The 57,671-nt window shown below is 58.8% G+C and carries 41 protein-coding genes and 2 pseudogenes; 34 read left to right on the plus strand and 9 right to left on the minus strand.

The genetic code is table 11. From position 1 onward, the window contains the following. Positions 1–39: 39 nt before the first annotated feature. Together ACK59Z_RS15800 and ACK59Z_RS15805 are read right to left on the minus strand one after the other, a co-directional pair. Positions 40–5,148 carry an RHS repeat-associated core domain-containing protein gene (locus tag ACK59Z_RS15800; protein WP_108190457.1) on the minus strand — a complete coding sequence of 1,703 codons (5,109 nt, stop codon included), beginning with the start codon at positions 5,146–5,148 and terminating at the stop codon, positions 40–42. A gap of 11 nt (positions 5,149–5,159) precedes the next feature. Next, on the minus strand, positions 5,160–5,603 hold the full coding sequence (locus ACK59Z_RS15805; protein ID WP_146174555.1) for a hypothetical protein: 444 nt from the start codon (positions 5,601–5,603) through the stop codon (positions 5,160–5,162). Between the two features lie 263 nt (positions 5,604–5,866). On the opposite strand from ACK59Z_RS15805, the gene ACK59Z_RS15810 reads away from it, so the two are divergent. From ACK59Z_RS15810 to ACK59Z_RS15840, 7 genes are all read left to right on the plus strand, one after another. After that, positions 5,867–7,651, plus strand: a complete 1,785-nt coding sequence (locus tag ACK59Z_RS15810; protein WP_108190455.1) for a hypothetical protein — start codon at positions 5,867–5,869, stop codon at positions 7,649–7,651. Between the two features lie 361 nt (positions 7,652–8,012). Continuing rightward, the gene (locus tag ACK59Z_RS15815) at positions 8,013–10,178 is read left to right on the plus strand and encodes a hypothetical protein (RefSeq protein ID WP_146174554.1); all 2,166 of its coding nucleotides are present in this window, start codon (positions 8,013–8,015) and stop codon (positions 10,176–10,178) included. A 2-nt stretch (positions 10,179–10,180) separates the two neighbouring features. Further along, positions 10,181–12,985: a hypothetical protein gene (locus tag ACK59Z_RS15820; RefSeq protein ID WP_108190453.1), complete on the plus strand. Its 2,805-nt coding sequence runs from the start codon at positions 10,181–10,183 to the stop codon at positions 12,983–12,985. A 36-nt stretch (positions 12,986–13,021) separates the two neighbouring features. After that, positions 13,022–16,720 carry an RHS repeat domain-containing protein gene (locus ACK59Z_RS15825; RefSeq protein WP_108190452.1) on the plus strand — a complete coding sequence of 1,233 codons (3,699 nt, stop codon included), beginning with the start codon at positions 13,022–13,024 and terminating at the stop codon, positions 16,718–16,720. 440 nt (positions 16,721–17,160) lie between these two features. Next, on the plus strand, positions 17,161–19,194 hold the full coding sequence (locus tag ACK59Z_RS15830) for a hypothetical protein (RefSeq protein WP_409293423.1): 2,034 nt from the start codon (positions 17,161–17,163) through the stop codon (positions 19,192–19,194). Positions 19,195–19,372: 178 nt separating this feature from the next. Continuing rightward, positions 19,373–21,565 carry an autotransporter outer membrane beta-barrel domain-containing protein gene (locus ACK59Z_RS15835; protein ID WP_108190450.1) on the plus strand — a complete coding sequence of 731 codons (2,193 nt, stop codon included), beginning with the start codon at positions 19,373–19,375 and terminating at the stop codon, positions 21,563–21,565. A gap of 48 nt (positions 21,566–21,613) precedes the next feature. Beyond that, a complete protein-coding gene (locus tag ACK59Z_RS15840; protein ID WP_108190449.1) occupies positions 21,614–23,071 on the plus strand; it encodes a hypothetical protein in 1,458 nt (485 codons plus the stop codon). A 7-nt stretch (positions 23,072–23,078) separates the two neighbouring features. Here ACK59Z_RS15840 and ACK59Z_RS15845 read toward each other — a convergent pair whose 3' ends face one another. From ACK59Z_RS15845 to ACK59Z_RS15855, 3 genes are all read right to left on the minus strand, one after another. After that, positions 23,079–23,810, minus strand: coding sequence for a molecular chaperone (locus ACK59Z_RS15845; protein ID WP_108190448.1), 732 nt, complete (start codon positions 23,808–23,810; stop codon positions 23,079–23,081). A gap of 62 nt (positions 23,811–23,872) precedes the next feature. Next, complete coding sequence (locus ACK59Z_RS15850; RefSeq protein ID WP_181318743.1) at positions 23,873–24,409, minus strand: fimbrial protein; 537 nt, start codon at positions 24,407–24,409, stop codon at positions 23,873–23,875. A 168-nt stretch (positions 24,410–24,577) separates the two neighbouring features. Continuing rightward, positions 24,578–24,979 carry a PA2817 family protein gene (locus ACK59Z_RS15855; RefSeq protein ID WP_409293426.1) on the minus strand — a complete coding sequence of 134 codons (402 nt, stop codon included), beginning with the start codon at positions 24,977–24,979 and terminating at the stop codon, positions 24,578–24,580. A 157-nt stretch (positions 24,980–25,136) separates the two neighbouring features. Between ACK59Z_RS15855 and ACK59Z_RS15860 the strand changes: the two genes are divergently transcribed. Continuing rightward, positions 25,137–26,654 (plus strand): hypothetical protein, encoded by a 1,518-nt coding sequence (locus ACK59Z_RS15860; RefSeq protein WP_409293428.1) that lies wholly within the window; start codon positions 25,137–25,139, stop codon positions 26,652–26,654. Positions 26,655–26,742: 88 nt separating this feature from the next. Here ACK59Z_RS15860 and ACK59Z_RS15865 read toward each other — a convergent pair whose 3' ends face one another. Then, a complete protein-coding gene (locus ACK59Z_RS15865; protein WP_409293430.1) occupies positions 26,743–29,190 on the minus strand; it encodes an acyl-CoA dehydrogenase in 2,448 nt (815 codons plus the stop codon). 404 nt (positions 29,191–29,594) lie between these two features. Between ACK59Z_RS15865 and ACK59Z_RS15870 the strand changes: the two genes are divergently transcribed. The 3 genes from ACK59Z_RS15870 (at position 29,595) to ACK59Z_RS15880 (ending at position 32,060) form a co-directional block, all read left to right on the plus strand. After that, on the plus strand, positions 29,595–30,218 hold the full coding sequence (locus ACK59Z_RS15870; protein WP_409293432.1) for a glutathione S-transferase: 624 nt from the start codon (positions 29,595–29,597) through the stop codon (positions 30,216–30,218). Positions 30,219–30,351: 133 nt separating this feature from the next. Next, the gene (locus ACK59Z_RS15875) at positions 30,352–31,284 is read left to right on the plus strand and encodes an ABC transporter ATP-binding protein (RefSeq protein WP_014754076.1); all 933 of its coding nucleotides are present in this window, start codon (positions 30,352–30,354) and stop codon (positions 31,282–31,284) included. Beyond that, entirely contained in the window at positions 31,281–32,060 is a 780-nt protein-coding gene (locus ACK59Z_RS15880) for an ABC transporter permease (protein WP_003247128.1), read from the plus strand. The genes ACK59Z_RS15875 and ACK59Z_RS15880 overlap by 4 nt, the downstream gene beginning before the upstream one ends. A 9-nt stretch (positions 32,061–32,069) precedes the next feature. On the opposite strand, the pseudogene ACK59Z_RS15885 reads toward ACK59Z_RS15880, so the two are convergent. After that, positions 32,070–32,576, minus strand: a pseudogene (locus tag ACK59Z_RS15885) (DUF2062 domain-containing protein); the annotation flags it as partial. 142 nt (positions 32,577–32,718) lie between these two features. On the opposite strand from ACK59Z_RS15885, the gene ACK59Z_RS15890 reads away from it, so the two are divergent. The 8 genes from ACK59Z_RS15890 (at position 32,719) to murB (ending at position 39,581) form a co-directional block, all read left to right on the plus strand. Next, on the plus strand, positions 32,719–34,932 hold the full coding sequence (locus ACK59Z_RS15890; protein WP_409293435.1) for a DNA internalization-related competence protein ComEC/Rec2: 2,214 nt from the start codon (positions 32,719–32,721) through the stop codon (positions 34,930–34,932). Between the two features lie 110 nt (positions 34,933–35,042). Then, on the plus strand, positions 35,043–35,678 hold the full coding sequence (locus tag ACK59Z_RS15895; RefSeq protein WP_026031862.1) for a MotA/TolQ/ExbB proton channel family protein: 636 nt from the start codon (positions 35,043–35,045) through the stop codon (positions 35,676–35,678). Further along, positions 35,675–36,109 carry a biopolymer transporter ExbD gene (locus ACK59Z_RS15900; protein ID WP_014859651.1) on the plus strand — a complete coding sequence of 145 codons (435 nt, stop codon included), beginning with the start codon at positions 35,675–35,677 and terminating at the stop codon, positions 36,107–36,109. Before ACK59Z_RS15895 ends, ACK59Z_RS15900 begins: the two co-directional genes overlap by 4 nt. Next, complete coding sequence (lpxK, locus tag ACK59Z_RS15905; protein WP_014591936.1) at positions 36,109–37,110, plus strand: tetraacyldisaccharide 4'-kinase; 1,002 nt, start codon at positions 36,109–36,111, stop codon at positions 37,108–37,110. The genes ACK59Z_RS15900 and lpxK overlap by 1 nt, the downstream gene beginning before the upstream one ends. A 44-nt stretch (positions 37,111–37,154) precedes the next feature. Then, complete coding sequence (locus ACK59Z_RS15910; protein WP_003247142.1) at positions 37,155–37,340, plus strand: Trm112 family protein; 186 nt, start codon at positions 37,155–37,157, stop codon at positions 37,338–37,340. Continuing rightward, positions 37,337–38,101 carry a 3-deoxy-manno-octulosonate cytidylyltransferase gene (gene kdsB / locus ACK59Z_RS15915; RefSeq protein WP_003247143.1) on the plus strand — a complete coding sequence of 255 codons (765 nt, stop codon included), beginning with the start codon at positions 37,337–37,339 and terminating at the stop codon, positions 38,099–38,101. Before ACK59Z_RS15910 ends, kdsB begins: the two co-directional genes overlap by 4 nt. Next, positions 38,101–38,565 carry a low molecular weight protein-tyrosine-phosphatase gene (locus tag ACK59Z_RS15920; RefSeq protein ID WP_064491353.1) on the plus strand — a complete coding sequence of 155 codons (465 nt, stop codon included), beginning with the start codon at positions 38,101–38,103 and terminating at the stop codon, positions 38,563–38,565. The genes kdsB and ACK59Z_RS15920 overlap by 1 nt, the downstream gene beginning before the upstream one ends. Next, entirely contained in the window at positions 38,562–39,581 is a 1,020-nt protein-coding gene (gene murB, locus ACK59Z_RS15925) for a UDP-N-acetylmuramate dehydrogenase (protein ID WP_409293437.1), read from the plus strand. The genes ACK59Z_RS15920 and murB overlap by 4 nt, the downstream gene beginning before the upstream one ends. Positions 39,582–39,998: 417 nt before the next feature. On the opposite strand, the gene rne is transcribed toward murB, so the two are convergent. Next, entirely contained in the window at positions 39,999–43,235 is a 3,237-nt protein-coding gene (rne, locus tag ACK59Z_RS15930; RefSeq protein ID WP_409293439.1) for a ribonuclease E, read from the minus strand. Positions 43,236–44,032: 797 nt separating this feature from the next. Here rne and rluC point away from each other — a divergent pair. From rluC to ACK59Z_RS15945, 3 genes are read left to right on the plus strand one after another with little or no spacing between them, the layout of a single operon-like run. Beyond that, complete coding sequence (rluC, locus tag ACK59Z_RS15935; RefSeq protein ID WP_003247149.1) at positions 44,033–44,989, plus strand: 23S rRNA pseudouridine(955/2504/2580) synthase RluC; 957 nt, start codon at positions 44,033–44,035, stop codon at positions 44,987–44,989. A gap of 3 nt (positions 44,990–44,992) precedes the next feature. Then, positions 44,993–45,667, plus strand: coding sequence for an HAD family hydrolase (locus ACK59Z_RS15940; RefSeq protein WP_409293441.1), 675 nt, complete (start codon positions 44,993–44,995; stop codon positions 45,665–45,667). Positions 45,668–45,673: 6 nt separating this feature from the next. After that, positions 45,674–46,663: a S49 family peptidase gene (locus tag ACK59Z_RS15945; protein ID WP_108190440.1), complete on the plus strand. Its 990-nt coding sequence runs from the start codon at positions 45,674–45,676 to the stop codon at positions 46,661–46,663. Positions 46,664–46,985: 322 nt separating this feature from the next. Here the strand turns inward: ACK59Z_RS15945 and ACK59Z_RS15950 are convergent, their stop codons facing one another. Continuing rightward, the gene (locus tag ACK59Z_RS15950; protein WP_108190439.1) at positions 46,986–47,564 is read right to left on the minus strand and encodes a nucleoside triphosphate pyrophosphatase; all 579 of its coding nucleotides are present in this window, start codon (positions 47,562–47,564) and stop codon (positions 46,986–46,988) included. 96 nt (positions 47,565–47,660) lie between these two features. Here ACK59Z_RS15950 and ACK59Z_RS15955 point away from each other — a divergent pair, with 96 nt between their 5' ends. From ACK59Z_RS15955 to ACK59Z_RS16010, 12 genes and pseudogenes are all read left to right on the plus strand, one after another. After that, a complete protein-coding gene (locus tag ACK59Z_RS15955; protein ID WP_003247153.1) occupies positions 47,661–48,188 on the plus strand; it encodes a YceD family protein in 528 nt (175 codons plus the stop codon). A 13-nt stretch (positions 48,189–48,201) separates the two neighbouring features. Next, the gene (gene rpmF, locus ACK59Z_RS15960) at positions 48,202–48,384 is read left to right on the plus strand and encodes a 50S ribosomal protein L32 (protein ID WP_003247154.1); all 183 of its coding nucleotides are present in this window, start codon (positions 48,202–48,204) and stop codon (positions 48,382–48,384) included. Between the two features lie 3 nt (positions 48,385–48,387). Then, entirely contained in the window at positions 48,388–49,398 is a 1,011-nt protein-coding gene (gene plsX / locus ACK59Z_RS15965) for a phosphate acyltransferase PlsX (protein WP_080634975.1), read from the plus strand. A gap of 127 nt (positions 49,399–49,525) precedes the next feature. Continuing rightward, positions 49,526–50,464 carry an ACP S-malonyltransferase gene (gene fabD, locus ACK59Z_RS15970; protein ID WP_012053294.1) on the plus strand — a complete coding sequence of 313 codons (939 nt, stop codon included), beginning with the start codon at positions 49,526–49,528 and terminating at the stop codon, positions 50,462–50,464. Between the two features lie 15 nt (positions 50,465–50,479). Continuing rightward, positions 50,480–51,220 (plus strand): 3-oxoacyl-ACP reductase FabG, encoded by a 741-nt coding sequence (gene fabG / locus ACK59Z_RS15975; protein WP_003247160.1) that lies wholly within the window; start codon positions 50,480–50,482, stop codon positions 51,218–51,220. A 203-nt stretch (positions 51,221–51,423) separates the two neighbouring features. Then, entirely contained in the window at positions 51,424–51,660 is a 237-nt protein-coding gene (acpP, locus tag ACK59Z_RS15980) for an acyl carrier protein (RefSeq protein WP_012053292.1), read from the plus strand. A 188-nt stretch (positions 51,661–51,848) separates the two neighbouring features. After that, positions 51,849–53,093, plus strand: a complete 1,245-nt coding sequence (gene fabF / locus ACK59Z_RS15985) for a beta-ketoacyl-ACP synthase II (protein ID WP_003247162.1) — start codon at positions 51,849–51,851, stop codon at positions 53,091–53,093. Continuing rightward, on the plus strand, positions 53,093–53,908 hold the full coding sequence (gene pabC, locus ACK59Z_RS15990) for an aminodeoxychorismate lyase (protein WP_108190437.1): 816 nt from the start codon (positions 53,093–53,095) through the stop codon (positions 53,906–53,908). The genes fabF and pabC overlap by 1 nt, the downstream gene beginning before the upstream one ends. Before the next feature lie 4 nt (positions 53,909–53,912). Then, a complete protein-coding gene (mltG, locus tag ACK59Z_RS15995; protein ID WP_104962282.1) occupies positions 53,913–55,148 on the plus strand; it encodes an endolytic transglycosylase MltG in 1,236 nt (411 codons plus the stop codon). A 9-nt stretch (positions 55,149–55,157) separates the two neighbouring features. After that, positions 55,158–55,790 (plus strand): dTMP kinase, encoded by a 633-nt coding sequence (gene tmk, locus ACK59Z_RS16000; RefSeq protein ID WP_012053289.1) that lies wholly within the window; start codon positions 55,158–55,160, stop codon positions 55,788–55,790. Next, on the plus strand, positions 55,783–56,769 hold the full coding sequence (locus ACK59Z_RS16005) for a DNA polymerase III subunit delta' (RefSeq protein ID WP_003247167.1): 987 nt from the start codon (positions 55,783–55,785) through the stop codon (positions 56,767–56,769). Before tmk ends, ACK59Z_RS16005 begins: the two co-directional genes overlap by 8 nt. 30 nt (positions 56,770–56,799) lie before the next feature. After that, a pseudogene (locus tag ACK59Z_RS16010) lies at positions 56,800–57,573 on the plus strand (TatD family hydrolase); the annotation flags it as partial. Between the last annotated feature and the right edge of the window lie 98 nt (positions 57,574–57,671).

Genomic DNA, 57,671 nt, shown 5'->3' on the forward strand with positions numbered 1-57,671 from the left:
AGCGACACCCCAGCGCATGCTTATCTCGAGTTATTATGGTTAAGTTCTGATGTTCCAAGGGTCAGTAACTTTTCTTCCATCCCCGCTCCATTGAGGTCTAGGGGGCGTTTGCCCTGATGTATGCACTTCCACTTCCACTTGCACTTGCGCTGATGGATTTACGGTGTTTGCCGAGGGAACTTCTTCACTGATTATGTTGGTGGTTGTCGAGCTGTCGCTGGTAGGTTTAACGGGTTGGGTAGGCGAACTATCATTACCCGGCGCTCCCCCTGCACTCGCACGCCTACTCGATTGTGCAGGGTTCACTGGTCTTGCGTTATTTAGACTTGCGCGGGGGATATTCGTTGAGCTGGCGGGTAAATTCGATGCCACGTCGTCCGCCTGGTTAAGGAGGCTAGTAGTGGACGTTATGGAAGATCTGGCCGATGTGGAAGCAGTTTTAATTACTATACTGACCCGTCTGGCGGCGGTGAAAGTACGGAACATTGAGATTAGTGCTCCAGTACCGACAAGGCCTGTAACCGCCGAAACCCCGAACCCAAAATACTGCAGAAGGTTCGCAGTCTCTGGGTCTTTGGAAGCAGCCGAAAAACCTTGCAGAGTTGTGGCAATCCCTTGCCCGATAACTGCGACCCCCGCTTTGATTAATGTGCTGGTCGCCACGGCCGCGCCCGATAGTAGAGGCGCTACAAATAATCCGACTGCTAGCGTAAAGATAAGCGCTGACACGGTGAACATTAGCCATGGCATATCCGACCCCTTGGGTGTGGGTGGCGGATCCACGAATTCCGGTGGTTGGTCTCCCGCTGATATCGAGGCGGCTCGGTGGCCGGTAGGGTCTCTCCATCTCACCGGGTTCCCCAGTGCATACACATAAGGATTGGGGCCTGATACTTCAGGGGGCATCGAGTCCGGGCTGTGGAAGCGCATCAGGTTGGGGTTGTAGGCACGATAACCGCTGCCAAGCAAGTACCAGCCCAGCCCCACTTCGCGCACTTCACCATTGAATGCCAGTAGGCTGCGCATGCCATTATCAGTGGGCTGTTCACCGTACGCGCTGTAGCTGGCATGACGGGTGCCATCGGCGTCTACTTCCGCAACGACACTGCCGGCAGGGTCGGTGAGCAGCAACTGGTTGGTGTCCTGGTTCGTTCGTTGTATGCCCACTGCCTGGCCGTTGCTATAAAGGTACTGGGTGAGCACATCATTTTCCCGTGTACAGTCCAAGCTGTTGCCCAGATAGCGCCGCTGCACTTGGGTCTTGCCAGCCGCTACGGTGGCGAGCAGTTGGTCATGACCGTCGTACAAGTACTTCATCAACTCAACGTCATTGGCCTCGAGCACACGGTGCAAGCGGCCATGGGAATCATATTCCAGCTTACGCCCTTGTTCGTCGTTGAGCATGTTGCCTCGCGCGTCGTAGGCGAATGTCTGCTCTTCACGATAATCCTCGAGCAAGGTGTGGTTCACCTTGGTCAGCTGGAAACTGCCGTCATCGGCATAGGAGAATCTTGCGATGTCCCTGTTTTTATCGGCGAAATCGGTTCTGCAGCGTTGCAGGTTGTCCAGCGCATCGAATTCGAATGTTTGCGAAATGATCGAGCGGCCCGCTGCATTTCGCGGTAATGCTTGCCTGCGTTCGCCGTCTTCCTCTTCATTATCCCAGTCGCCTTCGAAGTCGTGGATGACCAGGCGATCCAGGTCGTCATAGTCGAACCATTCCCTGCGGATGAACGCGTTCTCATCCTCATCACTGTTACGGTACAAGGTTCGCGAATCAAGGTGGGTGCCATCTCGCCATTGCAGCACCAGCACCCAGATTTCTCCGTTGGCATCGAGAATGCGCCGATGTTGTCGGCCTAGTGCGTCGTACGTCTGGGTTGTGCGTACGTAGCGTTTTGAATCGCGGGTGGTCGTGTGCTCCAGTAGCCCTTCGCTATTGTACTCCAGCGTGCATTGCAGCTCGCCTTGGGTGACGGTGCGCAGCCGCCCCTGCGCGTCATAGCCGTAGTGGCAGGCACTACCATCGCTGTGCTTACGGAAAGTCACCAGGCCTTGCAGCGAGTACATATTCTCGATGCCGTAATTGGGCTGCCCCTGCACTTCCCAGTGCTCTTCGGCCAGGTAACCTTGGTCGGTATAATGGTAAGTTCGCTTGCCGTTGCTGTTGGCAGCCGAGGCAATTTTCGCGTCTTCTGAGAAATAGCCAAAATCCGCCTCATCCGGCGCATGAGGCTGCGATGTATTTTCGAACGTCGCTATTACCCGGGTGGGTTCGATGGTGAGGTTTGGCGTGTGCTCGTAGTGGGTGACATGCGTACGTTTGTCCGCACTTGCGCTATTACTGACGGAGCGCTTTACGATCAGTTGCGTCAGCCCCCGGTACTCGTATGTTTCAACTCGAGGGCCTACTTCCATGCGAGTCAGGCGATCAAGCCCATCATAGTTTCGCTTGCACACGGCCTGCGCTGGCTCGTTATTGGTATCAAGCACTTCCAGCAGGGTAGTCAATTCGGTGATGCTGTGCGCTGCAAAGGTGCGCCGGAGTTTGCTACCGCCTGGCCGAACGGTTTCGCACATGCGTCCCCAGTGATCATAGGTGTACTCGGTGACCAACGCTTTCTGCTTGCGCGCTTGCGTAGGGGTGAAGGACTCTTTTATGCAGCGGGCCAGCCCATCGTATGTATAATCGGTGCGGTCGATTTGAACCCAAGAGATGAGCTTTGTCTTTTTGTCTTTTACCGGCAACAGTTTGTATTGATACAGCGGTTTGCCGGCGCGGTTAGTCTCCTCGACGCGGAGCAGTTGTTTATCGTCGGGTTTCTCGGGGCTCACCAGCCACGTCGTCGTCTTGTTACCCTCTGTACCGAAAGGCGAGAACTCCGTGATTTCTTGTACGTTGTCCGGGTGAGTGACACAGCAGCGCTGTCCCCAGGCATCGTATGCGTAACGCTTGGTCAGTTCGATGACCGTCTCGGTAGGGGTGTGGCCATCGGCAGGCGCAGGGGCAGGGAGGTAATCGAAGCGTGTTTCACTTTCTACTCGTCCGATGGAGTCATACCAAACTTCGGCCGTTTTGCGGGTGACTGTCTTGTCAGGGGCGTTCAGGTCTTTCAGTATGCGCTCTTCTCGGATGGGGCGGTCGAGCCCGTCGTAATAGATGCGGCTGACGACTTGCTTAGCGTTGGTGACTTGGGTGTAGCAGAGCAAGCGGTTGTCTTCAGTGACGCTGCCATATTGATAAACAAGCGTAGCTGGATTGTCTTCCGGCGATACAGTCTGTTCCAGCAGGCGGTTGAGGGAGTCATAGCGGTAGCGGGTGACCACGCCGTTAGCATCTTCATCTTCGATGATGCTGTTACGAAGCGAAGAGTGAATACAGGTCGATGTCTTTTCGATCGTACCGCCGTGGGGGGTAAACGTGGCAGTGGTCTTTTGGTAGGTTGACTTTCCCTGTTCATCCTGGACTTTCTCATAGTGCCAGCGGGTCGTAGCCGTGCAGGCACCGAGCGTGCTCATCCTCGCGTTGGAGCGCCCATGCAGGAAAACATTGCCAGGCACGTTCAGGTAGCTCATCTCGAGGTGGTGCAACCGTTGCTCGGTTTCATTGCCTGCGTCATCCAAGGTGACGACCAGTTTATCTTCACTTCCTGCGACTAACCAATGACTTGCCTGTTGCAGCGAGGCTGTTGCGCTTAGCAACGGCATCTCTTTGTAGGTGTATCGGGTACGAATGATTGGCGCGGGTTTATCGGTCGTGGCATCGTTGGCTGGATAAATGGTAAGGCTTTCGAGGTTGCGCTTGAAACCTTCCGGGTCCGCTGGACAGCCGACGCCCCCACTCGGGAGATAGTAGGTACGCACCATCCGTCTGCCATCGGGGTGCAATTCTTCTAAAAGGTTGCCTGCCTTGTCGTAAATAGTGGTGAGGGTCTCGTCACGACGATCAACGGGGTTGCCTTTGACGGTCCAGGTCTTGGTGACCTTGCGGGGTAACTGCAGGCGTTCATCCTGGGATGCAAAATTGCCAGTGCTATCGTGATACTCGTTTGTCAACGTTTCGGTGCAGCCGGACTCTTCGGTAACCTGCTTGGTCAGCAGATGGAAGCGGTTGAATGTGCGTGTGACGGTGCGTAGCACTTCTTCGTTGTAGAGGTGCTTGACGGTGGAGGTGTAGTTGAACTCGCTGCCGGTAAACTTGTACAACTGGTCCTGATTATAGTCCTCCTCCCAGGCGACACCCGCTGCGCCATTGCCCAAGAAGTTATTACTGCTGAAACTGTATTCGGACGTTATGAATGTTGTTTTATCCAGCGGGTTGGGCTTTGCGGTATGGTGGGTTGCACAAGGAACGAAGAGGTTTACGCCAGGTAGTTTGTGCCCCTGTTCCTTATAAGTGACGGTTTCTTCGCCGCCACGCGGATTAACCAGCTTCTCCAGGCAGCGCAAGGAGCCGTAGGTAACATAATTAAACGTCCAGCTTGTTTGCTCTGTGGAGGGCATGGTCAGCGTACGCAGTTCTTCACCCTCGAATCCCATTTTTATAGAAGCATGGGCTTCAGTGTCAGGATGAAGGTCCAGCACGGTCTGATGGTCACCGTTGGGCGTTACCGTGAGGAGTTTTTGCCCGTTGTCGTCATGGATAGATTCAAGTTCGCCGGTGCTTTCGTTGTAGCCTAATGTAATGCCGTGGCCAGAGGGTGCCATAACACGTGTGGGCAGATACGACCGGGGGTCGGCTTTAAGCGGCTCAAGGATCTCGACCAAGCCTGCCTTATGAGCTATCCGGTAGCGTTTGCGTTTATCGTCGCTGATATTTTCAATATGAAAATTCTTTATTTTTTGCTCATGCACCACGATAGGTTGATTCGCGCCATTGTCAGCGATCGCGTAGCTTTCCCCTGTGTGCAGGTCCAATACATCGCTGTCCAGGTTGTATCGACTTAGTTTCAGAGACCAGCCGATGCCAAATCCCGCGTTCAACTCACTCAGCGGGTTGAAAGTCAATTTCAAGGGGAGTTCTGGGCCCTGCAGATCATTGGCGTTCAAGGGCGGAATTTCAATAGAAAACGTGTAGAGTCCTGTGCGTGGGTCGACACTGCCTTGGGTATAGCTCATAAAATTGGTGGCGTTGGACTGAATGGCCATGAAAGGTGTCCTTATTTAGCGGTGGGGCGGCGGCCGGCGGATGTTTTTACGATAATTCGGCCCAACGAGTCACGAGCGGCTGGGGTTGTCGACTTGTCGACAACGAGCATGCCAAGTGCTGTGATTATGAAGTCGTCCTTGGCGTAACGGTTTACATATTGATCGATATCGTACAGTTGGAGGTCGGAGGGTGCATGCGTTGTTTTTAGTTTCATCCACCACACCGGCACATCGCCATTCATGTCTTTTGATTGCAATTCTATAGTGGTGGCTGATGGAATATTGACCATGTGAATTTTCCTGGCTTTGATGCCACTGATAGTAAGGTGATAAGGTTCATCACTTCCCTCGCCACCAATTGTCCATGATCTGTAGTCACCGCCGCCCCCATCACCAGTTGTTGCTGAATGGACGGTAATGATGCCACCTTGAGTGGGTGAGTATTCGTGAGACATGGTCGTAACTCCTGGTTAATTAACTGACTATCAGCCTATCAACGTAAGCGATGCAGGGTGCTCAGGCAGGGTAAAGCGAGCGGCCGCGTCAGGCACCTAGCAGAAATGATAGGTGCATGGTGGGACGGGCCGGTTGTGCGCCGAGTACGTGCGGCGACCTAGTATTTTTGCTAGTTGTCCGAGTTTGGCTTCAGGCCTATAAACGGTAAGCAATTGTTGCTCGCTGAGCGTAGCGGGTAATCCAAGAGTGAGGCCGATATTGTATGAAAGACAATAAACAGGGGCTGGAAAAGCCCCGCATTCAAGGATTGAACGCTGATAATGAGATCGACCTGGATCAATTGGGTACCAGCCATCTGGTAACCTATATAAGGTACCCGGGTATGACGTCCACCGACCTGGTAAGCCCGAATTGGCTAGGTGCCAATGCGGTTGGGGATGCTTTTGACGATGTCGGTGCTACTTATCTTGTTGGGGATGTTGACCCCGCGGTAGGTCTGAAGGTCGAAATACTCAATTCTGTGGTTCGAGGTGCTGAAGGGGGGGAGGCGTTTTATTCCTATACAGTGAATGGAAGTGCGAACTCATTGCGCACTTTCTGCTTCGTCGGCGTCAGGCCAAAAGCACCCAGCGAAGGGTTATCGGCCATTCTTGCCGTGCAGTCGCATAGCCTGATAATCAAGCCTGATGAGTTGGAAAGCGTCGGCGTCATGTTCATTGTAATGCCCTATCAGGCCATGCAACTCGACGATGAGATTACCTTCACATTTCAGGGGTTTGATGAGGACGGTTTTGCCGATCCGCCTGAGATCGAAAAATTAACGGTAACCAAAGAGCACTTCGGTAACAAACCGTTAATGTTCACGGTGGGTAAGAATATCTTTCGCTTCATCGATCCGGGCACTGCCCAAGTCTCCTACAGTGTCACTTTCGCAGACGGTAAATCCTTGGACTCTCCTGTCCAGAACTTTGTCATCGACTCAGATGCCACGCTGCCAGCCCCTCTGGCTGCTCCGCGCATTGCGGGGCATACCCCAGGAGAGCCATTGGACCCTGGGAAGTTTCGGGATGGATTGGCAGTCCATATTGACGGCTACCCAGGTATGTCGATTTCCGATCACGTAACTTTGTATTGGCGCAGTCCAGTACGCGACGTGTTTACCCCCGTTCGTGTCGACGCTAGCACGCACACCGTAGGCGCCATTGTGCTGCATGTGCCTGTGGACCTCGTGCTGGAAAATCAAGCATTGAACGTCAGTCTTTCCTATATGTTCAGCCGAGAAGGCGCAAGTTTGCAGTCGCAGTCGCTGGCGGTCGCTATTGATACCACGCGTGTGCTGTCCGTGCCTCTGATCAAAATCGCAGACCCTGACGAAGATCAGGTCCACCACGGCACCATGACTGCTTCAAGCGGTCAGGGTGGTGTTCGGGTTGAGGTGCCAGATGTGCTGCTGCCAGGTGAAAGCGTGGAAGTTCATTGGCGTGGCTGGCCGGGATTGGGTGAGTACGTTGCCAAAGTACCCGACGGGGCCAATTCGCTTGTTGTGCCTGAAGAATTTGTACCGGCAAACATGGGGCGCGGCATGCGCGACCAAAGCAGGCGCTTTGAAGTGGCGTACCGTGTGCTTGGCAAGGACACCTCGTTGGACTCTGTCCCTTACCATTTAAGGATTACCCCACTCGATAGCGCTGTATATCCGCAGATCCAATGTGAAGGTGTAAGTGAAGGGCGTTTGTCACGATCACAGGTACCGCCTGGCGGGGCTGAGCTCACGCTGGGTACCTGGTCGTTCGGCCGGGCTGGACAGCTTCTTAATATCTGGGTCACCGGGGTGGGACCCGCTGGAGATCTCTCTGAATACATACGTACAGCCTCTGCACCCGTCACGGTAGACGAAGCAGATGCAGGGGTCAGTGCAAAGTTGTCAAAGGAATTCCTTAATAAGTTAACAGAGGGTGAACAGTTTACGTTACATGTTGCTTTGAGCTTCGATGGTGGGGCGTTTTATAGAACATTCCCAATAATGAGCATAACGCTGGATTCGTGAAAATCAGCTGGTCTTTGGGTGTTCTAGGGTTTCAGTACTAATAGTATTTTTATGTTTATACTTTCTGTGGAGAAAAATGGATATGCCTAGGCCAACGTTTAGTAAGTATCTGAGCCACCTCCGAGCGAAGCCGGCATCTCAAGGTTGGGGGGCCCTGCTTGTCTATGATCGCTTCAGGGCCAATAGGCTTCTGGCGCAGGAGCATATCCAGCGTTTGGATAACAGTGGGTGGTTGCCACGTATTAGTTTCAAGAAAGATTCTGAAGACAATTCCTGGACCGAGGGTTTCGATTTGGTACTGGATAAGCCTCTGCTTTCGTTCGTCAACTCCACTATATCAGGATCCAAGGCTCTGTTGAGCATGAACGTCATTAGTGGAGTGCTCACTCAATTGCGACAGGGGAGTGGCGGTGGACAGCCTGAAGTAATAGCTTACTCCGTAGTGAACCCTTTGAATGGGCCGGCGGTGCGGATTGAAATACTCCTGAATGATACAGATGGTGGCAATATCGATACAGAAGGCCGTGTGACGCTTGATCTTTCAAAAGGCCTTGGCTACACCTTTGAAGTTGACGGTTGGGGGGAGCTGAACATGAAGCTCGGTGAAGCAATCAAACTTGAGTTTGAAAAATGGGACGAAGCGGATAGGGTCTGGGAGCTCAATGTTATCAAGCGTATCGAGGGGGAGGTTAATCCGATAAGGTTCGCTGTTCGGACTCATTCGATGAAAAACGCCAAGGACATAAATGCCGTCAGTGAAGAAGAACAGGGTGAGGGTGCCGTTCTAGTGGGGGTTGCGTTCGATGAGGATACAGTCGGGACGTGGCCATCGGCGGATGGTGATATGCCGTACTTATTACCTTCGCCGGAGAATACAGACGAAGATCCGTATACCATGAGTATTATTTTTCATAATGAGCTCTGGGTCAGGAGTGGTTTTTGGAATATGGTGGCTACCATTCCTGGGGTGTCAAATATTCTTGTGGAAAAGGATCAGCACGATTTTTACTCTACTTTAAAATCGGATGTTCAGCTTCATTCGCCTGGCTACACTGATCATACGATTAGACGTTATGGGGATTATAATTTTACCACCTATAGGTGGCCGGATCTGGATTTTTCTGGAAACTTTAGAATTGTGCACACGGATGATGTGTTCAGTATTGACTGGACAGTGATCAGTGATACGAAAGAAATGGTTGTTATTTTTAATGGTCCGAGTGGGGATCGCCGGCATGATCCAGACTTTAACATTACTATTTCGGTGAGAACCAAACTTAAGATTTCGATCGTTGGGAGTGGGGATCGGTTTGGTGAGGTTGAGGTTCAGCCGGGCCCGGTGGAGGTGGAGTATGAGATGTCGGCTTGGGGGGGGGAGAGCTCCTATATTAATAATCATGTCATCACCGCATTTGATGACTACATAAAGCCTCATGTGCAGAGCGCAGTGGATGAGCTCTCAACTAAAATTGCAGGGATCGCAGCGGCGGTCAAGCCGGTCAATGTGCTACGTCTTAACAGCCTTTTGTTCCGTAGCGATGATATCGCTACCCCAAGGGTGTTGGTAACGCCTGGGGATCTTGCGATGCTAGGAGACCTTGCACCCAGGTTGACGTCCTTCGCTGTGGAGCCGCTCGAAGCGAAAGTGAGCGCGGCCCCGGGTAAGACGGTTACTTTCCATGTCGAACCCGCTGTTGTTGGCGAAGTAGCCTGGAGCGTGCAAGGTTTGCCCGGTGACTCGGGTAATGTTGGCAGTATTACGCAAGGGGTCTACACGCCACCTGATATCGGATCGCTGACCGACGGCTACAAGCGGGTCATCGTGACCGCCACTGCAAATGGCAATTCAAGCAGCGCAGTGGTAACCGTCGTGGCGGATAGCGTTGCGGTATACCCTTTGTATAAAGTTGCACAGTTTAGCCAAGATCAAACTTCCCGCCGTTACGTTTTGACGGGTGGTGATATCGCAGGTGAGCTGAGATGGGAAATGACCAGTGGAAGCAAAGGTACCATCCGTGAGGCTGAGGACGGTGATTCGGACCTGGTCATTCCAGTAGACAAGAATGTGCGGATCTATGTATCGCCACCCAGGTTGCCCGGAGCGGGGCCGATTGCCTCACGTGTCCATGTGGATGGCGTAGAGGTTTCGGCAGGTGGGCAGAAACAAACCATCGATATCATCCTCCCTTGGACAACCACTTCAGGGATGATCAAAACCACTAAGCAACGCGAATTAGCCTTCAAGTTGGTGCTGGCCTATTACGATTCGGATGCGCAGGAAGAGATTGAATTGACCCCGGCAGAGACCACCTGGGAAGTGCTCAAAGGCACCGGCACGCTCGACCCTGCCACTGGCATCTACACGGCTGGGCCGGATGAAGGTCCCTACATCATCGTTGCCGCTTGTGAAAATCCAGCACCTCGTCTAGCAATCTGGAGTTTCTCGGCTATCCCGGTTTCGCGCTTTGACGACTATCAGGCGTTTGTCGAACATGTTCGTATTCATAGTGGCCAGAGGAAAGACTGATCATGACTTCTAATTCTAAAAGTGCGTTATTGGAAATACTGGGCAAAGGTGATGCGATGCACGGTTGGGGGGCGATACTTGCACTTGGCCGTGATAAGGTCAACCAACTGATCGAGGCGCAGTTCATCGAGAATTTCAACCATCAAGACTTCATCAAGCCCATCACTGATCAATATTACAGCGATAGCAACTATAGCGAGCTTGTTGTGTTGGATGGCGTGATGCTTGGGCCGCCGACACTGTCTTTCGAGCAGTCATCAGGCCGCACCAGCACGGTTACGGTGGCCATGGAGTTGATCGCCGGCCGTTGCAGCGCGCAGGAGACTTCACCCGGTAATGCCAGCCGGCTTCGTAGAAGCCATGAGTTGGCCAAAGGGATGGGGTACACGCTGCAGATGCAGGCAAAACTTGTGGTGGTGCCTGTGCCAGGTAGCAAGCAACAGCAACTGGCGATTGATTTTGGCCAGGCTACCGATCCGGTGTGCAACCTTGCCTTTGCCGGTGATGCAGCGCGCAAAATGGGCGAATTCTTCCTTAAGCAGTTGCGCCAACAGCCGGACTTCAAACAAATATTCGGTTTCATCAACATTGCCCCAATTAGCAATGATGTACTGACGATTGACAGGATTGACCCCATTGCACAAAAGGCCCCAGAAGGCGCAGGGCAGGGCAGCCAGCCAGGGGCAGATGGCGCTGTACTGCTGCTGATGCAGTTACGGGGTGATGCCAATCCGGGTGTGATTCCGGATGCGTTTACGTATTTGCTGCCACTCAAGGACGAACCGGGGGACGGGAATTTCAGTGCCACGCTATTGTTGGGCAAGATCAGGGCAACGTTCAGCACAGACCTCGGATCTGGTTTGCTCTCACAACTGATCATGCCAGAGGGCTATGTAGTTAGCATTCGGGAAGAGCACGACCCGCATGACAAAGTTTTGTTCGGCGACGTTTGGCCCAGTACTAGTATCTGCCAGCTCTTGCCTCCTATCAGTCACCTTGGCGCAGGAGAGAGCTTGACCTACACGACGGGTTGTGATAACAGCCTTTCTGGCTGGGAGGCCCGTGATATTACTAGCCCACGAGCAGCGGGCACAATCGATAGCGGCGTCTACAGCAGCAGGCCAAGTGGCGAGTTGGCGAGCGCTCAGCGTGTGGTTGTAGTATCAGCAAAAGTTTCAGATCAGCCTGATGCAGCCACCCGTTCAGCCTTGTTGGTAGAGTCTTCGGAGCCGCTGATAATTTCGCCGCGGGTAATCGTTTGGTATTCGGGTCAAGACCCTATCAACTTCACCAGTAATGCTATCGGTAATATCGAATGGAAACCGCTAGGCGAAAAAATGGGAGAGTTGGTCAAGGATGCCAACGACCCTCGACGGGCGGTATTTACGCCTGCTGAGTCTTCTGATGTGTTGGTGCGGGTGCAGCGTGTGGAAGTCAGTGTCGGCGAGGCCAGGGGCCATGCAACGGTCGTGATGCTGAAGGCCGAACCTAAGTTGGATGTCGCGCCCTATTACGTGCCCACCCTTAGACCCGGAACCACACAGACATTCTCGCTTGATGATCCCCAGACGCGTTGGGAAAACTATGGGCCTGGAGAAATCGATCCTGGGACCGGCGTTTACCGGGCACCTGATCAGCCGGATGGAGAGGCCAGCGTTGTCGTCGGTTATGCGGGTCGCTTTTTCGGCGTTGCCGTAGTCGAACATTATGCAGGCGTGTCTGCGCAAGCCTTTGGCTTGGCGGAGCGCTGGAAAGCACTCAAAGAGTTTAGCCTTACACTGAACAACAAAAACCGAAACAAAGTGTGGGCCAATGGGTACCAACAAGTCGGTATCGATATCGTCATCGCCACTCACAGTTTCACAGATGGAAACGGGGAGGACGTTTGGGATCCCGTTAATGACACGGAACTGAGTACGCTGGTTCTGCTTGACGAAATAGGTAACGAAATTCCTTATTTGACGCCTGATCAGTTAGGTATTCCAGCGGATAGCCCTGAATTGTGGATGGCGAGAAAAAAACGTAACCACTTCGATTATTATCCAGTGGACGGTCCGGGTGCGGCAGGCGAAGTGCGCGGGGCAGAAGAGGGTAAGCGCACAGTGACGTTGTTTGTGCATTCGAAGTCGGCGGAAGTGGCCAGGTTCAAAGCGAAGTTTCAGGATTACAATAGAGGGTGGAGGAACTCGGTAGATATCGACGAAGCCAAAGGCAAGGTTGAAATATCGGGAATCAAAACTCCAGAACCTAGTTTGAACTCCTACTTATGGCCAAACCAGGGTGGTAAAAGGGTTGCAGAGTCCCAGGGCTTTACCGAGGGCGACGACGCTTTCAATTATTGGCATCGCACCACCGACTATTGGCAGTTATCTGGAAACGGCATTAGCTTTGTCGAGGTCGCGTTCGAATCTGCCTCGATGATTAGGTGGGAGTCAGAACAGATAGCTGAAACTTTTGGCACTTACACAGGCATCGTTTTCAAGCCGCGACGGCCCCTGGAGGCTCCGCCAGTACCCATAGCGGTACAGTATCAGGCTGAGCTGCAATTACTCAGCAAATTGCCAGAAGTTAAGGTAACGCTCGATACCAAGCTCAAAGGGCAGGGGGAGCCATCTGAGGGGGCGCTGATTATTACCCTGGAGCGAGTCCCGGATCTGGGGTACTGGTCCCCCACTCGCTATCGCGATGTGCTCGAAGGTGCCATGAAGTTTTCCTTGATCGATAATTATGGTACGACGCACAGGCTGAAGGTTCTGTTTGGCAGCGGTATGGGCGGCCGAAACGTTTTGGAACTGCAGCTGCAGTGATTTCCCAATAAACTATCCACTTGAGGAGATCAGTCAGTGACAACCCAAAAACTGATTCATTCCAATGCGTTCAATTTCATGAGTTTTGTACAGGGCGGCGTTGATGAGCGTACGGGACAGTACAACCTCAATATCGAACTGCCCCAGCTGCCGAACAATGCCTTGAATGGGCCAATCCTGCCATTGCGCTTGAGCTTCAGCCCGCTGAATAACCAGAATAGCGGCTTCGGCAAAGGCTGGACGCTCCTGCTCAGCCAGTACAACCTAGACGACAATAAACTTGATCTGCATACAGGTCAGAGCTTCAAAATCTCTGATAACGGTCCTGGCCAGCCAGCACCTGTGCTCGAACGAAAGCTTGAAATTTTTTACTTTGAAAACAGGAGTGAAGGTGCTACCAAACGCTATCGAATCGCGCATAAATCCGGCCTCGTCGAATGGCTTCAGCCACAACCCACGGACTTGCGGCTGGCCTTGCCTGTCCGAGTAGAGGCATCCTCGGGGCATGGCATCACGCTGGCTTATCACCGCACGAAAAAAGGGTGCTTGGAGTCGATCGTCGACGATACTGGGCGTAAGCTGTTAAGTATTGATTACGTGGGTGACAGCAGGGTGGACATCACACTCTTGCCAAATTCAGCCGCCTCCGCGCAGTACTCATTGGTTCTGACTGGCGATCGATTGACGAAGGTGACATTGCCCACTTCGAACGGTGCGGCGTGGTCTGTCGGTTATGAGTCAGTGGGCGAAATGCTGTGCGTCACTCGGCTGGATACGCCGCTTGGGGGGACCGAGCTGATCACGTATCAAGAATGTGGGCATTACTTCCCTGGTAGCACGGACAGGGCGCTCCCCTATGTGACGCGGCATGTTTTAAAGCCCGGTGTTGGGCAAGCCGACATGGAAACAACTTACACGTTCTCTGCAGAAAATTTCCTGGGATACAACGCGCTGACCAGTTGGATAGACAATGGTCTGGACAATCTCTACCGGGTGGCCGATCGTGGTTATACCTACGGTTCTATTGCCACCCTGCTTCGCGATAGCAAACCCGTGCGTACGGTGGAGAGGCGTTACAACCGCCATCACTTGATGGTTGAGGAAGTCACCGTCGAACAAGCATGTACCCGGCGTATCAAAACAAAGTACCACGAGCGCGACAGCGATTTTGTAGATCAGCCCAAGTATTTCCAGTTGCCGCATACGGTAACCACCTCGTGGGAGCTCGACTGTCCGGACGCGCCCGTACACCCCCGCAGCGAGACGGTGACTACCGAGTACGATGGTTTTGCCAACCAGACACTGGAAGTCCAGCCCAACGGTATGCGTACTGAGCGCACCTTTTGCCCCGATGCTGAGGGGTTTGTGCGCCATATTGAACAAGAAGTCGTGAGGCCTGCCGAAGGCTACGAAGGTGACGCTCCGACCCTCTGTACACGTTATCACTATGCACTGTATCCACCGGTAGAAGTCGACGGTCACGAGCCAGGGCCAGGTTGGTTGGTCAACCAGCTTGAAGCCAGGTACCAACTGCATGCGGACGCTTCAGAGACGGCACTGCAGGCAATCGAACGCATTTATGTGAATGAGCCTGGCGACGCTTTCACACATGGCCGCCTGGCGCAGCAAATAACCACAAGGAATGAGAAGCAGACCAAAATTCAATTTAGCTACTCGGATACTCCAGAACAACCCACGACCCATCCAGTGCTGGAGACCAAGCAAGTCATAGAGGGGTTCGACCATGGGCCTGAACACCACGCACGCAAGGAATTGACCTTGCAGCATTCGTTGCTGATTGGCGAGCCGTTGCTCAACCGTGATGACAACGATGTAGAGATTGAATACGAATATGACGAGTTGCGTAGAGTAACGCGCGAAACCGTTGCGCCACGCACGTCCTATGAAGCGTCGCGTCATTATCGTTACACGTTGGTTTCCAGCCCTGGCGGCAGGGCGACTCAAGAACAGATTGACGTCAAAGGGGTTTCAACCGTGACGACCGTCGACGGCCTTAATCGGGCTGTCGAGGCCAAGCGCGTCGATTCTGATTTCGTGTCGGAAAACAAGGCGCCGGTCTATCGGCAAACCTATAAGGCCACTTATGACGGACTGGGCAATTTGATCGAGGAAGTCGAGTTCGATTGGCACAAGGATGTCGACGTGCCATTGAAGTCCACCTTCAGTTATGACAACTGGGGGCAACGCTGTCTGACCGTGGGCCCTGACAAGGTTGTACACCATGATCAGGTCGACCCAATTGGCGCGCCAGACCGACTCGGGCCGGTGCGGCGTGAATGGCGTGAATCCGCCGATGGACTTCGTTGCAGTGGTCGCACTGTCACATTCATGAATCTCTTCGAAAAACCAAGCAAAGTTGAGCGTGTAACGGCGAGCGGACAGTCATACAGCAGTCACCTGTATTTCTATGATGGCCTTGGCCGCTCCATCAGGGAAAAAGATGCCGAGCTGAATGAAACGCTGTTTAGCTATGATGCGTTCGATCGCTTGGTGGATCATACGCTGGCAGACGGTGCGGTGGTGCATCGAGACTATGCGTTGTACAGCACGGAAGACTTGCCGGAATTGATTCAAGTCACGCCGCGGCGTAGTACCGAGCCGAAGGTACTTGGCTTGCAACAGTTCGACGGGTTAGACCGTTTGGTCAAGTCGACTACGGGCGGCCGTGTTCGAAGCTTGTACTATACGCCAGGTCAGCGTAATCCGAGCACAGTGATTACGCCCAAAGGGAAGCGCATCGAATACACATACAACCCACAGTTGAATGACGAACCCATTCAGCGCACGCAGGTCGATGTGGATATTACAGGGACATTTGATTTTGACCCTGAAAATGCACGCTTGCTGTCGTGTTCGGAGCACGGTGTCGCCATGACACGTGACTATTTCAGCACGGGTGATCTGAAAACAGAGACCTGCTCATTCGAAGGTGGGGTGCCTTACACGATGGCGTATGTTCACAGTTTACAGGGTAAACTGTTGTCTTACACTGACGTGTTGGGAGGTGAACAAACTTACACCTATGACGAGGCGGCTCGGTTGACGGCAACGAGTCTTGGCTCACTGCACAGCAAGTTCGAATATGACGATTTAGGTCGTCAAGTGTTCTACGAGACGACTGACAATGGAGCGGACGAGTTGCCCAGGCGGCTTGGTACCCGCTTGGAGTTTGATGACTTTGATAGAGAGGTCTTGCGTACATTCGACTTCGGGGATTTAACGCAAACGCTAAGCCAACGATACGACAAAGCTGACAGGATCATTTGCAAGGTGTTGCGTCAGGGTAAAGAGCTGCTGCGCAGAGAGACGTTTGATTATGATGAGCGAGGCCGTTTGCTTGAGTATGCCTGCAGTGGCCTAAAAGAATATTTTCCCGTCGACCCTTACGGTAATTCTATACGTCGACAGACGTTCAGGTTCGATGCGATTGATAATATCTTGCGCGTGCTCACTGCCCATACTCAAGGTTCCGTAGACATTGTCTATCACTTCGAAAACCCATGTGATCCCGCACAGCTCTGCGGGTTCACGGCCGAGGGTGTGACCGAGGAGCCGATCGTAGTTACACTGAAGTACGACTGCGATGGGAATTTGATAGTTGATGAGCAGGGGCGTCAACTAGAGTATGACGCTTTGGGGCGCCTGCAAAGTGTCGATGGATTGGCCTATGGTTACGATCCTCTGGATCGTTTGGTCTCTCAAGAACAGCCTTGATTCAGCCGGCTAGAGCATCTTGCCTACAGGGCTGTACTGCAGCCCTGTAGGCATAGATGTGCTGGTGAATCATGCCTGGTTACCCAGGCACGCAGCACTTGCCGCTGTGGCTTGCGTCGCCAAGGGGCCTCTGCGTTTGCATCAGGCGCCCGAGTCGCTTTCGCCCGCACGCCCCCAGGGCACAGAGGTCATCGTGATTCTTGCTTGCTTACACGCCTACGCTTTCCAGACAAGCAAGTTTGATCTTGAGGTCTTCAGGGTAACGCATGACACCTCATGGCGCCTTTTATCCCCACCTCATTGCGAGGCGAGGAAGCGTCTTTGAAACCAGGCGTTTCTCATTGTCACCTGGTAAATATGCTAGTTGTGCAGGATGTCGGGCTGATATTGAATGCGTCTAGCGGCTGCTGTCCGTAAACCTGATGAATCAGAGGCGCATTATGAGTGACTCCAGAAAGGTGTACCGTACTTTCGAGCGTGTTCCCAAAGGCTATCTGCGTTTCCTTGCCGACCATAAGCCCCATCGGGATGCTCCGACCCTAGGAGATTTGGTTGTTGACCCAGCAATGCTTGCTGATGCAGCGAGTGGATTGGTATTCAGGAAATTTGCGATTGAAGATAGCGGCGGGCCCACCGATCCCGTCGAGCCTCTCACGTTGAAGGTTCCACTTTGGGACAAGAGCGAGCGAGACTCACTTAAAATTGAGCACTCTAGGGACGGCACCACGTGGACAGAGGTCTACGAAAAGACTGACGATTTTGGCGCCGCTGGTACGCCTGATCCTTATCCGGCAGTCATTCCCAAAAACCAAGACCCGCTTCGACTTGACGGCACCCACTATTTCAGAAGTTATATAGTGGATTATGACGGGAATCATTCAGAATCGGGGCCCACTACGCTCATTTTCGACCGTGAGCCGCCCTATTCTCACAGCCCCCCCGTCAAATTTCCCGATATCTTGGTTGTGACCGATGCCTCACTGAGTGCAAACGGTGATAAAGCCGAGTTGGTATTACCTGCCTATACCAGCTGGGCGGAGGGCGATGAGGTGCTGGTGTACTGGATGAATCGTATTCCCGACAAGGTTGAAGACCTTGATTTGCCGATTGTGAGGGAGCTCACAACAGTGGGCGAACAGACGCTGTCAATACCGGGAGGAAAGATCCGCGATGTCGGCGACGGTGGGGTATATGTGCTTTACCGGCTGCTCGACAAGGCACAGAACTTCAGTGCGTTGTCCGTTTGGACCAGTGTACCTGTAGCGCTGGGCGAATTGCCTGCCACCTTTGACATCCCTGTAGTGCCATTAGCCCCTGCTCCAGACACTTTAATTGACCAAGCCGATGCCAATTTGGGCGTGCAGGTATGGGTGCCGTGGAAGGAGCAGATGAAAGACACCGATAAAATAGTGGTAATTTGGGATGGTAAAGAGTTGACGCCTGAAGCGGTGGGCTCTGTACCAGGCGATTATATCAAGATATTGGTCCCCACAGATGTGATGTTGAGTGCTTACGGAAGTAACAAGGGCGCTAAAGCCACCAAGGTCAGTTATGTCTTGATGCGCGGAACCCATCCTGTAGGTGGCGCTGATATTGATATTTCTGTTGATTTCGAAACCATGGATCCGGGCGGTGCCTACCCTGGATGGCCGCTGCCCATCCATCCTGGTTTGAATAGTGTCGTTGTTAAAGGCAGGGGGGGCACGAGTAAAGAGAATGAGTTGGATACTGGTGACGCGGACAAGCCTGCGGATCTACATGTCGGGCTTTATGACTTCATCAAGGAGAAGGATAAGATAGCGTTCTATTGGGCGGGGGAATGGGCGGCCGAGTATGAAGTGTTAGACACTGATACCCCCGGGGCTACCATTTCGGTGCCGGTGCCGTGGGATGTTATCAAGGCAGGTGGCAATAGCCCGGATTTACCCGTCGATTATGTAGTGTCGCGCCCTGGTGTGCATAATAAAATATGCTCCGATATTACTGCTGTTTCCGTTGATGCGATCACTATTACGCCCGTTGGCGTGACGTTCGATCACTTGTATAACGGTAGAATTAATTGTGGTTCTATACAGGCCACTAACGGTCATCCTGACGGGGCCGCAGTTGAGGTGTTGATACCGGATCTTACTGAGTATTACCAGTTTTCTGAGTTTACCCAGATTAAAGCAGAGTGGTGGGTGTATCGTGGCGAGACCGCGGAGGAAGGCTTTGAAATAATTGACGCTGTTACATTGGAAGCTGTGCTTGAAATAAATGATGACAATCCGATCACTGGTTTTACCTGGCGTATCCCCTACTTGACCAATGTGCTTCCCTCTGATGAGGGCCTTGATGGCAAATTTAGGCGAACTCGCGCAAACGTGAAGTATACGCTAAAGACGGCCAAGGGTGATATTGCCTCGCCTCCAGCACAGGTCGTGCTCGCCTTTAGGACACCCGGAGGATATTGTGACCCTGCCGGAACTCCATGAATAAAGGTGTAATGCGCGAAAAGGATGTCGCGCAATGTAAGATTATTCGCTAGTGATTGTAGGGGTTTTCCTATAGTGGCCCGATTTATTTCCTGTAACTTTATCGCGGTCGGCACCGACTCATGTGGTTTATTCACTCGTAAAGGTGCTTGCTTCCTGGGCTGCATGAGGTTTGGTAATGAAAAGACGTGTTAAACATTTGAACGTTCGTAGTGGGCTGGTGTGTTGCATGGCAGCAACGTTGCCATTGAGCTTGTTTGTAGGGAATGAAGCCGTGGCGCAGGTCATCATCGACCGTGACACGGTCATCGATGGCAGCAACTTACCTGACAGTTATCAGGTTCTGGATGGCGTAAAGCTGACGGGCAACGGCGCCAGCACCGACCAAATCCTACTGCGTGGGGGGGGGGAGCTGGAGCTCAATGGTAGCACGGTCACATCGGCCAGCGACGGTGTGTTTGTGGAGGGGCTCGCGCGCGCTGTCATCAATGGCAGCACCATCACTAGCGATAGCCTTGGCATTGCCGTAGCTCGCGGTGATGCCGGCGGCTCGCAGGCGTGGGTCACGGGCAGTACCGTCAGCGGTAGGAATGGCGGTGCTCTCATCGCCAGTACTTCTGAACTGCACCTAGATGGCAGCATTGTTCAGGGCACGGGCCAGGGCAGCGCTGGCGTGCGCATGCTCAATAGCTGGCTCCAGGCGCAGGGCAGTACGATCATCGGTGCGCAGGAAGGTATTGTGGTGAATACCGATGGTCGTTCCGGTGACGCTCGTATCGATCTGGATGGCTCGCAGGTTGTCGGGAAAAACGGTTCGGCCATACTGGTGGATGGGCGGACCCAAGGCGCAGCCGCAGCCAAAATCACCGTCAGCAACGGTGCACAGCTAAACGCAAGTAATGGCAACCTGCTTGAGGTGCGCAACAACTCGAGTGCCGACCTGGCAGTAGAGAGCGCCAATCTGGTGGGCAATGTAACAGTGGAGGAGGGGTCCAATGCAGCCATTTCGCTGGGTCGGCAAGCCACGCTGACGGGCCAGTTGGAAAATGTCGGCAAATTGTCGATTGGCAATCAATCCAGCTGGACGATGGTAGGGGACGCCAAGGTCGGCGATCTGGCGCTTGATGGCGGGGTCGTGCAGTTTGGGTTGCCTCGCGCTTTTCATCGATTGACCCTGGACAACCTGTCGGGCGAAGGTACATTTGCCATGGATGCAGATTTCTCCACGGGGCAAACCGATTTTCTCGACATCACCGGCACTGCCACGGGCAATCATGGCTTGTTGATCGGTAGCAGTGGCGCAGATCCGCAGGCAGAGAGCCAGCTGCAGGTGGTGCACACAAACGGGGGAGATGCCTCGTTCTCATTGGTCAATGGGCCGGTCGACCTTGGGGCATTCTCCTACGAACTCGTACAGCGTGGTAGCGACTGGTACCTCGATGGCTCGCGCAAGATCATCAGCCCCGGCACCCGTTCGGTGCTGGCGTTGTTCAATACTGCGCCAACCGTATGGTACGGTGAACTTACATCTTTGCGCAGTCGCATGGGCGAGTTGCGTCTGGATGATGGAAAAGCCGGAGGTTGGGTTCGAAGCTATGGCAACAAGTATGATGTGGCCGCAAGTTCCGGTGTTGCGTACAAGCAAATCCAGCATGGTTTTTCCCTGGGTGCCGATGCACCGCTGCCGTTCGGCGATGGGCAGTGGTTGCTGGGCGTATTGGCAGGGTACAGCCGTTCGGATTTGAATCTGGAGGGGGGGACCAGTGGTGAGGTCGACAGCTACTACCTCGGGCTTTACACCACCTGGCTAGACCGTGTTAGCGGGTATTACTTCGATGGTGTGGTGAAGCTAAACCGCTTTGACAACGACTCCAAGGTTTCGTTGAGTGACGGCACGCGTACCGATGGCCAGTACGATAATCATGGTTTTGGTGTATCAGCGGAATTCGGTCGTCACATCGAGCTTGATCAAGGCTATTTCGTCGAGCCGTTTACCCAGTGGTCCACCGCTTATATTGAGGGTAAAGACTACCATTTGGACAATGGCCTTCAGGCGCAAGGCGAGGCCGTCCGCTCCATCCTGGGCAAGGCCGGTGCGACAATGGGTCGCAACTTCGAGATGTCGACCGGCGGGATTGTTCAGCCTTATCTGCGTGCGGCCTACGTACATGAGTTCATCAATAATAATGATGTGAAGGTCAACCAAAATCGCTTTTCCAACGACCTCTCAGGGTCGCGCCTCGAGGTGGGCGCAGGTGTTGCTGTTACGGTAGCGCAGAGCCTGCAGCTGCATGCTGATATTGATCACGGTCGCGGCGAGCATATCGATCAGCCTTGGGGGGTGAACCTTGGCGTACGCTATAGCTGGTAGATCCTGATGAGGAGGCCCTTGGGCCTCCTTTTTTGTGAGGGTAATTCAATGAAGCAACTATCAGACGATGAAGAGCTGCTGGCGTTAAAACCAGTGGAGGTGACCGAGCTGCTTGAGAACATCCCGGGTGGCGACAACAACTTGCTCCCTGTCAGCGCCACCCTGCAGGATTTGGAGGTCATCGTGCCCATGTGGCCAGTCAGTGAGCCATACCCTGGCGAACCTGAAGTCTTGCAATTGTTCTGGGATGAGGAGCTGGTCGTTGAGCGATCCTGGGAAGCCCCTGTGCCACCCGAAGATTTGAAACTGAGTGTTCCCAAGGAAAAACTGACGCATGGGGCCCATGAATTACGTTACAAGGTTATAGATGCCGATTGTGACGCCAGCTATTCCGACGTGCTGCAGGTGCTGATCGACTTGCAAGGGCCTGTATTGGGGGGGCAGGGGATACTGACAGTGGTCGAAGACCCGGAAGAGGTCGAGCGGGATGGGGTCACGGAGCGCTACCTGAGAAACCACCAACAACGCCTGCGAACTCAGGTGCCTGCATATGCCACGCCTAAAGCCGGTGACACGATTATCTACTATTGGGACATCGAGCCTTATGCGGAAATGAAGGCTGGTGAGCATGATCTGGTGTTTGAAGATACGACCAAGCCTGTCTATATCGACTTCCCCAGTGCGTTGATCCTTGAGCGTGGTGACGGAGATCGATACGTGTATTACGCCATCAGAGATCGAGCTGGCAATGTCAGCCTATTACCCAGGCCTTTGAAGGTAACTGTCTCGGCAGGCCTGCGAACGCTGCCCTTACTGAGCATTGAACAGACTACAGGGGGGCAGGAAAGCTTACGCCTCGCACTCAACGATCTGAATCCACCTTTGCTCGTCAAGGTGCCGCCTGAAGCGGTTGTTTACCCCGATGAAACCTTGCGGGTGGAATGGGGGCAGCCGGGCGATCCTGGGTACTATTCCACCTCTACCGAATATCAGGGGCGCTCGCGTGTGTTCGAGATCCCCGAAGGCAAGGTACTGGCGCAGGGCGCAACATCTCTACAGGTCGGCTATGTTGCCTCGGGAGATAAGCGTCACGACTACCCTTCACCTGTGGTTGATCTTACTGTTGGTTCGCTTAGCAGCGGCTTACCGGGTGTGCAGTTGGCTGGCGTCGTTGCCAATAACTTCAAATTAGCCGACGCGCCGGCCCGCAACCCGGTGACGCTTGGGACCTGGAAGTTTATGGCGGAAGGGCAGTGGGTCGATATATGGGTGACCGGGCGCTTGAGTGATGGGCAAGACGCAGAACCACACGTGGTATTGAAAAACTATGTAGTGAAGGCCGATGATGTTGAAAAGGGCATCGGTGCGGACAACGATGTAGTGGTGTTGAAAACGTTTCTGTCAACATTGATGGATGGCGTTCCATTCACTGTGCATGTCAACGTAAGTTTTAACGAAGGATATAATTGGATGAAATTTCCAGTGCTGAGTCCTACCTTGATCTGAGGGCGCATCACGGGCCTGAAACAGGTGCCCTCGTTTCGGTGGTGGTGCCGCCAAAATCGTTAATGGCGGTGAAAATGATGTGCATATCAGGGGTTGTTTCAACCTTGCCTTTAATGGGGTAGGCCTGTGTGCCCCCTGGGGCAACCATATTATAAGCCTCTATATGTTTTCGGCTCTTGCCGTTGTCCAGGTTCGCCTGCTTGAAGGTGAAGTGGTAGGGGGTGGGGTTGTATACAACCACTTGTGTGCTGCCGTCGCGCCGCTGCAGTGACCATTGCAGGTTTTTCAAGTTTTCCTCAGGCGTGCCTTTCAGTTGGGCGGGCCGATACAGCAGTTTGATGCGGGTGCGTAGGGCGATGGTCAATGTATTCCGGTTATCGCCATCGGTTTGGGGTATCTCCTGTACATTGAAAAAGAACAAGGATTCCTTGTCGTTGGGCAGGTTGTTAGGGATTTGATTGATCTGGACAGTTTGTTCGCCGCCGGGCGCCAATAGGAACAACTCAGGGGTCGCGATCAGTGGAACTGCGGTCGTGTTGTCGTCCGCTTCGGTGTTGACCCAGCTCTGTGCGGCAAAGGTTTGAGTGCTGGGGTTGGCAACGACGATTGACCGACTTTGCTTGTCACTCATCAGAACGATGCGTGTAGAGCTGATAGTGAGCGCGGCCTGGGCTGAGGTAATAAGGCCACTTGTAAGGGTGGCGAGCATCAGAAGACGAAAAAGAAGTGAAGTGTGCATGTGGGCAGATATTGGATGAGTAAGAGGGCAAGCGCAGCAGGCTGCGCTTGTACGGTGACGACTTAGGGCATTTCGACGGTGAAGCTGACGTTGGTGGCAATGTGCCCATCAGTCACCTTGTCAGCGATAGTTTGCAGTCGGGTAGAAAAGGTCATGTCAGTAGGGACCTTTTCGCTGATGGTATACTCTGCCGATGCTGTGTCAGGGGGGAGTATATTGCCGCTTTTGTCATGGATGGCCAGCGCCATGCCTTCGGAATAGCCAGTGCCATCCAACAGGTTATACAGTCCGGACGGGCCTGCACCGTAGCCGGGGCTGAACTTGACTTTTGCAACGGTAGGGGCGGTGAGGCCGCAAGCTGCAGGGTCTATGCGAAGGGCAAACCTTTGCAATGGGGTTTTTTGCCCGATCTTGTTGAAGTCGGAAACTTTGAAATCGCCCAAGTAGATTTTCGGCAGGGGCGGGCCACCAGGGGTCACGACGTCAATCGGGCAAGTGCCGTCGGGGCTTACAGTGCCTTCAAAGTTGATGATACCGGTGTTGGCCATGGCTGAGCTGCAGCCAAGGCCAAGTGCAAACAGTGCGAGAATGCGTTTCATTGAGCGCTCCAGATTTAAGGTCGGTTGTTAGCGTGTGGGTTTCGGCCGAGGCTGTGGGAAGCGCCGGCCTTTCACAGAGGGGAGACTAACGGCGTTGCAGAAACCAAATCTGTAGGTCAATTCGCTAGCGGGCAGGGAGAAATCGGTTTTTGGGAAGCGCTCCCACCGTCATTCAGCGTGCCTTGAGGCGAGCAGTTGCTGTTTTTCCTCGTTCCAGTCGAAGCGGGCCCCGCGCTGTTGTGCTTCGTATCGAAGCTCCTCCAATTGCTGATACAAATCGAGTTCCGCGTCGGGCATGAAGTGCAGGCAGTCGCCCCCAAAGAACCAAAGCAGATCGCGAGGTACCAGATGAGCAATTTGTGGATAGCGCTGAATAACCTGGCAGATCAGGTCTTGGCCAAGATACTGGCTCTGCAAGGGTTCTGCCGGCAACAGGGCGAGCAGTTCATCGAAGCGCTCGAGAAACAGCGCATGGCTCTCTTCGGGCACCTGCTCGGCATTTTCAAGGGCCACAAGGATGCTGCGCACGTGCTCAAGCAGTTGTAGGTGATACGTTTGGGCGGTAGTCATGGGTCTGTCCTCAGGGTAGAGCGGTGCAGACATTGTACCGTGTTGTGATCCTTCGAGTAATCGCGTTGGCGTGACCTGGCATTTTTGCCAGTGGCTGCGGCAAGCGGTGCAGGTTAACTTGACAGCTCTCATACCTATCGTAAAGGGTGGATGGACGATGGCTATCAAAAAGCAAGCGGAATTCTATATTGGCATAATGAGGCTCTCATATATTATGGCAAATAGATTGTGGCAGGATCGCTATCCGGCATTGTCCAGCGCGCCAGGAGAGGTGCTCGACCTAGATCGGGAGGCTGAGCTCGGTATCAGAAAAATCAAACAGCTGCAGATGGGGCCGCCTAAGTTTGTGTATAGGCATGCTGGATCCAACCAATATGCCGACTTCGAACTATTGGTTTTGCGAGAACAGGAAGTCACGCTGGTCACTGATACAGGGGCAAGCGGTTCCTGGATGAGCAATGTTCGGGTGCTGAAGTTGCCTTCGGAGGAGACGCTGGTGGTAAGCATCCCCTTCAGGGCAGGCGATAGCAACTTTAAAATAAGCTACTCGAGTGGTGCGCAAAACGCGGTGAACTTAATATGGTCCGGCGCTGCGGAATATACGTACAGTGGAGCCGAGCGTGATGAATACCTGCTCAGACAATACTTCAATAGGCATAAAAAATTACTGCTCACTCGTCTTTCCGCTGCCCCTGGTAGCCAGTGGTTGCAAGATGTGGAGTTGCGGCCGGACTTTATCGATGACAATTATATACATTTTCTATTCTTTTCGGCGTTGTCAGGCGTAACCGGGGGCGACGGAGTGTTGTCCGTCCCACCCATGTTCGATGATTTTGATCGTTTTAGTATGCTCAGTCTTGGAGCCTTCTTCCCGGAAAACTTCAATAGTTTACGCCCCCTCGACAGCCAGTGGATGGCGTCATTGTTGGTGCCAGAAGGAACGGCTTTGATAGATGAATCCCAAGATATGGTGGTAGAGGGGGTGGGTTTTAATTTCGGCTATAAACGTGCGCGTAGCATGGCCATGGGGCATTCAGATGTAAGCATTGCGAGCGGTTCAGTGTCCGTTAACCCGTTAATGGCGGTCGTGTGGCCGAGCGCTAACAGAGTGCTATTGGAAATTCCCGATCTTAGCAATGCTACAGTAGAACTCATTGGTGACAGGCATGGAAAGCTAGAGAGAGAGAGTGATGCTTGCTACTATGTGCCGCCGCTTGCTCAGACGCCATCCGTAGTCTACGAAGAACACAGCAAAACCCTCGAAAATCCGGCGCTGTTGGAAACCCTAATGGAACGAGCAGTATTCGACGTCATCAGGGTTACGGTGAATGGTAACTCGGCCCTGTCTACATTTGTCACACTATACGCAAAGCAAACGCATTTTATCAAATATCTGGTTGTTAACGGTGAGTTGACGCTCCAGCTGTGGTACTACGATGTCGCGCAAGGTAAAGATGTGCTCGTGCCTGCTGCTGAAACGGAATGGTCTACCCTCCATGGCGGTGGTTCGGTTTCCAGTCTCGGGGTTTTCACTCCAGGTAGTTCGGACCCTTCAACCGTCAGTGTGATTGCAGGGCGCGATCTCGGCAGCAGCAGATTATTATTCTGGGCGGTCACGATTATTCCAGTCCCTTTATATTCGGTGACCGAAGCCGCTAGACTTTTCAACGAGTGAAGCACCAGTGCAACGGTGAGAGCGATCGCTGATGCAAGGCCATGGAGCAAATGGCCCCATGGCCCCATGGCCTTGATGGTATTGGCGTTTAGCGGACTTTACCTGCTGTAAGTTCCAGCATCTCCTTGTCGAATGCGTCCACGTCAATCACCGCTCGGCGGGCGTTTTCTGCTGCATGCAATTGTTGGCTGTCACTTGGCAGCAGCACGCCCGCTGCAACTGCAGCGTCAATGGTAGATTGCCCTGGTGTAGGTTGCAGCCGGTGTTCCTTGATCGCCTGATTCAGTACTTTGTACAGCGGTGCGGCTTGATCCAGCTTCTCGCAGGCTCGCTGCAGGGCGGCCACCGGATCGCCTTCGGCCTGCGAACGGAAGCATCCTGCCAACAACTCCTCCAGCGCAGGGTCGCCTTTGCTGCGCCCGATCAGCGCTGCCACCTCGGCGTCCAGTTCATCGCTCGGCCCGGTGTGACGGCGGCCGAAGGGAAACACCAGCACCCGTAGCGCGCAACCGACGAAGCGGTTGGGGAAGTTAGCGAGCAACCGGTCCAAGGCGTGCTCCGCTTGGCCCAGGCTTTCTTCCATGGCCCAACGCAGCAGGGGCTGCATGTGCTCGGGCGAACCGAGATCGTGGTAGCGTTTGAGCGCGGCACTGGACAGGTACAGGTAGCTGAGTACATCGCCCAGCCGGGCACTCAGGCGTTCCCGGCGCTTGAGCGCCCCGCCCAGCAGCATCATCGACAGGTCGGCCAGCAGGGCAAAGGCGGCGGCCTGGCGGTTGAGGGCCCGGAAGTAGCCTTGGCTCAGCGTGTCACCCGGCACTTTCTCGAAAACCCCCAGCCCCAGGTTGAACACCAGGGTGCTGGCCGCATTGCCGGCGGCGAACAGGATGTGTTTCATCAGCAGGTCATCGAATTCCTGAAGCGCCTGATCGTGGTCTTCACGCCCGGCCAAGGCCATTTCCTTGAGCACGAACGGGTGGCAGCGAATGGCGCCCTGGCCGAAGATCATCAGGTTGCGCGAAAGGATGTTGGCGCCCTCGACCGTGATGAAGATCGGCGCCCCTTGCCAGTTGCGGCCCAGGTAGTTGTTCGGGCCCATGATGATGCCCTTGCCACCGTGCACGTCCATGGCGTGCTGGATGCATTCGCGGCCACGCTCGGTCAGGTGGTACTTGAGGATCGCCGACAGCACCGAGGGTTTCTCGCCCAGGTCTACGGCCTTGGCGGTCAGCAGGCGGGCACTGTCCATCAGCCAGGCGTTGCCGCCAATGCGTGCCAGCGATTCCTGGATACCTTCGAAGGCCGCCAGTGGCACGTTGAATTGCTCGCGGATATTGGCGTACTGGCCAGTCACCAGGCTGGTGTACTTGGCAGCCCCTGTACCCACGGCAGGCAGTGAGATGGAGCGACCTACCGACAGGCAGTTCATCAGCATCATCCAGCCTTTGCCAAGCATCGCTTGGCCACCGATCAGGAAGTCCAGCGGTACGAACACGTCTTTGCCGCTGTTGGGGCCGTTCATGAAGGCGGCGCCCAGCGGCAGGTGACGTTTGCCGATTTCGACGCCGGGCGTGTCGGTGGGGATCAGGGCCAGGCTGATGCCGAGCTCCTCCTGTTCGCCCAACAGATGGTCGGGGTCGTAGGCCTTGAATGCCAGGCCCAGCAGGGTGGCGACCGGGCCGAGGGTGATGTAGCGCTTTTCCCAGTTCAGGCGCAGGCCGATCACTTCTTCGCCTTGCCACTGGCCTTTGCAGATGATGCCGGTGTCGGGCATGGCGCCAGCGTCGGAGCCGGCCAGTGGGCCGGTGAGGGCGAAGCAGGGGATTTCCTCGCCACGGGCCAGGCGCGGCAGGTAGTGGTTGCGTTGTTCGTCGGTGCCGTAGTGCAGCAGCAGTTCGGCAGGGCCCAGGGAGTTGGGTACCATCACCGTGGAGGCCAGATCACCGCTGCGGGTGGCCAGTTTCATCGCCACTTGGGAGTGGGCGTAGGCGGAGAAGCCCTTGCCGCCGTATTCCTTGGGGATGATCAGGGCGAAAAAGCCATGCTGCTTGATATGTGCCCAGGCTTCGGGCGGCAGGTCCAGGTCTTGGCCGATCTGCCAGTCGCTGACCATGGCACACAGTGCTTCGGTCGGGCCATCAATGAAGGCTTGCTCTTCTTCAGTCAGCTTCGGTGCCGGGTAGGCCAGCAAGGTGCGCCAGTCTGGGCGGCCACTGAACAGTTCGCCATCCCACCACACGGTGCCGGCGTCGATGGCTTCGCGCTCGGTCTGCGACATGGGCGGCAGGGTGCGCTGGAACCAGCGAAATACCGGGGCGGTAAACACCTTGCGCCGCCACTGCGGGAGCGCAACCAGGGCGATCTTCAGGGCAAGCACCACCCAGATCAGGGCCAGCAGCCAGCCGGGGGCACTGCTGAAAATGCCCATCAACAGCACATAGGCCGCCAGGATGCCGAGAATCTGCAAGGGCGCCAGGCGCCGGTGCGTGAGGTACGCCGCGCCGATCACCAGCACCACCAACCACAACAGCAACATAATCGGTCCTCCTTGGAACCAAGGGCTTGAGCCGTCCCAGACAGCTTAGACGCAATGCTGTGAACGGCATGCTCAGAACAGTGACAGGGTGTGGCGGCGGGAGTTTCAGTTCATTTGTTCGCCTGTACCGGCCTATTCGCGGGTGAACCCGCTCCTACGACGGTATGTGGCGAGCCCCCCGATCGATGTAGGTGCGGGCTTGCCCGCGAATGCGATGGTGCTGCGACGGTGAATGATCTGGGATATTGGCCGGCAGGTCCGGCCCTTTCGCGGGTGAACCCGCTCCTACGACGGTACGTGGCAACATCACCGAGCGATGCAGGGGCTTGCCCGTGAAGAGGCCCGTACAGGCGGCGAAGGTCTGGAGTAGACTGTGCCACCTCCGCACTCAAAAGGATGTTGCCATGCTGAAGATCTGGGGCCGCAAGAATTCGAGCAATGTGCGCAAGGCGCTGTGGATCGCCCAAGAGCTGGGCCTGGACTTCGAATCCATCGACGCCGGCGGCGCCTTCGGCGTGGTCAACGAGCCGCACTACCGCGCCCGCAACCCCAACGGCCTGGTGCCGATGCTCGAAGACGGCGACCTGACTTTGTGGGAATCCAACACCATCGTTCGCTACCTGTGCGCGGAGTACGGCACGGAGCAGGGCTGGTATCTGGCAGACCCACGCCAGCGCGCCCTGGCCGACAAGTGGATGGACTGGACCACATCGTCCTTCGCCGCACCCTTCCGCCCGCTGTTCTGGGGGCTGCTGCGCACGCCGGAAGACCAGCGCGACTGGGTGGCGATCAACGCCGCGCACAAGCAGTGCGCGCAATTACTGGCCATTGCCGACGAAACCCTGGCCAATCAGCCGTACCTGTCCGGTGACCAGATCGGCATGGGCGACATCCCACTGGGTAGCTTCATCTATGCCTGGTTCGAACTGCCCATCGAGCGCCCGGACATGTACCACCTTCAAGCCTGGTATGAACGCCTGAAGCAACGCCCGGCCTACCAGGCCGCCGTGATGACCGCGCTCACTTGAACCCGCTTCGATAGTCATTATCAATAGATGTGACTGTACTTGTGCAGCCTGGCCTTGCACCATGGCTGCACTCACTGCGCCAGTGACTTTACCTGGCGTGTCCCGCACCTTTTTCTTCGGTAAGTGACCCGCTATGAGTTCCGCCCTGTCCATCCGACAGCTGACCAAGACCTACGGCAATGGCTTTCAGGCCCTCAAAGGCATCGACCTCGATGTTGCCGAAGGCGACTTCTTCGCCTTGCTCGGCCCCAACGGCGCCGGCAAATCCACCACCATTGGCATTCTCTCGACCCTGGTGAACAAGACCAGCGGCACAGTGAGCGTGTTCGGTCACGACCTGGACCGCGAGCCCTCCGCGCTCAAGCGTTGCCTGGGTGTGGTGCCGCAAGAGTTCAACTTCAACCAGTTCGAGAAGACCTTCGACATCGTCGTGACCCAAGCCGGGTACTATGGCATCCCGCCGAAGCTGGCCAAGGAGCGCGCCGAGCAGTACCTGACCCAGCTGGGCCTGTGGGACAAACGTGATGTGCAGTCGCGTTCGTTGTCCGGCGGCATGAAGCGGCGTCTGATGATTGCCCGCGCATTGATCCACGAACCGCGCCTGCTGATTCTGGACGAACCCACCGCCGGGGTGGATATCGAGTTGCGCCGTTCGATGTGGAGCTTCCTCACCGAGCTGAACCAGAAGGGCATCACCATCATCCTCACCACCCACTACCTGGAAGAGGCTGAGCAGCTGTGCCGTAACATCGGCATCATCGACCACGGCACCATCGTCGAGAACACCAGCATGCGCCAGTTGCTGGGCAAGCTGCATGTCGAAACCTTCGTGCTCGACCTCAAGCAGGACCTGGCCACGGCGCCGGTACTGCAGGGCTACCCGTGCCGGCTGCTGACCCCGCATACCCTGGAAGTGCAGGTGGAGAAGGACATCGGCATCACCGCGCTGTTCGGCCAGCTGGCGCTGCAGAACATCGAAGTGCAGAGCCTGCGCAACAAGACCAACCGACTCGAGGAGCTGTTCGTGTCCCTGGTGGAAAAAAACCTGTCGAAGGTGGCCGTATGAGTGTGGAACTGCGCACCAACTGGGTCGCCCTGAACACCATCGTCTACCGTGAAGTGCGGCGCTTCCTGCGCATCTGGCCGCAGACGTTGCTGCCGCCAGCGATCACCATGGTGCTGTACTTCGTCATCTTCGGTAACCTGATTGGCCGGCAGATCGGCGATATGGGTGGCTTCACCTACATGCAGTACATCGTGCCGGGGCTGATCATGATGTCGGTGATCACCAACTCCTACGGCAACGTGGTGTCGAGCTTTTTCGGCAGCAAGTTCCAGCGCTCGATCGAAGAACTGATGGTGTCGCCGGTGTCGCCGCACACCATTCTCGTCGGCTATGTGCTGGGTGGGGTGCTGCGTGGTTTGGCGGTGGGTGTGATCGTGACCATCCTGTCGATGTTCTTCACCGACCTGCAGGTGCACCACCTGGGTGTGACCGTAGTGGTTGTGCTGCTGACGGCCACCATCTTTTCGCTGCTTGGCTTCGTCAACGCCGTGTTTGCGCGCAACTTCGACGATATTTCGATCATCCCGACCTTCGTGCTGACGCCGTTGACCTACCTGGGCGGGGTGTTCTACTCGATCAACCTGCTGCCGCCGTTCTGGCAGACCGTGTCGTTGGCCAACCCGGTGCTGCACATGGTCAACTCGTTCCGCTACGGCATTCTAGGGGTGTCGGATATCAGCATTGGCACGGCGATCACCTTCATGCTGGTGGCCACTGCGGTGCTCTACGTTGTTTGCGTTCGCTTGCTGGTCAGCGGCCGTGGCATGCGGGCCTGAAGCCTTGCACCGGCATTGGCGACGACGCCACTGCCGGCCCACCCACCAGCGCCAGTAGAACATGGTGGTGAAGTAGGCAAGGATGCCCAGCACCACGCCGCACACCACCGAGCCGAGCAGGAAGGGTTGCCACAGCGTCGACAGCTGGTCGGTGATCCACTGGAAGGTCAGCTCATCGGGCAGGGTGCGCGGCGGTACCTGCATCAGCCAGGCACCGGTCATGTAGGTGACGAAGAACACCGGCGGCATGGTCAACGGGTTGGTCAGCCACACCAGGCTGACGGCGACCGGCAGGTTGCCGCGCACCGGGATCGCCAGGGCCGCCGCCAGCAGCATCTGCATCGGGATGGGAATAAGCGCCGCGAACAGGCCCACACCCATGGCTCTGGCCACCGAATGGCGGTTCAGGTGCCAGAGGTTGGGATCGTGCAGCAACTTGCCGAAAAAGCGTAAGGACTTGTGTTCCCGAATGCTGGTCGGGTCCGGCATGTAGCGTTTGAAAAGTCGGCGCGGCATGTAGGCTCCCGGAGCGTTGACCCTGGCAGTATGCCCTTAATCCTGCTCCGCCTCGTTTAGAGTTTGTGACAATTGTTGAGCAAGCGATGCCGGCAATTGAGCTATGCCTCAGGAGGTGACTCGCCTTCTGGAGCTCTACCTCATGCGCACAGGGATGTTTGCGCTCGCGCTCGGGCTGTTGTGCCTGGGCTTTCTGCCCGCATTGCCATCGGTCGGATGGTTGATAACCCTGGCAGCCTGCGCTGTCGGCAGCCTGTTTACCCGCGTATGGCCGTTGGGTTGGTTTTTGCTGGGCTTGTGTTGGGCGTGCGGGTCTGCTCAGCAGGCCCTTGATGATCGTCTGGCTGCCGGCCTGGAGGGCCGCACCTTGTGGCTGGAGGGGCGGGTGGCGGGTTTGCCGGCCCGCACTGCACAAGGCGTGCGTTTCGAGCTGGAAGCGCCACGCTCGCGGCGGGCCGAACTGCCTCAGCGCTTGCAACTGAGCTGGTTCGACGGCCCGCCGCTGCGGGCGGGCGAGCAGTGGCGGCTGGCGGTGACCTTGCAGCGCCCGGCCGGGCTGCTGAACCCGCACGGGCCTGACCGGGAAGCGCAGTTGCTGGCGCGACGGGTGGGGGCTACGGGTACGGTCAAGGCGGGGCAGTTGCTGGCGCCAGTCGCCGGTGGTTGGCGCGATGCGCTGCGTCAGCGCTTGCTGATGGTCGAAGCCAATGGCCGACAGGCAGCGCTGGTGGCCTTGGTGCTTGGCGACGGTGCGGGCCTGGCCCGGGAGGACTGGCAGACGTTGCAGGCCACCGGCACGGTGCACCTGCTGGTGATTTCCGGCCAGCACATCGGCCTGGTCGCCGGTTTGCTCTATGGCCTGGTCGCCGGGCTGGCGCGTTGGGGGCTATGGCCGGCAAGGCTACCGTGGTTACCCTGGGCCTGCGGCCTGGCCATGGCCGCAGCGCTGGCCTACGGGTGGCTGGCGGGTGGTGGGGTGCCAGTGCAGCGAGCCTGCCTGATGTTGGCCGTGGTGCTGCTCTGGCGTCTGCGCTTTCGCCACCTTGGCGCGTTTTTTCCGTTGCTGGTTGCACTGGTCGCTGTGCTTGTCTTCGAGCCACTGGCGGCGTTGCTGCCTGGGTTCTGGCTGTCGTTCGCCGCCGTGGCCACGCTCATCTACTGCTTCAGTGCCCGGTTGGGTGGTTGGCGGCCCTGGCAGGCCTGGACACGAGCGCAATGGGTGATCGCTGTCGGCTTGCTGCCGGTGTTGCTGGCCACCGGCTTGCCGGTGAGCCTCAGTGCGCCGCTGGCCAACCTTGTGGCGGTGACGTGGGTCAGCCTGGCGGTCTTGCCGTTGGCGTTGCTGGGCACGCTGATGTTGCCGCTGGCGGGCGTTGGCGAGGCGTTGCTCTGGCTGGCAGGTGGCCTGCTGGATGTGCTGTTCCGCGGGCTGGCGCTGGTGGCGCAGCAGCGCCCGGCATGGGTGCCGCCGGCCCTGCCGTTGTGGGCCTGGCTGCTGGTATGTCTGGGTGCGCTGTTGATTTTGCTGCCCCGTGGTGTGCCGCTGCGTGGGTTGGGAGGGGTGATGCTGCTGGCGCTGTGGGTGCCCCGGGAGCCGGTGCCGTTCGGCCAGGTCGAGGTCTGGCAGCTGAATGTTGGCCAGGGGCTGGCGGTGCTGTTGCGTACGCGGCATCACAGCCTGCTCTACGATGCCGGGCCGGCCAGGGGGGAAAGCGACTTGGGGGAACGCGTGGTGCTGCCAACCTTGCGCAAGCTGGGGGTGGGCGGCCTTGACGTGATGGTGATCAGCCATGCGCATGCCGATCATGCGGGCGGGGCCGGAGCCATTGCGCGTGGTTTGCCGATCAAGCGGATAATCGGTGGGGAAGCGCTGGTTGATATTCCCTTGCAGCCTTGTGCCAGTGGCGAGCAATGGGATTGGGATGGCGTGCGCTTTTCGCTGTGGCGCTGGGTGGACGGGCAGAGCAGTAATGACCGTTCCTGTGTGCTGTTGGTCGAGGCGCAGGGCGAGCGCTTGCTGCTGGCGGGGGATATGGAAGCTGCTGCCGAACGGGCCTGGCTGGCGGACACTGAAGTGCCGCGTATCGACTGGCTGCAGGCGCCACATCATGGCAGCCGCAGCTCGTCCACCGAGGCGTTCGTCCGGGCTACCGCACCGCGCGGGGTATTGATTTCGCGGGGGCGCAACAACAGCTTCGGGCACCCGCACGTGCAGGTGGTCGAACGGTATGAGCGGCATGGGGTGGTGATGCATGATACGGCAGTGGAGGGGGCATTGCGGTTGGTGTTGGGGCGGTATGGGGGGGTTGAGGGTGTTAGGGGGCAGCGGCGGTTCTGGCGGGTTCGAGGGGAGTGAGGCAGAGGCAGGCATCTGCCAGCCCAGACCCCAATTCCCTGACCTCCGGCAGATGAGCCCTCGGCGCGCCTATGGTAGAGTGGCGGCCTTTTTCCGAAGGGGCGTTTATTGTGTGGGAATTGGTCAAGTCCGGTGGTTGGATGATGCTGCCGATCATTCTGAGCTCCATCGCTGCCATGGCTATCGTCGTCGAACGCCTGTGGACCTTGCGCGCCAGTCGCGTCACCCCGCCGCACCTGCTGGGCCAGGTATGGATGTGGATCAAGGACAAGCAACTGACCAGTGACAAGCTCAAGGCCCTGCGTGCCGATTCGCCACTGGGTGAAATCCTCGCGGCGGGCCTGGCCAATTCGCGTCACGGTCGGGAGATTATGAAAGAGTGCATCGAGGAGGCCGCCTCGCGCGTCATCCATGAACTGGAGCGCTACATCAGCACCCTCGGCACCATCGCCGCCATGGCGCCTCTGCTGGGCCTGCTGGGCACCGTGCTGGGCATGATCGACATTTTCAGCGCCTTCATGGGCTCGCAAATGACCGCCAACGCCGCCGTGCTGGCCAGTGGTATCTCCAAGGCCCTGGTCACCACTGCGGCTGGCCTGATGGTCGGTATTCCGGCAGTGTTCTTCCACCGTTTCCTGCTGCGCCGCATCGATGAACTGGTGATCGGCATGGAGCAGGAGGCGATCAAGCTGGTGGAAGTGATCCAGGGTGACCGTGAAGTGGAAGTGGCCGGAGGCAAGGCGTGAAGTTCCGGCGCAATCGCCAGCGGGAGAACGTCGACATCAACCTGGCGTCGCTGATCGACGTGGTGTTCGTCCTGCTGCTGTTCTTCGTGGTTACCACCACCTTCACCCGCGAAACGCAACTTCGCGTCGAGCTGCCCGAAGCCACCAGCGCCGAGCCGGCGCCGGCCGACCCGGGCAAGCTGGTGGAAATCACCATCAGCGCCGAAGGCGTGTATTCGGTGAACAACCACCTGCTGCCCAAAAGCGACCTGGCCACCCTGAGCGAGGCCATAGCGCGCGAGTCGGGCGGCGACAACACGCTGCCGCTGGCCATCAGCGCCGACGGCAAGACCCCGCACCAGGCTGTGGTCACCGCAATGGATGCTGCCGGCAAGCTCGGCTTCAGCCAGTTGCGCATGACCACCGTCGAGGCGGCCCAGGGCACGCCTTGATGGCGTTCGCCGACCGCTTGCTCGCTGCCTGGTATGCCGGGCATCCGGCGCTGGCGCTGCTGCGTCCGCTGGAGGCCTTGTATCGCCGCGTGGTCACGCGCAAGCGGGCACGTTTTCTAAGGGGTGACAGTGCCAGCTACCGGGCACCGGTACCGGTCATTGTGGTGGGCAACATCACCGTCGGTGGCACCGGCAAGACGCCGATGATCCTCTGGCTGATCGAACACTGTCGCCAGCAGGGGCTGAAGGTGGGTGTGGTCAGCCGCGGTTATGGTGCCAAGCCGCCACAGCTGCCCTGGCGGGTGCAGGCCGATCAGGCGGCCGATCAGGCGGGCGACGAGCCGCTGCTGATTGTGCAACGCACCGGCGTGCCACTGATGATCGACCCCGATCGCTCCCGTGCCGTGCAGGCATTGCTGGCCAGCGAACCCCTCGACCTGATCCTGTGCGACGACGGTATGCAGCATTACCGCCTGGCCCGTGACCTGGAACTGGTGCTGATCGACGCTGCCCGCGGCCTGGGCAATGGCCGTTGCCTGCCGGCGGGGCCGTTGCGTGAGCCGGCCGACCGCTTGCGTGAGGCTGACGCGGTGCTGTTCAACGGCGCCAGCGAAGACCGCACCGATGGTTTTGGTTTCCGTCTGCAGCCGTCCGCCCTGGTCAACGTGCGCACTGGCGAGCGCCGTGCGCTCGACCATTTCCCCGCCGGCCAGCGCCTGCATGCGGTGGCCGGTATCGGTAACCCGCAACGTTTCTTCAACACCCTGCTGGGGCTAAACTGGCAGCCGGTGCCGCATCCCTTCGCCGACCATGCGCAGTTCAGTGCCCGGAGCCTGGCTTTCAGCCCGCCACTGCCGCTGGTCATGACCGAGAAGGACGCGGTGAAATGCCGGGCCTTTGCCGCTGACGACTGGTGGTACCTGGCCGTCGAAGCGCAGCCTACGCCGGCTTTCAGCGCCTGGTTCGACAACCAGCTGCAACGCTTGTTGCGCAAACCCTGAGCCCGTTTTCAATTTCCGGCCACCTGGCCTAAAGGAAGCCTCCAATGGACACCAAACTGCTCGATATCCTGGCCTGCCCGATCACCAAGGGCCCGCTCAAGCTGAGCGCCGACAAGACCGAGCTGATCAGCAAAGGCGCTGGCCTGGCCTACCCGATTCGCGACGGTATCCCGGTCATGCTGGAAAGCGAGGCACGCACCCTGACCGACGACGAGCGTCTTGACAAATGAGCCTGGAATTTACGGTAGTAATCCCCGCCCGGCTGCGCTCCACCCGCCTGCCAGGCAAACCGCTGCTGCTGATTGCCGGCAAGCCGATGGTGCAACATGTGTGGGAGCAGGCCCGCAAGAGCGGTGCCAGCCGTGTGGTCATCGCCACCGACGACACCAGCATCCTTGAAGCCTGCCAGGCCTTCGGCGCCGAAGTGCTGATGACCCGTGCCGATCATGAATCGGGCACTGACCGCCTGGCCGAAGTGGCCGCGTACCTCGGTTTGCCGGCTGACGCCATCGTGGTCAACGTGCAGGGCGACGAGCCGCTGATCCCGCCGGTGATCATCGACCAGGTGGCGGCCAACCTGGCTGCGCATCCGGAAGCCGGTATCGCCACCCTGGCCGAGCCGATCCATGAGCCGGAAACCGTGTTCAACCCGAACGCGGTCAAGGTGGTGAGTGACAAGAACGGCCTGGCCCTGACGTTCAGCCGAGCGCCGCTGCCCTGGGCCCGCGATACCTTCGCCAAGGCCCGCGACGTGCTGCCGGAAGGGGTGCCCTATCGCCGCCATATTGGCATGTACGCTTACCGTGTCGGCTTCCTGCACGACTTCGTCAGCTGGGGCCCATGCTGGCTCGAGCAGGCTGAAGCGCTGGAGCAGCTGCGTGCCCTGTGGCACGGCGTACGCATTCACATCGAGGACGCCATCGAGGCGCCTGCCGTGGGTGTCGACACCCCTGAGGATCTGGAGCGCGTACGGCGCTTGCTGGAGGCCTGATGCGCGTCCTGTTCGTGTGCCTGGGCAACATCTGCCGCTCGCCCACTGCCGAAGGCGTGCTGCGCCATCAATTGCAGGCCGCCGGGCTCGCCGACAAGGTGCAGGTGGCTTCTGCCGGCACCGGCGATTGGCATGTCGGCAAGGCGCCAGACAGCCGCACCTGCAAGGCGGCGCTGGCGCGCGGTTACGATCTGTCGCAGCAACGCGCCCAACAGGTCAAGGCATCGCACTTCGCCGAATACGACCTGGTGTTGGCCATGGATGAGCACAACCTGCGCGATCTGCGCGCCTTGCGCCCGTCCACGGCAGTGGGTGAACTCGACCTGTTCCTGCGCCGCTACGGTGCAGCACTGGATGAAGTGCCAGACCCTTACTACGGTGGCGCCGACGGCTTCGAGCAGGTGCTGGATCTGGTGGAAGCGGCTTGCCAGGCGCTGGTACTGGAAATCAAGGGGCGTCTATGACAGTGCAGTGGCAGGAGCAGGTATCGCTCAAGCCTTACAATACCTTCGGCATCGACGTGAAGGCGCGCTATTTCAGCCAGGTGCAGGACGACCAGCAGGTGCGTCAGGCATTGGGCCAGGCACAGCAAAGGGGCCTGCCGGTACTGGTGATCGGGGGTGGCAGCAACCTGCTGCTGACCCGCGATATCGATGCACTGGTGCTGCACATGGCCAGCCGCGGTCGGCGTGTGCTCAGTGATGATGGCGAGCGTATCGTGGTCGAAGCCGAGGCCGGTGAGCCGTGGCACGCGTTTGTGCAGTGGACGCTGGCGCAGGGCTATTGCGGGCTGGAGAACCTCAGCCTGATCCCCGGCACCGTAGGTGCTGCGCCGATGCAGAACGTGGGCGCATACGGGGTGGAGATCAAGGACGTGTTCGCCGGGCTGACAGCCCTGGACCGTGAGACGGGCGTGCTGCGTGACTTCAGTTTGGCGGAATGTGCTTTCGGCTATCGCGACAGCCTTTTCAAGCGCAATCCCGGCCGCTGGTTGATCCTGCGTGTGCGCTTTGCCTTGACCCGCACCCTGCACGCTCATCTGGATTACGGCCCGGTGCGTCAACGCCTGTCTGAGCGGGGTGTGACCGAGCTGACCGCGCAAGCGATCAGTGATGCAATCTGCAGCATTCGCCGCGAGAAGCTGCCAGATCCGGCAGAGCTGGGCAATGCCGGGAGCTTCTTCAAGAATCCGGTGGTAAAGGCTGATCTGGTCGAGCGTATTCGTGCGCAGTATCCCGGTGTCGTGGCATACCCACAGGCTGATGGTCAGGTGAAACTGGCGGCGGGCTGGTTGATTGAGCAGGCGGGCTGGAAGGGCCATCGCGAGGGTGATGCTGGCGTGCATCGCTTGCAGTCGCTGGTGCTGGTCAATTATGGCCAGGCGAGCGGGGCGCAGATGCATGCGCTGGCACGGAAGATTCAGGCGGATATCTTCGAGCGGTTTGGGGTTGAGCTGGAGATGGAGCCTAATCTTTACTGATTTGCCGGCTGTGAACCCCCGTAGGAGCGGGTTTACCCGCGAAAGGGCCGGGCCTGGTGGCCAATTTCCACCTGCTGTTCACCGTTGCCGCCACCACCGTATTCGCGGGGAAACCCGCTCCTACACGCTGATCGGTGGTGAACACACATCGGGGTTGGACACAGGCCATTGTAGGAGCGGGTTTACCCGCGAAAGGACCGGGCCTGGTGGCCAATTTCCACCCGCCGTTCACCGTTGCCGCCGCCACCGTATTCGCGGGTAAACCCGCTCCTACACGCTGATCGGTGGTGGGCACACATCGGGGGTTGGACACAGGCCATTGTAGGAGCGGGTTTACCCGCGAAGAGGCCCGTCAGGCAAACCAAAAAAAGCCCCGCCAGTTCGCACTGGCGGGGCTTTTTCATTCAGCTCTGGCTATCAGCCGTGATGAGGTTTGTGCTCATCGGCGGTTTCCAAGGCTGGTTCCTGGGAGGCTGCAGCAGCTTCCTGTGCGGCTTTGGCAGCAGCCTCGGCCTCACGTTTGCGGCGACGCACTTCACGTGGGTCGTTCGGTGCGCGGCCGTTGGCCAGCATGACAGTGGCAGGTTCGACCACTGCAGGTGCAGGCTCGGCCACCACTTCTGGCTGGGCTTCGACAACCGGGGCAGGCTGCACGGCAACCGGAGCGACTTCGACCACGGCCGGGGCCTGTTCGATCTCACCGGCTTCTACCGCTGGGGCTTCTGCCGGGGTTTCAGTGACCACGGTTTCTGCAACCACGACCGGCTCAACAGCAGGTGCATCTACAGCGACAGGCTGCGGGGCCACTTCGACCACAGGCTCGGCAGTTGCCTCGGCTGCGGCCACTGGCTCGGTGACCGGCTGCTCGACCGCTGGGGCCTCGGGCGCATCTTCAGCTTTGGTGGCCGCTTCGACCTGCTCGACCGGTTGGGCGGCTTCGCTGTTGTCGGTTTCTGCAGCGGCGGCGACTTCGGCGGTAGCACGCTCGGCCTGCTGGTTGGCCTGGGCTTCTGCGTCGGAGCTGATGTTGCTGCTGGCGACAGCAGCCGTCACGGCAAGGCCGGCAGCCAGTTCGGCACCCAGCTCGGTGGCCTGGTGCTGTTGTGGCTGCTCTTCGCTGCCTTCTTCTTCACTGCCGTCGATCAGCTCGCCATTGGCATTGCGCTGACGCTCACGACGGTTGCTGCGACGACGCTGGCCACGGGAGCGGCGGCGTGGGCGCTCGCCATCGGTGCCTTCCTGCTCGTCTTGCAGCAGCTCTTCGCTTGGCAGTTGCTCTTCGGCCAGTTCGGCAGCCTGCTCGGTTGCTTCTTCGGCAGCGCGTGGTTGGCGCTCTTCGCGTGGTGGGCGCGGGGCGCGTTCTTCGCGTGGAGCACGCTCTTCGCGCGGTGCGCGTTCTTCACGTGGAGCACGTTCTTCGCGAGGGGCACGCTCTTCGCGCGGTGCGCGTTCTTCGCGTGGAGCACGCTCTTCACGCGGTGCGCGCTCTTCACGTGGAGCTCGCTCTTCGCGGGTTACACGTTCTTCACGCGGCTGGCGCTCTTCGCGTTCGGCTGGCGGGGTAGCGTCCAGCGGCTCGCGCAGTTCGCGAACGCGCTCTTCGCCGCGGTTGCTACGGCGGTCTTCGCGTGGCTGGCGCGGAGTACGTTCTTCACGCGGTGCACGCTCCTCACGCGGAGCACGCTCTTCACGTGGGGCACGTTCCTCACGCGGTGCGCGCTCTTCGCGTGGGGCGCGTTCCTCGCGCGGCGCACGCTCTTCACGCGGTGCGCGCTCGGCACGCTCTTCACGCGGCTTGCGTTCTTCGTCGCGGCGGCCGTTGCGGTTGCGGCTTTGCTGGCGGCCGTTGCGGCGTTCTTCGTTACGCGGGCTGCGCTCGGCAGCCGGTTTTTCGGCGGCGGGCACCACTGGCGCGGCGGCAGGCTCGTCCTTGCCGGCGAACAGGCTCACCAGCGACTTCACCAGGCCTTTGAACAGGCTTGGCTCCGGAGCGCTCGGGGCAGGGGCGACCGGGGCGGCAGGCTGGGGCTCTTCAGCGGCGGCCGGTACCGGTGCGTTGGCGCGGGCCGGGGCCGTCTTCACTGCGGCTTCCTGGCGTACCAGGGTGCGGGTGGCGGTCGGCTGCGGCGCTTCTTCAGCTTCGGCGGCGGCGATTTCGTAGCTGGACTGGTTGTTCAGCACTTCAGGGTTGTCGTCGCGCAGGCGCTGGACTTCGAAGTGCGGGGTTTCCAGGTGGTCGTTCGGCAGGATGATGATGCGCGCACGGGTGCGCAGCTCGATCTTGGTGATCGAGTTACGCTTTTCGTTCAGCAGGAACGCGGCTACCGGGATCGGCACTTGAGCACGTACTTCGGCGGTGCGGTCCTTCAGGGCTTCTTCTTCGATCAGGCGCAGGATGGCCAGCGACAGCGATTCGACGTCACGGATGATGCCGGTGCCGGAGCAGCGTGGGCAGACGATGCCGCTGCTTTCGCCCAGCGATGGGCGCAGGCGCTGACGGGACATTTCCAGCAGGCCGAAGCGCGAGATGCGGCCAACCTGCACGCGGGCGCGGTCGGCTTCCAGGCATTCACGCACGCGCTCTTCAACAGCGCGCTGGTTCTTCGCCGGGGTCATGTCGATGAAGTCGATGACGATCAGGCCGCCGATGTCACGCAGGCGCAGCTGGCGGGCAATTTCCTCGGCCGCTTCCAGGTTGGTCTGCAGGGCGGTTTCTTCGATGTCGCTGCCTTTGGTGGCGCGCGCCGAGTTGATGTCGATGGACACCAGGGCTTCGGTCGGGTCGATCACGATCGAACCGCCGGACGGCAGGTCGACCACGCGCTGGAAGGCGGTCTCGATCTGGCTTTCGATCTGGAAGCGGTTGAACAGCGGCACGCTGTCTTCGTACAGCTTGACCTTGCTGGCGTACTGCGGCATCACCTGACGGATGAAGGTCAGCGCTTCTTCCTGGGCGTCGATGCTGTCGATCAGCACTTCGCCGATGTCCTGGCGCAGGTAGTCGCGGATGGCGCGGATGATGACGTTGCTTTCTTGGTAGATCAGGAATGGCGCGGCGCGGTCCAGGGACGCTTCCTTGATGGCGGTCCACAGCTGCAGCAGGTAATCCAGGTCCCACTGCATTTCTTCGCTGCTGCGGCCAAGGCCGGCAGTGCGCACGATCAGGCCCATGTCGCCCGGTACAGTCAGGCCGTTCAGGGCTTCGCGCAGTTCGTTGCGCTCTTCGCCTTCGATGCGGCGCGAGATGCCACCGGCACGCGGGTTGTTGGGCATCAGCACCAGGTAGCGGCCGGCCAGGCTGATGAAGGTGGTGAGGGCGGCGCCTTTGTTGCCGCGCTCTTCCTTCTCGACCTGAACGATGACTTCCTGGCCTTCGCTGAGCACTTCCTTGATGTTGACCCGGCCTTCTGGGGCCTTCTTGAAGTACTCGCGGGAGATTTCTTTCAGCGGCAGGAAGCCGTGACGTTCGGAACCGAAGTCGACGAAGGCGGCTTCGAGGCTGGGTTCGATGCGGGTGATCTTGCCTTTGTAGATGTTGGCCTTTTTCTGCTCGCGCGCGCCGGACTCGATGTCCAGATCGTAGAGACGTTGGCCGTCCACCAGGGCTACACGCAACTCTTCGGGTTGAGTCGCGTTAATCAGCATTCTTTTCATGTTGTACCGTCGGTTTCCGGGCTGCCGGAAACGGCGTTCGGCACACACGACGTCTCATGGTCGGTGCCAAGGTGCGCAAAGGGTGGCCGGGCCACCCCCGTGTCGAGCGACGTTCGGCACCAGCCGGTTGCCCAGCCTGCCGTTGTCGCGACGACGCGTCCTGTTTGCTGCGGTGCCAACAAGGCCCCGGTGGCTTCGAATAGGTATCCGAATCAACCAAGCGGGCCTTGTGCACTCAGTCAGGAGGAGGAATCAACCGTCAGCCGTGGACGCCCGGAGGGCATCTGTTCAGGACCTTATCCGCTCACCAGCCGTCAGTGGGCTGGTGGCCGGACGCGGTGCTACACGGTCCGAGGGCTGTGCATCTCCACCCTGCACGTATCCCTGATAATTCGGGTGCTGCCGCGCGCTGAATCCGCAACGGGTTGCATTTTTCGCCAGCGCTGGTTCTGCGCTGGCGCCATTCATGTCCAAGGCAGGTATTTCCGAAGCATTCGCCGGGCGATGCGTGGAAGCGACTCGCGGGCAGAGGTGCAGCGAAAAGAATCGGGTAAGCAGGTGAAACACCGCACTTGTCGTTTTTTTTCGGTCTTCTCTACACGGCGCTGGTGGCGATTCCAGGCATTTCGGTAAACTGGCGAAAACCCCGTAGGACGGCCTCGCGTCCTGGAGAATTGCGAAGGTCAAGGACCGGCAAAGAGCCTGGTGCCGCTGGCCTGCCGCTTTTGGCGGCGTTCGCGACTATAGCAGCAATGATTAAGTGCTTCAATTCCATAAAAAATTGTTATGATCTCGCAATGACGACCAATACCCCTCCGACTTCCGGCGTTCAGCTGATCGAAGTCGCGCCGGAGCTTGCCGGCCAGCGCATCGATAATTTCCTCATCACGGCCCTCAAGGGCGTGCCCAAGACACTGGTCTACCGCATCCTGCGCAAGGGTGAGGTGAGGGTCAACAAGGGCCGCGTCAAGCCGGAGTACAAGATCCAGGCCGGCGACATCGTGCGCGTTCCGCCCGTCCGCTTGCCGGAACGAGACGAACCGGCGCCGGTGGCCCAAGGCCTGCTGCAGCGTCTGGAAGCCGCCATTGTCTACGAGGACAAGGCGCTTATCGTGATGAACAAGCCGGCCGGCATCGCCGTGCACGGCGGCAGCGGCCTGAGCTTCGGGGTGATCGAGGCGCTGCGCCAGTTGCGCCCGGACGCCAAGGAGCTGGAGCTGGTGCACCGCCTGGATCGCGACACGTCTGGTCTGTTGATGATCGCCAAGAAGCGCAGCATGCTGCGCCACCTGCATGCCGCCCTGCGCGGCGATGGTGTCGACAAGCGCTACATGGCGCTGGTGCGCGGCCACTGGCCAACCTCGAAAAAGCAGGTCAACGCGCCGTTGCTCAAGAGCAACCTGCGTTCCGGCGAGCGCATGGTCGAAGTGAACGATGAAGGCAAGGAGGCGCTGACCCTGTTTCGCGTGCTGCGCCGCTTTGGCGACTTTGCCACCATTGTCGAGGCACGCCCGATCACCGGTCGTACCCATCAGATCCGCGTGCACACCCTGCATGCCGGGCACATGATCGCTGGCGACAGCAAATACGGCGACGAAGACTTCAGTCGGGAAATTCGCGAGTTGGGTGGCAAGCGCCTGTTCCTGCATGCCTACGCGTTGACTGTACCGCTGCCCGACGGTGGCGAGTTGAAGCTCGAGGCGCCTGTGGATGAGGTATGGGCGAAAACCGTTGAACGTTTGAGTGCGTCCTGATCCATGAAAAAAGGCTATGAGCTACTGATCTTCGACTGGGACGGCACCCTGGCCGATTCCATTGGTCGTATCGTCGAGGCCATGAATGTCGCCGCAGAGCGTGCCGGCGAGGCGCAGAGCAGTGACCATGCGGTCAAGGGCATCATCGGCCTGGCCTTGGACGAGGCGATCCACACTTTGTACCCGCACCTGGTGCCTGCAGAGGTTGCCAGCTTCCGCCAGCACTATGCCGATGTCTACGTTGCACTGGATCAGCAACCTTCGCCGCTGTTCGATGGCGTGGTCGAGTCGCTGGATGCCTTTCGCGCCGAGGGTTACCGCCTGGCGGTGGCCACCGGCAAGGCTCGTCGCGGGCTGGATCGGGTGCTCAAGGCCAATGGCTGGGAGCGGTTTTTCGACATCACCCGTGCCGCTGACGAGACCCGTGGCAAGCCACACCCGCTGATGCTTGAGGAAATCCTCGGGCATTGTGGCGTCGAACCGTCGCGTGCGCTGATGGTCGGAGATTCGGCATTCGACCTGCAGATGGCCAGCAATGCCGGCATGCATTCGGTGGCGGTTGGCTATGGTGCCATGTCGCTGCAGGCGCTGGCCGAATTTGGCCCGCAGGTATGTATCGATCACTTTTCCCAGTTGCGCGAGTGGCTGGGTGGTTCCGCAATTCCATTTCCAAGGTAGGTAAGCATGGCAGACGAATGGAAAGCCCCTGAGGCCGAGCCCGGGGAGCGCGAAGAGCGCAACAGCTGGAGGCTGCTGGAAAAGACCTTGCTGGCCAGCGTGCAGGAGCAACGACGGTCGCGGCGCTGGGGGATCTTCTTCAAGCTGCTGACCTTCGTCTACCTGTTTGGCATTCTGGCGTTGTTCTCGCCGCTGATGGACATGGATAAGGCCGCTTCGCGCAGTGCCAGCCATACCGCGCTGGTCGAAGTGCGCGGGGTGATTGCCGATCAGGAGGCTGCCAGTGCCGATAACATCGTCAAGAGCCTGCGCGAAGCGTTCAAGGACGGCAAGACCAAGGCGGTGGTGATGCGCATCAATAGCCCGGGTGGCAGCCCGGTGCAGGCGGGTTACGTGTATGACGAAATCCGTCGCCTGCGTGCCGAATATCCTGCCATCAAGCTGTATGCGGTGATCGCCGACCTTGGTGCTTCCGGTGCGTATTACATCGCCAGTGCGGCGGACGAGATCTATGCCGACAAGGCCAGCCTGGTGGGGTCCATTGGGGTGACGGCGGCGGGCTATGGCTTTGTTGGCGCCATGGAGAAGCTAGGGGTCGAGCGGCGTGCCTATACGTCGGGTGAGCACAAGGCGTTCCTTGATCCGTTTTCGCCGGAAAAACCAGAAGAGACCCGGTTCTGGCAGGGCGTGCTGGATACCACGCACCAGCAGTTCATCGCCATGGTCAAGCAGGGGCGGGGTGAGCGCCTGAAGGACAAGGAGCACCCGGAGTTGTTCAGTGGCCTTATCTGGTCGGGTGAGCAGGCCAAGGCGCTGGGGCTGGTGGATGGCTTGGGCAGTGCCAGCTATGTGGCGCGCGAGATCGTGGGGGAGAAGGAGTTGGTGGACTTCACCGTTCAGGAGTCGCCTTTCGATCGCTTCTCCAAGCGCGTGGGTGCCAGCGTGGCTGAGCACCTGGCGATGTGGATGGGGTTCCAGGGGCCGCAGTTGCGTTGAGTTCGTCGCAGTTCTTGTGGTGTCTGGCAGATCGAGCGCCGCCCGCGCGGCGCGCTCATCGATCGGGGCTCCTACAACAATCGGTGGTGTCGCCATGTGCTGTTGTGGGGTGTGCCCGCGAATGGGTCGGACCCGCCGTCCAATATCCCCCGGCCGTTCACCGTCGCAGCACCATCGCATTCGCGAGCATGAGCTGGTGTCGCCACGCCCGTTGTAGGAGCGGGTTTACCCGCGAATAGGCCGGACCTGCCGGCCAATATCCCCGAACGTTCACCCTCCCGGGCGGCGCTCGATCCGTCGGGCGCCAAAATCTCCAGCCAGGCTACGGAACCACCACCCCTTCCTTGGTCAGCATATCCACCAGCCGAATCAGTGGCAGCCCGATCAGGCTGGTTGCATCGCACCCATGGGTGCTCTGGAACAGGCTCACCCCCAACCCCTCCGCCTTGAAGCTCCCTGCGCAATCCAGCGGCTGTTCCGTCGCGACGTAACGCTCCACGCGCTCGCGGCTCAATTCGCGCATCGTGACGGTAAACGGCACGCAATCCACCTGGCATTGCCCGGTGGCGCTGTTCAGCAGCGCCAGCCCAGTCAGAAAGCTCACCTGCTGCCCGCTACACTCCAGCAGTTGCTCGCAAGCCCGCTCGAAGGTGTGCGGCTTACCCAGCACCTGTTCGCCCAACACAGCTACCTGGTCCGACCCGATAATCAGGTGCCTGGGATGGCTGCCCGCCAAGGCCTCGGCTTTTTGCCTGGCAAGGCGGCGTACCAGTTCAACGGCTGGCTCGTCTTCCCGGCGCTGCTCGTCTATATCGGGGCTTGCCCAGGTGAAGGGCAGGTGCAGGCGAGCGAGCAGTTCGCGGCGATAGGCAGAGCTGGAAGCCAGTAACAAAGGAAGCATGGTAGACTCCGGGTTCGGTTGAACCAATTCTATCACGCACGATGCCGCCTAATTTCCTTTGACAGGGGCGGGGGGCATCCCTAGAATGCTGCGCCTATGTTGAATGACCCGATTCCACCTCACGTTGACCCGCGCAAATTAGCCGATCGTGGCGTAACCCTTAACGGTTCGCTGCAACTCGCTGATTTGGAAAGACTCTGCGACCCGCTTTCCGACAATGTCGGTACGGTGCAGGCGAAGTTCGATTTTGAACGAGATGAACAGCACGTGGTGGTAATCCACAGCGAGCTGGACGTCGAAGTCAAGATGGTTTGCCAGCGTTGTCTTGAGCTGGTCACCCTACCGGTCCACAGCGAATGTACATACGCCGTGGTGAAGGAGGGTGCGAATACCCAGTCGTTGCCGAAAGGCTATGACGTGCTGGAACTGGGCGAAGATCCTTTGGATCTGCAGGCATTGGTTGAGGAGGAGCTTTTGCTTGCCTTGCCAATCGTGCCTGCTCATCATCCGGAAGAATGCCAGCAGCCGGCGGGCGCAGACGAGCCCGAATCGAGCAAGGACGAGGTATCGCGGTCCAACCCGTTCAGTGTTTTGGCGCAGTTAAAGCGTGACCCAAACGTTTAGGAGTTAATCAATTATGGCTGTTCAGCAGAACAAAAAATCCCGCTCTGCCCGTGACATGCGCCGTTCGCACGACGCTCTGTCGGAAAACGCGCTGTCGGTAGAGAAAACCACCGGTGAAGTTCACCTGCGTCACCACGTTTCGCCAGAAGGCGTTTACCGTGGTCGTAAAGTGGTCGACAAGGGCGCTGACGAGTAATCCTTGTCCGCTCAGGTCATCGCGATCGACGCAATGGGCGGGGACTTCGGTCCCCGCAGCATTGTCCAGGCTAGCATTGCCTGCCTTTCGGCTACCCCCTCGCTCCACCTGACCCTCGTCGGTCAACCCTCCCTCCTTGAAGATCTCATCAGTGGCTTGCCAGCTGCGGATCGCGCGCGCCTGCAGATTGTGGCCGCCAGTGAGGTAGTCGGCATGGACGAGCGGCCATCCCAGGCGTTGCGCGGCAAGCCGGATTCGTCGATGCGCATCGCCCTCGAACTGGTGCGCGACGGAAAAGCCCAGGCCTGTGTCAGTGCCGGCAATACCGGGGCGCTGATGGCGTTGTCGCGCTTCGTGCTCAAGACCTTGCCGGGTATCGACCGGCCGGCCATGGTGGCGGCGATCCCGACCCAGACGGGTTACTGTCAATTGCTCGATCTGGGCGCCAATGTCGACTGCAGCGCCGAAAACCTCTACCAGTTCGCGGTAATGGGCTCGGTGGCCGCTCAGGCCCTGGGTGTGCATCGGCCACGCGTGGCGCTGTTGAATATCGGTACCGAGGACATCAAGGGTAACCAGCAGGTCAAGCTGGCTGCCACGCTGTTGCAGGGCGCCCGCGGGCTCAACTATGTCGGTTTCGTCGAAGGGGATGGCCTGTACCGGGGTGAGGCAGACGTGGTGGTGTGCGACGGTTTTGTCGGCAACATACTGCTCAAGTCCAGCGAGGGCTTGGCGACGATGATCGGTGCGCGCATCGAAAAACTGTTCAAGGGCGGTGCTTTTGCCCGCGTTGCCGGGGCCGTTGCCATGCCGCTGCTCAAGCGTCTGCAGGCCGACCTGGCGCCGGCGCGGCATAATGGGGCGAGCTTTCTGGGGCTGCAGGGTATCGTCATCAAGAGTCATGGCTCGGCGGGCGTGCAGGGGTTTCAGAGTGCCATCCAGCGGGCGCTGATCGAAATTCAGGAAAACCTGCCGCAGCGGCTGCATGGCCGCCTTGAAGACCTGTTGCCTTAGGCATTTCGCCGATGAAGTGCTTAAATGTGACCGCTTGGTCTGTGTTTCCATCCAAGTTTTCAGATTCCGCGCCTGGCCTCGGGCCTGGCGCACACTATCCGACGACAAGATCATAAGGGCTTGTTCAATGTCTGCATCCCTCGCATTCGTCTTTCCCGGTCAAGGTTCCCAGTCGCTGGGCATGCTCGCCGAGCTCGGCGCCGAGAAGCCAGTGATCATCGAAACCTTCAAGGAAGCGTCCGAAGCGCTCGGCTACGACCTGTGGAAGCTGGTCCAGGACGGCCCGGAAGAGCAACTCAACCAGACCGACAAGACCCAGCCGGCGATCCTTACTGCGTCCATCGCACTGTGGCGCCTGTGGCTGGAAGAGGGCGGTGCCAAGCCGGCCTTCGTTTCCGGTCACAGCCTGGGCGAATACAGCGCCCTGGTCGCCGCCGGCAGCATCAGCCTGAAAGATGCCGTTCGCCTGGTCGAGCGCCGCGGTCAGCTGATGCAGGAAGCCGTACCGGCCGGTCACGGCGCCATGGCTGCCATTCTCGGCCTGGACGATGCTGTGGTCGTGGAAATCTGCGCCGAAGCCGCTGAGGATGAAGTGGTCAGCGCCGTGAACTTCAACTCGCCTGGTCAGGTGGTCATCGCCGGCAACAAGGCGGCGGTAGATCGCGCCATGGAGCTGTGCAAGGCCAAAGGTGCCAAGCGCGCCCTGCCACTGGCGGTCAGCGTCCCGTCGCACTGCGCCCTGATGAAGCCAGCCGCCGAGCGCTTTGCCGATTCGGTCAATGCCATCGAATGGAAGGCCCCGCAGATTCCGGTGGTGCAGAACGTCACTGCCGCCGTCGCCGCCGACCTCGATGCCCTCAAGCACGACCTGCTGGCACAGCTGTACCAGCCGGTGCGCTGGGTCGAGTGCGTGCAGACCCTGGCCGCCAACGGTGCGGTCAACCTGGTCGAGTGTGGCCCGGGCAAGGTGCTGGCTGGCCTTAACAAGCGTTGCGCCGACGGCGTGACCACCTACAACCTCAACACCCCTGACGCCGTTGCTGCCACTCGCGCGGCACTGGCCTGATTTGGAGAAGCTTGCATGAGCCTGCAAGGTAAAGTTGCACTGGTTACCGGCGCCAGCCGTGGTATTGGTCAGGCCATCGCCCTCGAGCTGGGCCGCCAGGGCGCGACCGTGATCGGTACCGCCACGTCGGCGTCCGGTGCCGAGCGCATCGCTGCCACCCTGAAAGAACACGGCATTACCGGCACTGGCATGGAGCTGAACGTGACCAGCGCCGAATCGGTTGAAGCCGTACTGGCCGCCATTGGCGAGCAGTTCGGCGCGCCGGCCATCTTGGTCAACAATGCCGGTATCACCCGCGACAACCTCATGCTGCGCATGAAAGACGACGAGTGGTTTGATGTCATCGACACCAACCTGAACAGCCTCTACCGTCTGTCCAAGGGCGTGCTGCGTGGCATGACCAAGGCGCGTTGGGGTCGTATCATCAGCATCGGCTCGGTCGTTGGTGCCATGGGTAACGCAGGTCAGGCCAACTACGCGGCTGCCAAGGCCGGTCTGGAAGGTTTCAGCCGCGCCTTGGCGCGTGAAGTGGGTTCGCGTGGTATCACCGTCAACTCGGTGACCCCAGGCTTCATCGATACCGACATGACCCGCGAGCTGCCAGAGGCTCAGCGCGAAGCCCTGCAGACCCAGATTCCGCTGGGCCGCCTGGGCCAGGCTGACGAAATTGCCAAGGTGGTTTCGTTCCTGGCGTCCGACGGCGCCGCCTACGTGACCGGCGCTACCGTGCCGGTCAACGGCGGGATGTACATGTAATACTGCAACTCAATGTGACGGGTTTCGTAAAAAAAGAGTCATACTGCGAGCCTAAAATCCGTTATAAAGCTGCAACCAGATTCCAGGCAGCGGGTGTGGTGACTAGCCTGAAGGTGCGTTTAGCTTGAAAAGCGAACGTCTTTCTATAAAATTAGCCACCGGCCAGCTGCCTGACATATATCCATTAGGAGTGAAAACTAGGTATGAGCACCATCGAAGAACGCGTCAAGAAAATCGTCGCCGAGCAACTGGGCGTCAAGGAAGAAGAAGTGACTATTGAGAAGTCCTTCGTCGATGACCTGGGTGCCGATTCGCTTGACACCGTTGAACTGGTGATGGCTCTGGAAGAGGAATTCGAGACCGAAATCCCTGACGAAGAAGCCGAGAAGATCACTACCGTTCAAGCTGCCATCGACTACGTCAAAGCCCACCAGGCCTAAGACGCTACAGTCGACGTTTCTTGTCGGGGAAAACCGCACTGCCTTCGCTGGCGTGCGGTTTTTTCTTTGCGAGCGCCTCGCATTTTTTCAGGCGGCTTCGTTCACCGCGCACCAAGAGCCTGTTGCCATTTCATTCCAGCACTTGAATGCAATGGCAAGAGACTCTGTTATTAGAAAAGGAGAGTACTGTGTCGCGTAGACGCGTCGTGGTCACCGGTATGGGTATGCTGTCGCCACTGGGTACCGATGTACCGAGCACCTGGCAGGGCATTCTGGCTGGCCGCAGTGGCATTGGTCCGATCGAACACACGGACCTGTCTGCCTACTCCACCCGTTTTGGCGGCTCGGTGAAAGGCTTCGAGGTTGAGCAGTACCTGTCGGCCAAAGAGGCCCGCAAGCTCGACCTGTTCATCCAGTACGGCCTGGCGGCTGGTTTCCAGGCCGTGCGTAATGCCGGCCTGGAGGTCACCGATGCCAACCGCGAGCGTATTGGCGTGGCCATGGGCTCGGGTATCGGTGGTCTGACCAACATCGAAGAAACCAGCCGCACCCTGCACGATTCAGGGCCGCGCCGCATTTCGCCGTTCTTCGTGCCGGGCTCGATCATCAACATGATCTCCGGTTTCCTGTCGATCCACCTGGGCCTGCAAGGGCCGAACTATGCCATCGCCACTGCGTGCACCACCGGCACCCATTGCATCGGCATGGCCGCGCGCAATATCGCCTACGGTGAAGCTGATGTGATGATCGCCGGTGGCGCCGAAATGGCGGCTTGTGGTCTGGGCATGGGCGGTTTTGGCGCTTCGCGCGCGCTGTCTACCCGCAACGATGAACCCAGCCGGGCCAGCCGGCCGTGGGACAAGGGGCGTGACGGGTTTGTGTTGTCCGACGGTGCTGGGGCCCTGGTGCTCGAGGAGCTGGAGCACGCCAAGGCCCGCGGGGCGACTATCTACGCCGAACTGGTTGGCTTTGGCATGAGCGGCGACGCCTACCACATGACGTCGCCGCCCGACTCTGGCGAAGGCGCTGCCCGCTGCATGGCCAACGCCTTGCGCGATGCCGGTATCCAGCCGGAAGACGTCAGCTACATCAACGCCCACGGCACTTCTACCCCAGCGGGCGATGTGGCCGAAGTGGCGGCGATCAAGCGCGTGTTCGGCGAGCATGCCTACAAGCTGGCGGTCAGCTCGACCAAGTCGATGACGGGCCACCTGCTGGGCGCCGCAGGCGCGGTGGAAGCGATCTTCAGCGTGCTGGCAATCAATAGCCAGATGGCCCCACCGACCATCAACCTGGACGAGCCGGACGAAGGGTGTGACCTCGACTTCGTTCCCCACCAGGCGCGCAGCATGCCGATCGACGTGGTGCTGTCCAACTCGTTCGGCTTTGGCGGCACCAACGGCTCGCTGGTATTCCGCCGGTTTGCCGACTGATGCACAGCTGGATCGACGGCCAGCCGGCGACTGCACTCAACCTGCAGAATCGCGGCCTGGCTTACGGCGATGGCCTGTTCGAAACCATCGCCGTGCGAGGTGCCCGGCCCAGCTTGCTGGACGGCCACCTCGCACGCCTGGCACTGGGCTGCCAGCGCCTGGCCATCAACGCCGATCTGGCGCTGGTACGCGACGAGCTGCTGCGCTACGCCAGCCAACTGGGTGAGGGTGTCGTCAAACTCATCCTTACCCGTGGCGATAGCCAGCGTGGCTATGCGCCAGCTGTCGATGCAGCGCCGCGGCGTATCCTGCAAGGCAGCCCATTACCCCGCTATCCTGTCGAGCATGCTGAGCATGGCGTGCGTTTGTTCCCTTGCCAGACCCGGCTTGGGGAACAACCACTGCTGGCCGGCCTCAAACACCTTAACCGCCTGGAGCAGGTGCTGGCCCGTGCCGAATGGCAGGACAGCGACCATGCCGAAGGCCTGATGCGTGACGCGCAGGGCAGGGTGATCGAAGGCGTATACAGCAATCTGTTTCTGGTGCGCGATGGCGTGTTGCTTACCGCCGACCTTAGCCGTTGTGGCGTGGCGGGCGTGATGCGTGCCGCACTGCTGGAACAGGCCCCGCTGCTGGGTATTGGGGTACAGGTCTGCGACCTGTCGTTCGAGGCGCTTGAGCAAGCGGATGAAGTATTTGTTTGCAATAGCGTTTACGGCATTTGGCCCGTGTGTGGCGTAGCCGCGCTAAACTGGTCGCCGGGCCCGCTCACTCGTAAACTGCAGGCCGTTGCCCGTACGTTACTGGAAACCTGAATTCGTGAGACGTAAATTCCTGCTGTTGCTGGAAATGGGCTTGATCCTTGCCGGCCTGGCGTTTGGCTGGTCGGCCTGGAAGGTCAACTCGGTCCTGGAGCAGCCCTTGCACGTCACGCAGGAACGCCTGCTGGATGTGCCCAATGGCACTAACCCCAACCGCATGTTCTACAGCATGCAAAGGGAAGGATTGCTCGACGACGCTGTCTGGTTGCGGTTGTACTGGCGCTTCAACATGGCCGGCACCCCCCTGCACACTGGCGAGTACCGTCTTACCCCTGGCATGACCGTCGAGCAGTTGTTCGACGCCTGGCGCCGTGCCGACGTGGTGCAGTACAACCTCACCCTGGTCGAAGGCTGGACCTTCCGCCAGGTGCGTGCGGCCGTGGCCAAGCATGAAAAGATCAAGCATACCCTGGACGGCTTGTCGGATGCCGAGGTCATGGACAAGCTCGGCCATACCGGTGTGTTCCCCGAAGGCCGCTTCTTCCCCGACACCTACCGCTTCGTGCGGGGTATGAGCGATGTCGAGTTGCTGCAGCAGGCCTACATGCGTCTGGACGAAGTGCTGGCCAAAGAGTGGGCCGAGCGTTCCACCGACCTGCCGTATCGTGACCCGTACCAGGCGCTGATCATGGCCTCCCTGGTAGAGAAGGAAACCGGTATTCCGCAGGAGCGCGGGCAGATCGCCGGCGTGTTCGTGCGGCGCATGCGCCTGGGCATGATGCTGCAGACCGACCCGACGGTTATCTATGGCATGGGTGAGCGCTACAACGGCAAGATCACCCGCGCCGACCTGCGCGAGCCAACGCCCTACAACACCTACACCATGACCGGCCTGCCGCCGACCCCGATCGCCATGGTCGGCCGCGAGGCGATTCACGCGGCGCTGAACCCATCCAATGGCACGAGCCTTTACTTCGTCGCCCGCGGCGATGGCAGCCATGTGTTTTCCGACGACCTCGACGACCACAATTCGGCAGTGCGCGAGTTCCAGCTCAAGCGCCGGTCGGACTACCGCTCCAGCCCCGCGCCGCAGCAAGAGGCCAAGCCAGGTGCCGATGATGCCGAACAGGCATCGGGCGCCGACGATGCGCAGCGCCCTGAGCCCCCAGCAGCGGACCCGTCAGCAGCGGACGAGCCAACTGCGCAGCCAGCCCCCGATGAAGCGCCCGCGCAGGATGCCCCTGCCGGCGGTGCGCAAGCGGCCGAGCGGCCGACGCCTGACGAACAACATTAAGGACTGCCTGTGAGCGGCTTGTTTATTACTTTGGAAGGCCCCGAAGGCGCGGGCAAGAGCACCAATCGCGACTACCTGGCCGCGCGCTTGCGCGAGCACGGCCTGGACGTGGTACTGACCCGTGAGCCAGGCGGTACGCCGCTGGCGGAAAAGGTGCGTGAACTGTTGCTGACGCCCAGCGACGAAGGCATGGCGGCCGACACCGAGCTGCTGCTGGTGTTCGCCGCTCGCGCCCAGCACCTGGCGCAGGTCATCCGCCCGGCGCTGGCCCGCGGGGCTGTGGTGCTGTGTGACCGTTTCACGGACGCCACCTATGCCTATCAGGGCGGCGGTCGTGGTTTGTCGGTCGAGCGTATCGCGGTTCTGGAACAATTCGTCCAGGGCGACCTGCGCCCGGACCTGACCCTGGTCTTCGACCTGCCGGTGGAAGTGGGCCTTGCCCGCGCCGCCGCCCGTGGCCGCCTGGACCGATTCGAGCAGGAAGGGCAGGCCTTCTTCGAAGCGGTGCGCCAGGCGTACCTGCAGCGCGCACAAGGCGCGCCACAGCGCTACAGCCTGCTTGATGCGGCACAATCCCTGGAGGCTGTGCAGCGTGACATCGACGCTCTGCTGCCAGGCATTCTGGAGCGTTGCCGTGGCTGAGGCCTACCCTTGGCAGCAGGCGCTGTGGCAGCAACTGGCCGGTCGCAGCCGCCACGCCCACGCTTATCTGCTGCATGGGCCGCAGGGTATTGGCAAGCGGGCCATGGCCGAGCGTCTGATGGCGCGCCTGTTGTGCCAGCAGCCGCAGGGCCTGGACGCTTGTGGGGCGTGTAAGTCGTGCCTGTTGCTCAAGGCCGGCAGCCACCCGGACAACTTCGTCCTCGAGCCGGAGGAGGCTGACAAGCCGATCAAGGTCGACCAGGTACGTGAGCTAGTGGCCTTTGTGGTGCAGACCGCGCAGCTGGGCGGGCGCAAGGTGGTGTTGATCGAGCCGGTGGAGGCGATGAATGTCAACGCCTCCAACGCCCTGCTCAAAAGCCTTGAAGAACCTTCCGGTGACACCGTGTTGTTGCTGGTGACGCACCAGCCCAGCCGTCTGTTGCCGACGATCAAGAGCCGCTGCCAGCAGGTGGCCTGTCCGCAGCCCAGCCTGGCCCAGAGCCAGGCATGGCTGGCTGGCGCGTTACCCGACTGCGACGAGGTCGAGCGCGATGAGCTGCTGACGCTGGCAGCGGGCTCGCCATTGATGGCGGTCAGCCTGCAGGCGCAGGGCGTGCGCGAGCAACGCGCGCTGGTGGCCGACGGGGTGAAGAAGCTGCTCAAGCAGCAGCAATCACCCAGCCAGCTGGCCGATGCCTGGAGCGGTGTGCCGTTGTTGCTGCTGTTCGACTGGTTCTGCGATTGGTCGCACCTGATCCTGCGCTACCAGTTGACCCAGGACGAGGAAGGGTTAGGCTTGGCCGATATGCGCAAGGTCGTGCAATACCTGGCGCAGAAGAGCCGCCAGGCCAAGGTGCTGGAAGTGCAGGCCTGGATCCTCGAACAGCGCCAGAAGGTACTGGGCAAGGCCAACCTCAACCGCGCCTTGTTGCTTGAATCGCTGCTGGCTCACTGGCTGCAACTGCCGGGTGCCCGCTGATTTTCCATTTTTCATGTGTGCCGTTATCCCATGCTCGTAGATTCCCATTGCCACCTCGACCGTCTTGATCTCAGTGCCCACCAGGGCTCCCTCGATGCTGCCCTGCAGGCGGCGCGTGAGCGTGGGGTCGGGCATTTCCTGTGCATTGGCGTCAGTGCTGAGAATGCGGGTGCAGTGAAGGCGCTGAGCGAGCAGTACGCTGACGTCGACTGCTCGGTGGGCGTGCACCCGCTGGACCTGGCCCCTGGCGAAACCCCGGCGTTGGAATGGTTGTTGCGCGAACTGGCCCACCCGCATGTGGTGGCGATTGGTGAAACCGGGCTGGATTACCACTACGAGCCGGAGGCGGCAGAGCTGCAGCAGGCCTCGTTCCGTCTGCACCTGGAGGCCTCCAGGCAGACCGGCAAGCCGGTGATCGTGCATACCCGGGCGGCGCGCGCCGATACCCTGGCGCTCCTGCGCGAGGCCAACCTGCCGCAGGCTGGCGTGCTGCACTGCTTTACCGAGGACTGGGACATGGCCAAGGCTGCGCTGGACCTGGGTTATTACATCTCGCTGTCGGGCATCGTGACCTTCCGCAATGCCGAGGCGTTGCGTGAAGTGGCGCGGCAGGTGCCGGTCGATCGCTTGCTGGTGGAGACCGATTCGCCCTACCTGGCGCCGATTCCGCACCGGGGCAAGCCGAACCTGCCGCAGTACGTGCGGGAGGTGGCGGAGTATGTGGCTTCGTTGCGTGGGGCCAGTTATGAGCAGTTGGCCGAGCAGACTACCGCCAACTTCAAGCGGCTGTTCCCGTTGGCGCGGGCGGCGCTCGATCTCCCTTCTGTGCCAGGCGCGCGCGACCGCCTTGTTTGTACGACGCGATATCGAGGCGTGCGCCAAGGCGTTCGCGCGCAATCCCG

The sequence above is a fragment of the Pseudomonas sp. KCJK9058 genome (genome assembly GCF_046230975.1).
In the GTDB taxonomy this organism is placed as follows: domain Bacteria; phylum Pseudomonadota; class Gammaproteobacteria; order Pseudomonadales; family Pseudomonadaceae; genus Aquipseudomonas; species Aquipseudomonas alloputida.

Coding starts and splice junctions, on each gene's coding strand:
- ACK59Z_RS15800 (WP_108190457.1), bottom strand. CDS start 5,148: ATGGCCATTCAGTCCAACGCCACCAATTTTATGAGCTATACCCAAGGC.
- ACK59Z_RS15805 (WP_146174555.1), bottom strand. CDS start 5,603: ATGTCTCACGAATACTCACCCACTCAAGGTGGCATCATTACCGTCCAT.
- ACK59Z_RS15810 (WP_108190455.1), top strand. CDS start 5,867: ATGAAAGACAATAAACAGGGGCTGGAAAAGCCCCGCATTCAAGGATTG.
- ACK59Z_RS15815 (WP_146174554.1), top strand. CDS start 8,013: ATGAACGTCATTAGTGGAGTGCTCACTCAATTGCGACAGGGGAGTGGC.
- ACK59Z_RS15820 (WP_108190453.1), top strand. CDS start 10,181: ATGACTTCTAATTCTAAAAGTGCGTTATTGGAAATACTGGGCAAAGGT.
- ACK59Z_RS15830 (WP_409293423.1), top strand. CDS start 17,161: ATGAGTGACTCCAGAAAGGTGTACCGTACTTTCGAGCGTGTTCCCAAA.
- ACK59Z_RS15835 (WP_108190450.1), top strand. CDS start 19,373: ATGAAAAGACGTGTTAAACATTTGAACGTTCGTAGTGGGCTGGTGTGT.
- ACK59Z_RS15840 (WP_108190449.1), top strand. CDS start 21,614: ATGAAGCAACTATCAGACGATGAAGAGCTGCTGGCGTTAAAACCAGTG.
- ACK59Z_RS15845 (WP_108190448.1), bottom strand. CDS start 23,810: ATGCACACTTCACTTCTTTTTCGTCTTCTGATGCTCGCCACCCTTACA.
- ACK59Z_RS15850 (WP_181318743.1), bottom strand. CDS start 24,409: ATGAAACGCATTCTCGCACTGTTTGCACTTGGCCTTGGCTGCAGCTCA.
- ACK59Z_RS15855 (WP_409293426.1), bottom strand. CDS start 24,979: ATGACTACCGCCCAAACGTATCACCTACAACTGCTTGAGCACGTGCGC.
- ACK59Z_RS15860 (WP_409293428.1), top strand. CDS start 25,137: ATGGCTATCAAAAAGCAAGCGGAATTCTATATTGGCATAATGAGGCTC.
- ACK59Z_RS15865 (WP_409293430.1), bottom strand. CDS start 29,190: ATGTTGCTGTTGTGGTTGGTGGTGCTGGTGATCGGCGCGGCGTACCTC.
- ACK59Z_RS15870 (WP_409293432.1), top strand. CDS start 29,595: ATGCTGAAGATCTGGGGCCGCAAGAATTCGAGCAATGTGCGCAAGGCG.
- ACK59Z_RS15875 (WP_014754076.1), top strand. CDS start 30,352: ATGAGTTCCGCCCTGTCCATCCGACAGCTGACCAAGACCTACGGCAAT.
- ACK59Z_RS15880 (WP_003247128.1), top strand. CDS start 31,281: ATGAGTGTGGAACTGCGCACCAACTGGGTCGCCCTGAACACCATCGTC.
- ACK59Z_RS15890 (WP_409293435.1), top strand. CDS start 32,719: ATGCGCACAGGGATGTTTGCGCTCGCGCTCGGGCTGTTGTGCCTGGGC.
- lpxK (WP_014591936.1), top strand. CDS start 36,109: ATGGCGTTCGCCGACCGCTTGCTCGCTGCCTGGTATGCCGGGCATCCG.
- ACK59Z_RS15910 (WP_003247142.1), top strand. CDS start 37,155: ATGGACACCAAACTGCTCGATATCCTGGCCTGCCCGATCACCAAGGGC.
- kdsB (WP_003247143.1), top strand. CDS start 37,337: ATGAGCCTGGAATTTACGGTAGTAATCCCCGCCCGGCTGCGCTCCACC.
- ACK59Z_RS15920 (WP_064491353.1), top strand. CDS start 38,101: ATGCGCGTCCTGTTCGTGTGCCTGGGCAACATCTGCCGCTCGCCCACT.
- murB (WP_409293437.1), top strand. CDS start 38,562: ATGACAGTGCAGTGGCAGGAGCAGGTATCGCTCAAGCCTTACAATACC.
- rne (WP_409293439.1), bottom strand. CDS start 43,235: ATGAAAAGAATGCTGATTAACGCGACTCAACCCGAAGAGTTGCGTGTA.
- rluC (WP_003247149.1), top strand. CDS start 44,033: ATGACGACCAATACCCCTCCGACTTCCGGCGTTCAGCTGATCGAAGTC.
- ACK59Z_RS15940 (WP_409293441.1), top strand. CDS start 44,993: ATGAAAAAAGGCTATGAGCTACTGATCTTCGACTGGGACGGCACCCTG.
- ACK59Z_RS15945 (WP_108190440.1), top strand. CDS start 45,674: ATGGCAGACGAATGGAAAGCCCCTGAGGCCGAGCCCGGGGAGCGCGAA.
- ACK59Z_RS15950 (WP_108190439.1), bottom strand. CDS start 47,564: ATGCTTCCTTTGTTACTGGCTTCCAGCTCTGCCTATCGCCGCGAACTG.
- ACK59Z_RS15955 (WP_003247153.1), top strand. CDS start 47,661: ATGTTGAATGACCCGATTCCACCTCACGTTGACCCGCGCAAATTAGCC.
- rpmF (WP_003247154.1), top strand. CDS start 48,202: ATGGCTGTTCAGCAGAACAAAAAATCCCGCTCTGCCCGTGACATGCGC.
- fabD (WP_012053294.1), top strand. CDS start 49,526: ATGTCTGCATCCCTCGCATTCGTCTTTCCCGGTCAAGGTTCCCAGTCG.
- fabG (WP_003247160.1), top strand. CDS start 50,480: ATGAGCCTGCAAGGTAAAGTTGCACTGGTTACCGGCGCCAGCCGTGGT.
- acpP (WP_012053292.1), top strand. CDS start 51,424: ATGAGCACCATCGAAGAACGCGTCAAGAAAATCGTCGCCGAGCAACTG.
- pabC (WP_108190437.1), top strand. CDS start 53,093: ATGCACAGCTGGATCGACGGCCAGCCGGCGACTGCACTCAACCTGCAG.